This window comes from Pseudomonas sp. LM13 (assembly GCF_041381355.1).
Classification (GTDB): domain Bacteria; phylum Pseudomonadota; class Gammaproteobacteria; order Pseudomonadales; family Pseudomonadaceae; genus Stutzerimonas; species Stutzerimonas frequens.
This window is the reverse complement of sequence record NZ_JACBXH010000011.1, coordinates 1-57,010: the sequence shown is the minus strand read 5'-3', so window position 1 is coordinate 57,010 and position 57,010 is coordinate 1. Positions and strand designations below refer to the sequence as shown.

At 60.9% G+C, this 57,010-nt stretch carries 52 protein-coding genes and 3 tRNA genes (1 of these 55 cut by a window edge); 15 read left to right on the top strand and 40 right to left on the bottom strand.

Annotated elements, in window-relative coordinates; translation table 11 throughout:
- From HZR81_RS09895 to exaC, 8 genes are all read right to left on the bottom strand, one after another.
- A protein-coding gene (locus tag HZR81_RS09895; RefSeq protein ID WP_500127991.1) for a S9 family peptidase crosses the window boundary here: on the bottom strand, nt 1–1,336 show its 5' portion. Its footprint begins 590 nt before the window's first position; the window shows 1,336 of its 1,926 coding nt (coding positions 1–1,336); the start codon lies at nt 1,334–1,336; its stop codon lies beyond the left edge, outside the window.
- Nucleotides 1,333–2,487 carry a pyrroloquinoline quinone biosynthesis protein PqqE gene (pqqE, locus tag HZR81_RS09890; RefSeq protein WP_500127990.1) on the bottom strand — a complete coding sequence of 385 codons (1,155 nt, stop codon included), beginning with the start codon at nt 2,485–2,487 and terminating at the stop codon, nt 1,333–1,335. The genes HZR81_RS09895 and pqqE (HZR81_RS09890) overlap by 4 nt, the downstream gene beginning before the upstream one ends.
- Entirely contained in the window at nt 2,459–2,737 is a 279-nt protein-coding gene (gene pqqD, locus HZR81_RS09885) for a pyrroloquinoline quinone biosynthesis peptide chaperone PqqD (protein WP_031298274.1), read from the bottom strand. Before pqqD (HZR81_RS09885) ends, pqqE (HZR81_RS09890) begins: the two co-directional genes overlap by 29 nt.
- Nucleotides 2,738–2,858: 121 nt before the next feature.
- Nucleotides 2,859–3,611 carry a pyrroloquinoline-quinone synthase PqqC gene (gene pqqC, locus HZR81_RS09880; RefSeq protein ID WP_045666518.1) on the bottom strand — a complete coding sequence of 251 codons (753 nt, stop codon included), beginning with the start codon at nt 3,609–3,611 and terminating at the stop codon, nt 2,859–2,861.
- 76 nt (nt 3,612–3,687) lie between these two features.
- Nucleotides 3,688–4,599, bottom strand: a complete 912-nt coding sequence (pqqB, locus tag HZR81_RS09875; protein WP_500127989.1) for a pyrroloquinoline quinone biosynthesis protein PqqB — start codon at nt 4,597–4,599, stop codon at nt 3,688–3,690.
- Nucleotides 4,600–4,648: 49 nt separating this feature from the next.
- On the bottom strand, nt 4,649–4,720 hold the full coding sequence (gene pqqA / locus HZR81_RS09870) for a pyrroloquinoline quinone precursor peptide PqqA (RefSeq protein ID WP_003253598.1): 72 nt from the start codon (nt 4,718–4,720) through the stop codon (nt 4,649–4,651).
- 153 nt (nt 4,721–4,873) lie between these two features.
- A complete protein-coding gene (locus HZR81_RS09865) occupies nt 4,874–5,992 on the bottom strand; it encodes an oxidoreductase (protein ID WP_500127988.1) in 1,119 nt (372 codons plus the stop codon).
- A 213-nt stretch (nt 5,993–6,205) separates the two neighbouring features.
- A complete protein-coding gene (gene exaC / locus HZR81_RS09860; protein ID WP_500127987.1) occupies nt 6,206–7,726 on the bottom strand; it encodes an acetaldehyde dehydrogenase ExaC in 1,521 nt (506 codons plus the stop codon).
- Between the two features lie 409 nt (nt 7,727–8,135).
- Here exaC and pqqA (HZR81_RS09855) point away from each other — a divergent pair, with 409 nt between their 5' ends.
- The 6 genes from pqqA (HZR81_RS09855) to HZR81_RS09830 all read left to right on the top strand — a co-directional run bounded on the left by pqqA (HZR81_RS09855) (nt 8,136) and on the right by HZR81_RS09830 (nt 12,183).
- Nucleotides 8,136–8,210, top strand: a complete 75-nt coding sequence (gene pqqA, locus HZR81_RS09855) for a pyrroloquinoline quinone precursor peptide PqqA (RefSeq protein WP_003296405.1) — start codon at nt 8,136–8,138, stop codon at nt 8,208–8,210.
- A 57-nt stretch (nt 8,211–8,267) separates the two neighbouring features.
- Complete coding sequence (gene pqqD, locus HZR81_RS09850) at nt 8,268–8,561, top strand: pyrroloquinoline quinone biosynthesis peptide chaperone PqqD (protein WP_031298283.1); 294 nt, start codon at nt 8,268–8,270, stop codon at nt 8,559–8,561.
- Nucleotides 8,530–9,675, top strand: a complete 1,146-nt coding sequence (pqqE, locus tag HZR81_RS09845) for a pyrroloquinoline quinone biosynthesis protein PqqE (protein WP_500127986.1) — start codon at nt 8,530–8,532, stop codon at nt 9,673–9,675. Before pqqD (HZR81_RS09850) ends, pqqE (HZR81_RS09845) begins: the two co-directional genes overlap by 32 nt.
- Nucleotides 9,676–9,760: 85 nt before the next feature.
- Entirely contained in the window at nt 9,761–10,264 is a 504-nt protein-coding gene (locus tag HZR81_RS09840; RefSeq protein ID WP_063543006.1) for a urate hydroxylase PuuD, read from the top strand.
- Nucleotides 10,245–11,345: a 3-phosphoserine/phosphohydroxythreonine transaminase gene (gene serC, locus HZR81_RS09835; RefSeq protein ID WP_500127985.1), complete on the top strand. Its 1,101-nt coding sequence runs from the start codon at nt 10,245–10,247 to the stop codon at nt 11,343–11,345. Before HZR81_RS09840 ends, serC begins: the two co-directional genes overlap by 20 nt.
- 112 nt (nt 11,346–11,457) lie before the next feature.
- On the top strand, nt 11,458–12,183 hold the full coding sequence (locus HZR81_RS09830; protein WP_500127984.1) for a beta/alpha barrel domain-containing protein: 726 nt from the start codon (nt 11,458–11,460) through the stop codon (nt 12,181–12,183).
- Nucleotides 12,184–12,249: 66 nt separating this feature from the next.
- Here the strand turns inward: HZR81_RS09830 and HZR81_RS09825 are convergent, their stop codons facing one another.
- From HZR81_RS09825 to HZR81_RS09775, 11 genes are all read right to left on the bottom strand, one after another.
- Complete coding sequence (locus tag HZR81_RS09825; RefSeq protein ID WP_156245871.1) at nt 12,250–14,106, bottom strand: SurA N-terminal domain-containing protein; 1,857 nt, start codon at nt 14,104–14,106, stop codon at nt 12,250–12,252.
- Between the two features lie 202 nt (nt 14,107–14,308).
- On the bottom strand, nt 14,309–14,581 hold the full coding sequence (gene hupB, locus HZR81_RS09820; protein ID WP_003282502.1) for a nucleoid-associated protein HU-beta: 273 nt from the start codon (nt 14,579–14,581) through the stop codon (nt 14,309–14,311).
- A gap of 130 nt (nt 14,582–14,711) precedes the next feature.
- Nucleotides 14,712–17,108: an endopeptidase La gene (lon, locus tag HZR81_RS09815; RefSeq protein ID WP_500127983.1), complete on the bottom strand. Its 2,397-nt coding sequence runs from the start codon at nt 17,106–17,108 to the stop codon at nt 14,712–14,714.
- Between the two features lie 131 nt (nt 17,109–17,239).
- Entirely contained in the window at nt 17,240–18,520 is a 1,281-nt protein-coding gene (gene clpX, locus HZR81_RS09810) for an ATP-dependent Clp protease ATP-binding subunit ClpX (protein WP_063543014.1), read from the bottom strand.
- Nucleotides 18,521–18,618: 98 nt separating this feature from the next.
- A complete protein-coding gene (clpP, locus tag HZR81_RS09805; protein WP_102841136.1) occupies nt 18,619–19,257 on the bottom strand; it encodes an ATP-dependent Clp endopeptidase proteolytic subunit ClpP in 639 nt (212 codons plus the stop codon).
- A gap of 89 nt (nt 19,258–19,346) precedes the next feature.
- Complete coding sequence (gene tig, locus HZR81_RS09800) at nt 19,347–20,657, bottom strand: trigger factor (protein WP_253750280.1); 1,311 nt, start codon at nt 20,655–20,657, stop codon at nt 19,347–19,349.
- Nucleotides 20,658–20,836: 179 nt separating this feature from the next.
- Nucleotides 20,837–22,855: a nitric oxide reductase activation protein NorD gene (locus HZR81_RS09795; RefSeq protein ID WP_500127982.1), complete on the bottom strand. Its 2,019-nt coding sequence runs from the start codon at nt 22,853–22,855 to the stop codon at nt 20,837–20,839.
- A gap of 3 nt (nt 22,856–22,858) precedes the next feature.
- Nucleotides 22,859–23,674, bottom strand: a complete 816-nt coding sequence (locus tag HZR81_RS09790) for a CbbQ/NirQ/NorQ/GpvN family protein (RefSeq protein WP_500127981.1) — start codon at nt 23,672–23,674, stop codon at nt 22,859–22,861.
- Nucleotides 23,671–25,032: a cbb3-type cytochrome c oxidase subunit I gene (locus HZR81_RS09785; RefSeq protein ID WP_500127980.1), complete on the bottom strand. Its 1,362-nt coding sequence runs from the start codon at nt 25,030–25,032 to the stop codon at nt 23,671–23,673. Before HZR81_RS09785 ends, HZR81_RS09790 begins: the two co-directional genes overlap by 4 nt.
- Nucleotides 25,033–25,087: 55 nt before the next feature.
- Entirely contained in the window at nt 25,088–25,939 is an 852-nt protein-coding gene (locus tag HZR81_RS09780; protein WP_152481269.1) for a cytochrome c, read from the bottom strand.
- Between the two features lie 9 nt (nt 25,940–25,948).
- Nucleotides 25,949–26,074: a hypothetical protein gene (locus tag HZR81_RS09775; RefSeq protein ID WP_256070092.1), complete on the bottom strand. Its 126-nt coding sequence runs from the start codon at nt 26,072–26,074 to the stop codon at nt 25,949–25,951.
- 758 nt (nt 26,075–26,832) lie between these two features.
- Between HZR81_RS09775 and HZR81_RS09770 the strand changes: the two genes are divergently transcribed.
- Nucleotides 26,833–27,282: a MarR family winged helix-turn-helix transcriptional regulator gene (locus HZR81_RS09770; RefSeq protein ID WP_208218431.1), complete on the top strand. Its 450-nt coding sequence runs from the start codon at nt 26,833–26,835 to the stop codon at nt 27,280–27,282.
- A 134-nt stretch (nt 27,283–27,416) separates the two neighbouring features.
- Nucleotides 27,417–27,842: an organic hydroperoxide resistance protein gene (locus HZR81_RS09765; protein ID WP_500127979.1), complete on the top strand. Its 426-nt coding sequence runs from the start codon at nt 27,417–27,419 to the stop codon at nt 27,840–27,842.
- A 56-nt stretch (nt 27,843–27,898) separates the two neighbouring features.
- Here HZR81_RS09765 and HZR81_RS09760 read toward each other — a convergent pair whose 3' ends face one another.
- From HZR81_RS09760 to HZR81_RS09735, 6 genes are all read right to left on the bottom strand, one after another.
- A complete protein-coding gene (locus tag HZR81_RS09760) occupies nt 27,899–29,065 on the bottom strand; it encodes a TonB-dependent receptor (RefSeq protein ID WP_500128007.1) in 1,167 nt (388 codons plus the stop codon).
- Between the two features lie 63 nt (nt 29,066–29,128).
- Nucleotides 29,129–29,854 (bottom strand): TonB-dependent receptor plug domain-containing protein, encoded by a 726-nt coding sequence (locus tag HZR81_RS09755; protein WP_500127978.1) that lies wholly within the window; start codon nt 29,852–29,854, stop codon nt 29,129–29,131.
- An 85-nt stretch (nt 29,855–29,939) separates the two neighbouring features.
- Nucleotides 29,940–31,280: a HAMP domain-containing sensor histidine kinase gene (locus tag HZR81_RS09750; protein ID WP_500127977.1), complete on the bottom strand. Its 1,341-nt coding sequence runs from the start codon at nt 31,278–31,280 to the stop codon at nt 29,940–29,942.
- Entirely contained in the window at nt 31,277–31,972 is a 696-nt protein-coding gene (locus HZR81_RS09745) for a response regulator transcription factor (protein WP_500127976.1), read from the bottom strand. The genes HZR81_RS09750 and HZR81_RS09745 overlap by 4 nt, the downstream gene beginning before the upstream one ends.
- Nucleotides 31,973–32,143: 171 nt before the next feature.
- Nucleotides 32,144–32,905, bottom strand: coding sequence for a sulfite exporter TauE/SafE family protein (locus tag HZR81_RS09740; RefSeq protein WP_500127975.1), 762 nt, complete (start codon nt 32,903–32,905; stop codon nt 32,144–32,146).
- Between the two features lie 7 nt (nt 32,906–32,912).
- Nucleotides 32,913–33,629, bottom strand: a complete 717-nt coding sequence (locus tag HZR81_RS09735; protein WP_270053773.1) for a FadR/GntR family transcriptional regulator — start codon at nt 33,627–33,629, stop codon at nt 32,913–32,915.
- Nucleotides 33,630–33,818: 189 nt separating this feature from the next.
- On the opposite strand from HZR81_RS09735, the gene HZR81_RS09730 reads away from it, so the two are divergent.
- Nucleotides 33,819–36,107: an MHYT domain-containing protein gene (locus tag HZR81_RS09730; protein WP_500127974.1), complete on the top strand. Its 2,289-nt coding sequence runs from the start codon at nt 33,819–33,821 to the stop codon at nt 36,105–36,107.
- 77 nt (nt 36,108–36,184) lie between these two features.
- On the opposite strand, the gene HZR81_RS09725 is transcribed toward HZR81_RS09730, so the two are convergent.
- Nucleotides 36,185–37,144, bottom strand: a complete 960-nt coding sequence (locus HZR81_RS09725; RefSeq protein WP_500127973.1) for an aminotransferase class IV family protein — start codon at nt 37,142–37,144, stop codon at nt 36,185–36,187.
- Here HZR81_RS09725 and HZR81_RS09720 point away from each other — a divergent pair.
- The gene (locus HZR81_RS09720) at nt 37,143–37,445 is read left to right on the top strand and encodes a MerR family transcriptional regulator (RefSeq protein WP_500127972.1); all 303 of its coding nucleotides are present in this window, start codon (nt 37,143–37,145) and stop codon (nt 37,443–37,445) included. The two genes, HZR81_RS09725 and HZR81_RS09720, sit on opposite strands and share 2 nt — an antisense overlap.
- Nucleotides 37,446–38,012: 567 nt before the next feature.
- Here the strand turns inward: HZR81_RS09720 and HZR81_RS09715 are convergent.
- From HZR81_RS09715 to HZR81_RS09705, 3 genes are all read right to left on the bottom strand, one after another.
- A tRNA-Leu gene (locus tag HZR81_RS09715) sits at nt 38,013–38,097 on the bottom strand.
- A gap of 50 nt (nt 38,098–38,147) precedes the next feature.
- Nucleotides 38,148–38,223 (bottom strand) — tRNA-His (locus HZR81_RS09710).
- Between the two features lie 32 nt (nt 38,224–38,255).
- Nucleotides 38,256–38,332 (bottom strand) — tRNA-Arg (locus HZR81_RS09705).
- Between the two features lie 275 nt (nt 38,333–38,607).
- Here HZR81_RS09705 and folD point away from each other — a divergent pair.
- Nucleotides 38,608–39,462, top strand: coding sequence for a bifunctional methylenetetrahydrofolate dehydrogenase/methenyltetrahydrofolate cyclohydrolase FolD (gene folD / locus HZR81_RS09700; protein ID WP_063543044.1), 855 nt, complete (start codon nt 38,608–38,610; stop codon nt 39,460–39,462).
- 57 nt (nt 39,463–39,519) lie between these two features.
- Here the strand turns inward: folD and cysS are convergent, their stop codons facing one another.
- The 3 genes from cysS to ltrA form a co-directional block, all read right to left on the bottom strand.
- The gene (gene cysS, locus HZR81_RS09695) at nt 39,520–40,905 is read right to left on the bottom strand and encodes a cysteine--tRNA ligase (protein WP_500127971.1); all 1,386 of its coding nucleotides are present in this window, start codon (nt 40,903–40,905) and stop codon (nt 39,520–39,522) included.
- Entirely contained in the window at nt 40,905–42,572 is a 1,668-nt protein-coding gene (locus tag HZR81_RS09690) for a glutamine--tRNA ligase/YqeY domain fusion protein (protein WP_500127970.1), read from the bottom strand. Before HZR81_RS09690 ends, cysS begins: the two co-directional genes overlap by 1 nt.
- Nucleotides 42,573–42,888: 316 nt before the next feature.
- On the bottom strand, nt 42,889–44,628 hold the full coding sequence (gene ltrA, locus HZR81_RS09685; RefSeq protein ID WP_500127969.1) for a group II intron reverse transcriptase/maturase: 1,740 nt from the start codon (nt 44,626–44,628) through the stop codon (nt 42,889–42,891).
- A 1,197-nt stretch (nt 44,629–45,825) separates the two neighbouring features.
- Between ltrA and HZR81_RS09680 the strand changes: the two genes are divergently transcribed.
- Both HZR81_RS09680 and lpxH read left to right on the top strand, forming a co-directional pair.
- Nucleotides 45,826–46,320: a peptidylprolyl isomerase gene (locus tag HZR81_RS09680; RefSeq protein WP_063543050.1), complete on the top strand. Its 495-nt coding sequence runs from the start codon at nt 45,826–45,828 to the stop codon at nt 46,318–46,320.
- A 6-nt stretch (nt 46,321–46,326) separates the two neighbouring features.
- Nucleotides 46,327–47,049, top strand: a complete 723-nt coding sequence (lpxH, locus tag HZR81_RS09675) for a UDP-2,3-diacylglucosamine diphosphatase (protein WP_063543052.1) — start codon at nt 46,327–46,329, stop codon at nt 47,047–47,049.
- Here the strand turns inward: lpxH and HZR81_RS09670 are convergent.
- The gene (locus HZR81_RS09670; RefSeq protein WP_063543054.1) at nt 47,046–47,651 is read right to left on the bottom strand and encodes a MiaE family protein; all 606 of its coding nucleotides are present in this window, start codon (nt 47,649–47,651) and stop codon (nt 47,046–47,048) included. The two genes, lpxH and HZR81_RS09670, sit on opposite strands and share 4 nt — an antisense overlap.
- Before the next feature lie 176 nt (nt 47,652–47,827).
- On the opposite strand from HZR81_RS09670, the gene HZR81_RS09665 reads away from it, so the two are divergent.
- Nucleotides 47,828–48,688, top strand: coding sequence for a universal stress protein (locus HZR81_RS09665; protein ID WP_500127968.1), 861 nt, complete (start codon nt 47,828–47,830; stop codon nt 48,686–48,688).
- A gap of 36 nt (nt 48,689–48,724) precedes the next feature.
- On the opposite strand, the gene HZR81_RS09660 is transcribed toward HZR81_RS09665, so the two are convergent.
- Nucleotides 48,725–49,201 (bottom strand): DUF1289 domain-containing protein, encoded by a 477-nt coding sequence (locus HZR81_RS09660; RefSeq protein ID WP_500127967.1) that lies wholly within the window; start codon nt 49,199–49,201, stop codon nt 48,725–48,727.
- A gap of 410 nt (nt 49,202–49,611) precedes the next feature.
- Between HZR81_RS09660 and acnB the strand changes: the two genes are divergently transcribed.
- On the top strand, nt 49,612–52,221 hold the full coding sequence (acnB, locus tag HZR81_RS09655; RefSeq protein ID WP_500128006.1) for a bifunctional aconitate hydratase 2/2-methylisocitrate dehydratase: 2,610 nt from the start codon (nt 49,612–49,614) through the stop codon (nt 52,219–52,221).
- A gap of 214 nt (nt 52,222–52,435) precedes the next feature.
- Here acnB and HZR81_RS09650 read toward each other — a convergent pair whose 3' ends face one another.
- The 6 genes from HZR81_RS09650 to rraA form a co-directional block, all read right to left on the bottom strand.
- Nucleotides 52,436–53,425 (bottom strand): OmpA family protein, encoded by a 990-nt coding sequence (locus tag HZR81_RS09650; RefSeq protein WP_500127966.1) that lies wholly within the window; start codon nt 53,423–53,425, stop codon nt 52,436–52,438.
- Between the two features lie 99 nt (nt 53,426–53,524).
- Nucleotides 53,525–54,115, bottom strand: a complete 591-nt coding sequence (gene sigX, locus HZR81_RS09645) for an RNA polymerase sigma factor SigX (protein ID WP_063543062.1) — start codon at nt 54,113–54,115, stop codon at nt 53,525–53,527.
- A gap of 84 nt (nt 54,116–54,199) precedes the next feature.
- The gene (locus HZR81_RS09640) at nt 54,200–55,024 is read right to left on the bottom strand and encodes a mechanosensitive ion channel family protein (protein WP_500127965.1); all 825 of its coding nucleotides are present in this window, start codon (nt 55,022–55,024) and stop codon (nt 54,200–54,202) included.
- Between the two features lie 2 nt (nt 55,025–55,026).
- Nucleotides 55,027–55,269, bottom strand: coding sequence for a CrfX protein (locus HZR81_RS09635; RefSeq protein WP_110777102.1), 243 nt, complete (start codon nt 55,267–55,269; stop codon nt 55,027–55,029).
- 56 nt (nt 55,270–55,325) lie between these two features.
- Entirely contained in the window at nt 55,326–56,321 is a 996-nt protein-coding gene (cmaX, locus tag HZR81_RS09630) for a divalent cation transporter CmaX (protein WP_162621608.1), read from the bottom strand.
- Nucleotides 56,322–56,403: 82 nt separating this feature from the next.
- A complete protein-coding gene (gene rraA / locus HZR81_RS09625) occupies nt 56,404–56,892 on the bottom strand; it encodes a ribonuclease E activity regulator RraA (RefSeq protein WP_110777103.1) in 489 nt (162 codons plus the stop codon).
- Nucleotides 56,893–57,010 lie beyond the last annotated feature (118 nt).

The following is a 57,010-nucleotide window of genomic DNA, read 5'->3' as shown; positions in this document are numbered from 1 at the left end:
GCTGCGTCCAGAACTGGATGCGCGGATCGAAGACGGGGTAGCACGCCGACGTCGGACCGCCGTGGATGAACACCACCAGAGGTGGCGACGTTCCGGCTTCGCCCCGGCAGTTCACATTGCGCGGCGCGTAGAAAAACGCATGGGCGGTTTCGCCGGTGCCGGTTGGAAAGCGCATGGGCTGCGGATAGGAGACCTGCGCCCCGGCCAACGGCATCCCACCGCCGGCGAGGATCTGCGCCATGCCGCTGGCCCGCTCGATGGCCAGCACCGCAGGCGTGCGCTGCGCTGCGCCAGCGATACAGAACACATGGGTGGCGTCGGCGGCCAACTGGCGGCAGCGGCTGTACGCACCGGCTAGCTGTCGCTGGCGGCCTTCGGCGACGTGTTCGAACAGCAACCCGTAGCCATCGACCATATGGGTCAACAGCAGGCCGCCATCGGCCAGCGGCAGATAGCTGCTGGTACCCAGCTGCCAGGGCGCAGGTGCGCAGTCGAAAACCCGTGCGGACTCCGGTTTCGTCGCGATCAGCGGATGCAAGGCCCAACCATCCTCGCTCTCGGCCCAGGGTTGCCAGTAGCCCAGCCGATCACTGAGGCACATCAGCCGGCCATCTTCGGCGAAGCGCGGTTGCTGCAGTGATTCGCCACCCGCCTCACCGGCCAGGCATCGCACCGCCCCCCAGACCCCGTCCGGCTGGCGCTCGGCGATGCACAGGCGCGTTGAGGTCCAGGGTTGCTCAGGGCGATCCCACTCGATCCAGGCGAGGCGGCGCCCATCAGGATCAAGCGTGGGTGACGCGTAGAAGCCAGCCCCTTCGACGAGGAGTCGACGTGTGCCATCGGCGATGGCAATGCTCACCAGCCGATGCACCACGCCATCGCCTTCGCGCGACTCTTCCAAGGCGACGATGGCGTTCCCATGGCGGTCGTACTGCAGGTCGCCATAGCGGCAGTCGGGACGCGCAGTCAGCGCCGACGGCAGAGGCTGACCTTCGCTCAGCGTTTGCAGGTAGATCTGCTGGTCCGCTTCGTTGACGAAAGCAAGGCCCTGCCCGGTCAGGCAGAACGCGCCACCGCCGTATTCATAGACGCGGCTGCGGACCGAATACCCTGCCGGCGTCAGGCAGCGCGCATGGCCGGCCCGCCAGACCCACAGGCTGCAGCGCCCTTCGGCGGGGTCGTACTCGATCCAGAACAACCCACCCTGCCCGGCCCGCAGCTCGGCGAAATCCCGGCTGGCGGCCGCGGCGGCCTCGGCGCTCCAGTCGCTGGGCCAGAAACCATACGGCAGGTGCGCGAGTTCCGTACCTTGCGGGGTAGCTCCGGGTGCCGTCATGCCTTGAGGATCAAGCGGGAGGCCTTTTCGTTGCGATGCTGCAGCTGGTCGAGGCCGAGGGCGCCATGCTCGGCCTGCTCCCGAGCAGCGAGAATGGTGCCGTGATGCGCCGACTTGCTACACACCGGGTCGGCGTTCGCGGCATCGCCCGTGAGCATGAAGGCCTGGCAGCGGCAGCCACCGAAGTCGCGCTCCTTCTCGTCGCAGCTGCGGCAGGGTTCGGGCATCCAATCGTAACCGCGAAACTTGTTGAAGCCGAACGAGTGTCGCCAGATGTGCTCGATGCTGTGCTCGCGCACATTGGGAAATTCCACCGGCAATTGCCGTGCACTGTGACAGGGCAGCGCCGTACCGTCCGGGGTGATGTCGAGGAACAGGTTGCCCCAGCCGTTCATGCAGGCCTTCGGCCGTTCTTCGTAGTAATCGGGCGTCACGAAGATCAGCTTGCACGGATGGTTTTCCGCGGCGAGCTTGTCGCGCCACTCGTTGGTGATGCGCTCGGCACGTACCAGCTGTTCCTTGCTCGGCAGCAGCCCGGCACGGTTCAGCTCGGCCCAGCCATAGAACTGGCAGGTGGCAAGCTCAACGAAATCCGCTTCGAGTTCGATGCACAGACGGATGATCTGGTCGATGTTGTCGATGTTGTGCCGATGGGTGACGAAGTTGAGCACCATCGGATAGCCATGCTTCTTCACCGCACGGGCCATTTCCAGCTTGTGAGCGAAAGCCTTCTGCGAACCGGCGAGCAGGTTGTTCACTTCCTCGTCGGCAGCCTGGAAACTGATCTGGATATGGTCCAGGCCGGCCTCGGCGAAGCTGGCGATCTTCTCTTCGGTGAGGCCGATGCCGGAGGTGATCAGGTTCGTGTAATAGCCGAGTCCCCGTGCCGCCTCGATCAGCTCGGCCAGGTCCTGGCGCACCAATGGTTCGCCGCCGGAAAAACCCAGCTGGGCCGCGCCCATCTCGCGTGCCTGGCGGAACACCTCGATCCACTCGGCGGTGCTCAGTTCTTCATGACTACGGGCGAAGTCCAGCGGATTGGAGCAGTACGGACACTGCAACGGGCAACGATAGGTCAGCTCCGCCAGCAGCCAGAGCGGCGGGCCGGGCTCGTAGCCGGGTTTAGCGAAGCTCGATCCAGAACCGTTCAACGGCAACCTCCAGGAACGCAACGATATCTTCTTGAATCCCTTCGGCCTCGGGATAGCGAGCCTGCAGATCGGCAACGATCGCACCGACGCTACGCGTCCCGTCCACTTCGGTCAGCACCGCCGCAGCGCTCTCGTTGAGCTTGATCATGCCTTCCGGGTAGAGCAGCACATGGCAGTTCTGCGCGGGCTCCCACTGGAAGCGGAAACCACGACGCAACGCTGGAATCTGGGTCAGTTGAATATCGCTCATCATCATTGTCTCGCCAGTGGGCAGGTTGCTGCCTGGCCACGTGGTCATGGTCGTCAGGCGGTCCACTCTACAGGGGCCGGATGCCTCATGGGTGGGCAGGATCTGCCCACGGAACGCGTGCCTACAGGCTGACGCCCTTGTGCCAGATACGCTCGCGGGTCACGGTGTGGTACGGCGGGCGATCCAGTTCGTAGGCCATGCTCATGGCGTCGAGCATGCTCCAGAGCACGTCGAGTTTGAACTGCAGGATCTCCAGCATACGCTCCTGCGCCTCGCGGGTGCGGTAGTGCTCCAGGGTGATCCGCAGACCGTGCTCGACATCGCGGCGGGCTTCCTTCAGGCGCTTGCGGAAGTAGTCGTAGCCGGAGGCATCGATCCAAGGATAGTGCTGCGGCCAGCTATCGAGGCGCGACTGGTGGATCGTCGGGGCGAAGAGCTCGGTCAGCGAGCTGCTGGCGGCCTCCTGCCAGCTGGCGCGACGGGCGAAGTTGACGTAGGCATCCACGGCGAACCTCACACCTGGCAGCACCAGTTCCTGCGACAGGACCTGCTCGCGATCCAGGCCGACGGATTCGGCGAGTCGCAACCAGGCTTCGATACCTCCCTCTTCCCCCGGCGCGCCGTCGTGATCGATGATGCGCTGGATCCACTCCCGACGGGTGTCGCGATCCGGGCAGTTGGCCATGATCGCCGCATCCTTCACCGGAATGCAGACCTGATAGTAGAAACGGTTGGCGACCCAGCCCTGAATCTGCTCGCGTGTCGCCTGCCCGGCGTACATGGCCCGGTGGAACGGGTGATGGATATGGTAGTACTCGCCCTTGGCGCGCAGCGCCTGTTCGAATTCCGCGGGGCTCATGGCTGGCAGGATCATGGCAGTGTCTTTCCTTTTCTTATCGTTCCGATGTTCGTATCGCAGCACCAGGCGGCTGAAGGCCGCGATTCGGGTGCTATAGCTCGATGTTCATGCCATCGAAGGACACTTCGATTCCATGCTCGCCGAGGATTTCGCGTTCGACGGAATCTTCATCGAGGATCGGATTGGTGTTGTTGATGTGGATGAGGATCTTGCGAACCGCGGGCATGCCGTCGAGCACCTCGATCATGCCCCCTGGGCCGCTCTGCTGCAGGTGTCCCATCTCGCTGCCGAGCTTGGTGCCGACCTCGCGCACGAGCATTTCGTCATCACGCCACAGAGTGCCGTCGACCAGCAGGCAATCCGCCTGGCGCATGGTTTCCAGCAGTTCGTCGCTGACCTTGCCCAGCCCCGGCGCATAGAACAACGTGCCACCGGTTTTGCGGTCCTCGATCAGCAGGCCGATGTTGTCACCGGGATGCGGGTCATTGCGGTGGGGCGAATATGGCGGCGCGGAGCTGCGCAACGGAATCGGCGTGATGTGCAGGTTCGGGCAACAGGGAATGGTGAAGCTGCCGGTCAGGGCGATGGGGTTCCATTTCAAGCCGCCGTTCCAGTGTTCGAGCATGTTGAACAGCGGGAACCCGGTGGTCAGATCCTGATGGACCATCTCGGTACACCAGACCTCATGCGGGCAGCCCTCACGCAGGGTCAGCAGGCCGGTGGTGTGATCGATCTGGCTGTCCAGCAGAACGATGGCACCGATGGCGGTATCGCGTGGCGCACGGGCCGGCTGCAGCGTCGGGAACGACTCCAGCTGAGCGCGGATGTCCGGCGAGGCATTACACAGAATCCAGTCGACACCGTTATCACTGATGGCGATCGACGACTGGGTACGCGCCTTCGCATTGAGCGTGCCGGCGCGCAGGCCGGCGCAGTTGGCGCAATTGCAGTTCCACTGAGGGAAGCCGCCGCCCGCGGCGGAACCCAGGATCCTTACGAGCATAGGGCAGCTCCAGAAAGACGAAGCCCCGGCATGGCCGGGGCATGACCAATCAACGATTGGCGAAATACATGGTTACTTCGAAGCCAATGCGCAGGTCGGTGAAGGCGGGTTTGGTCCACATGGGGTCGATCCTCTTCTTGTATGCCGGACGATTCCGGCAACCTCATTAAGCACCCGGTTCGGCATGAGCAGAATGGTACTTTGGAAGGAGACCGCAGCCTGCCTTGGTAGGGCCGGCTGCATGCCTCCGGTGCATTGCACAGTCAAGCACATGCTATTGGCGCACGCTGGCCGGGCGATCATTGGCATTGCGCCAGGCCAGCTCGTTGGTCAGCGTGGCCATGGGCTGGAACATCGCCTGATCGAACTCGGCCAGCCCGGCGCCGGCCTGGATGCGCCGCGGCCAGTCGTGGTTGGCCAGCGCCGCCTTGCCGATCGCCACCAGGTCCATGGCACCCTGCTCGAGCAGCGTCCCGGCCTGCTCACCGGTACGGATGCCGCCGTTGCCGATCAGCGGGATCGGCACGCTAGCGCGGGCGATCGCCGCCAGGCTCGGCCCTTCGCCGAAGGCCGGCTGGGTGATGTCGAACTCGGTGACGTGCAGGTAGTCCAGCCCGGCGTTGGCCAACGTGGCGAAGCGGATCCTGGCCTCCTCCACGCCGCCGTCCCACTTCAGCCGGCCGTTGGTCACCATGCCCTGGGACAGCCGCATGCCGACGATGAAATCCTCGCCCAGCGCCTGGCGCACCGCGCGCAGCACCGCCAGCGGCAGCGCCAGGCGGGCCTTGAAGTCGCCGCCCCAGCGGTCGCTGCGCTGGTTGAACTCGGCACTGAGGAACTCGTGCAGCAGGTAGCCATTGGCCGCGTGCAGCTCGACCCCATCGAACCCCGCCTCGCGGGCATGCAGGGCCGAACGGACGAAGCCGTCGACAGCCTGGCCGATCTCCTCCTCGTTCATTTCCGCCGGCGTGGCATAGGGCCCCTCGCCACCATAGAAGGCCAGTTGCTGGCCGCCGGGCTGCACGGCCGAGGGCGCGACGTGCCGGGCATGGTGGGCGTTGCCCTGGGTCTGCGCACCGCCGTGCATGAGCTGGGCGATAAATGCCGCGCCAGCGGCATGCACGGCCTCGACCACCGGCTTCCAGCTGTCGCGCTGCCGCTCGGTGGCCAGGCCGGGCTGGTTGAAGTAGCCCTGGCTGTACTCGGTGTCGGTGTAGGTGCCTTCGCTGATCAGCAGGGCGAAGCCGCCCTCGGCGAAGGACTGGTAATAGTCGCGCATCAGCTCGTTGGCCAGGCCGTCCGGCTCGGCGCTGACGCGGGTCATGGGTGCGACCACGGCGCGGTTGCGCAGGGTCAGGTGCTTGAGTTGGAAGGTGTCGAATAGGCGGGGCATGCGCCGCTCTCCTGCAGTTGCACATGCAGCTTCAGAGGCGCGAGGGGGACTGCGAGTTCGCCGCGGACGATGACCGGGCAAAAAAGAACGCGGCCGAAGCCGCGTCGCAATAAGGCTGCCGGGTGCACGGGAGGGAGGCCTGCGGCAGCCTTGCACCTGTTGGTGCCTTGCAAAGACCGGCGCGCTGGAGCGGACGCGCCGGGGCCGTTCAGATCAGAAGAAGCCCAGCGGGTTGATGTCGTAGCTGACCAGCAGGTTCTTGGTCTGCTGATAGTGGTCGAGCATCATCTTGTGGGTTTCACGGCCGACCCCGGACTTCTTGTAGCCACCGAAGGCGGCGTGAGCCGGGTACAGGTGGTAGCAGTTGGTCCAGACGCGACCGGCCTTGATGCCGCGACCCATGCGGTAGGCACAGTTGATGTCGCGGGTCCAGACGCCGGCACCCAGGCCGAACTCGGTGTCGTTGGCGATGGCCAGCGCTTCGGCCTCGTCCTTGAAGGTGGTCACGCCTACCACCGGCCCGAAGATCTCTTCCTGGAACACGCGCATGTCGTTGGTGCCCTTGATCAGGGTCGGCTGCACGTAGTAACCGGTGGACAGGCTGCCTTCGAGCTTCTCGGCGGCGCCGCCGGTGAGGATCTGCGCACCTTCCTGCTTGGCCACGTCCATGTAGGAGAGGATCTTGTCGAACTGCTGCTCGGACGCCTGGGCGCCGACCATGGTGTCGGTATCCAGCGGGTTGCCGCGCTTGATGGCCTTGATCTTCTTCATCACCACTTCCATGAAGGGCTCGTAGATCGATTCCTGGATCAGTGCGCGCGACGGGCAGGTGCAGACTTCGCCCTGGTTGAGAAAGGCCAGCACCAGGCCTTCGGCGGCCTTCTCGATGAAGGCAGGCTCGGCGTTCATGATGTCTTCGAAGAAGATGTTCGGCGACTTGCCGCCCAGCTCCACGGTGCTCGGAATGATGTTCTCGGCAGCGCAACGCATGATGTGCGAGCCAACCGGAGTCGAGCCAGTGAAAGCGATCTTGGCGATACGGGTGCTGGTGGCCAGCGCCTGACCCGCTTCACGACCGAAGCCCTGGACGATGTTCAGTACGCCGGCAGGCAGCAGATCCTGGATGGCTTCGGCGAAGACCATGATCGACAGCGGGGTCTGCTCGGCCGGCTTGAGCACGATGCAGTTACCGGCAGCCAGAGCAGGCGCCAGTTTCCAGGCCGCCATCATCAGCGGGTAGTTCCACGGAATGATCTGGCCGACCACGCCCAGCGGCTCGTGGAAGTGGTAAGCAGCGGTGTGCTCGTTGATTTCGGCGGCGCTGCCTTCCTGTGCGCGGATGCAGCCGGCGAAGTAGCGGAAGTGATCGGCGGCCAGCGGTACGTCGGCGTTCAGGGTCTCGCGCACGGCCTTGCCATTGTCCCAGGTCTCGGCGATGGCCAGCTGCTCGAGGTTGGCTTCGATGCGATCGGCGATCTTGAGCAGGATGAGGGCGCGGTCCTGAACCGAGGTCTTGCCCCAGGCATCGGCGGCGGCGTGGGCGGCGTCTAGCGCCTTCTCGATGTCCTCGGCACCCGAGCGCGGGAATTCGGCGATGACTTCACCGTTGACCGGCGAGGTGTTGACGAAATACTCGCCCTTGACCGGCGGGACGAACTCACCGCCGATGTAGTTGCCGTAACGCGGCTTGAAGGAAATGACGGCGCCTGGAGTACCGGGTTGGGCGTAGATCATGTTGGGCCTCTCTCTTCTGCTTGTGGAGCCTGCGCCAGACACGGCTCAGGACATGGACCGATCTTAGGCAGTGGGGTCTTCGCTCCGGTATGCACCCATGGTAGCGGAGGGCTCCTCATTTGGTAGTAGATGGCAAGGCGCAGAGGCAGCGTTGATGGCGGTTTGCGATTGGTTCGGGCAGGCCGAAGCGGGAGAAAAAAGCCGAGCAGAATAGGCCTTGAATAGCACCTTAAAAATGACGCCGAACAAGGACACCGACCCACAGCGCAAATTCTCCCGCAACGCAAGAAAAGCGCGACCAAAAGCCGGCAAAACCAACCCCAAAGTCTTATTAGTCGCCGTGGCAAAGCGCCTTAGCTTCGGGGTGCGACATTGCTTTTCCTGACACCAACCAATGAGGAGATACGCCATGCAGTGGATCAATCCGGACTTCTGCGACCTGCGTCTGGGCTTCGAAGTCACTGCGTACGTCTACGTACGCTGAGCCCCTGACCGGCGTGATCGCACATGGCTTCACGCCGGTCGAGCGAGGATGGACATGATTACAACGACAAAAATTTTGCCCGCCAGCTGTTACGAGATCCGCCCGCCTTTCCTCTTTCGCTGGGAAGACTCACAGCATGCCCACGTGCTGCTGTACCCCGAAGGCATCGTCAAGCTGAACGCCACCGGCGGCGAGATTCTGCAGCGCTGCGATGGCAAGACCAGCGTCGCCGAGCTGATCGACCAGCTGGCCCTCAGCTACAACGCATCCGACGCCGACACGATTCGCAACGGCGTCCTGAACTTCCTGGAGGTGTCCCATGGCAAGGGCTGGATCCGAGTTAAGGCTTGACGGCAGCGGCAACCCGGTCTGGCTGCTACTGGAGCTGACCTACCAATGCCCGTTGCAGTGCGTGTTCTGCAGTAATCCACGCAACTTTGCCGATTACCGTCAGGATGAGTTGAGCACCGCCGAGTGGATCGACGTGATGGCCCAGGCCCGCGCCATGGGTGCGATGCAGATCGGCTTCTCTGGCGGCGAGCCCACGCTGCGCAAGGACCTCGAAACGTTGGTCGCCGAGGCTGACCGCATGGGCTACTACACCAACCTGATCACTTCCGGCATTGGACTGACCGAGGCGCGCCTACGCGCCCTGAAGGATGCCGGACTACGCCACATCCAGCTCGGTTTCCAGTCCACCGACCGTGACGTGGCACGTCAGCTGGCCGGCGTCGATGTCTTGGAGCGCAAGCTCGGCATGGCACGCCTGATCAAGTCAATGGACTTTCCCATGGTGCTCAACGTACCGATCACCCGGCAGAACATCGCTCAGGTGCCGGACATCATCGAGTTCGCCGTCGAACTGGGAGTCGAGTACCTCGAGCTGGCGAACGTGCAGTACTACAACTGGGCGCTGCTCAACCGCGACGCGCTGATGCCGACCCATGCCGAACTGCAGAAAGCCGAAGATGAGGTGCGCAAGGCACGCAAGCGGTTCGGTGATCGCCTGACCATCTTCTTCGTCATCCCTGACTATTACGAAGGTCGTCCCAAGGCCTGCATGAACGGCTGGGGCGCCATTCACGTCACCATCGCGCCAAACGGCAACGTGCTGCCCTGCTCCCAGGCCAGCAACTTCAAAGACCTCACCTTCCCCAACGTGCGGCAGCAACGGCTGGAGCAGATCTGGCACGACTCGCCGGTATTCAACCTCTACCGTGGCGACACCTGGATGCCCGAACCCTGCCGCAGCTGTGATGACAAGGAGAAGGATTTCGGCGGCTGCCGTTGTCAGGCGCTGCTGTTGACCGGCAACGGCGCCAACACCGATCCGGCCTGCAATAAATCCCCGCATCATCATCTGATTCGCCAGGCCGTAGACCTCGCGCAAGACGCCGCGCGCCCGCAAGGCACGCTGATCGCCCGACAGGCCAGCCAGGGAGTCGATTATGAAGCTGCCTCATGATTCCTTTGCCGGGACCATAAGCGCCGGGCTTTCACTGACCCTCGGTTGCTATTTGCTGCTGCGTTACTGGCTGGTGGGCTGAGCCATGCAACTGCCTGTTATCGACGTGCTGGCACGCTATGCCCACCTGCTGTTCGCCCTGGTCTGGATTGGTCATAACTACGCCAACTTCATCCAGAACCCCCGCTTCGTACCGCTGCAGAACGGCATCGACACCGCCACGCTGAATCGCGATCTGGAAGTGCGAATGAAGCGAGAGCACGGCATTTTCCGCTATGCGTCTGTGGTGGTGTGGCTGTCCGGGATGGCCATGCTCTGGCAACGCGGCTGGCTTGCCGATGCATTGCTACTGCAAGGGCCGCTTGCTGTGATCGGTCTTGGCGCCTGGATCGGCACGTTGATGCTGCTCAACCTCTGGCTGGTGCTGTGGCCGCATCAGAAGAAGCTGCTGGGCTTCGTTCCGGCGACGCTCGAGGAGCGCGTGCGCTGCTCACGCATCACCTTTCTCTCGTCACGCAGCAATACCATCCTGTCTTTCCCGTTGTTGTTCCTGATGGCGGCTGGTGGCCATGGCCTGCATCTCTTCTGAGCGGCCCGAGCGCTACAACTTCGCCGCAGGGCCGGCGATGCTTCCGGCCGAGGTGTTGGCGCAGATCCGCGAGGAGCTGCCGAGCTGGGGCGACACCGGCTTTTCGATACTCGAGCAGCCCTTTACCGGGCCGCTCTTCAAGCGACTCATGGCAGAAGTGGAAGATGATCTGCGCGGGCTGCTGCGGATTCCCAACGGTTATCACGTACTGTTTCTGCAGGGCGGAGCCAGTGCGCAGTTCGGCCTGCTGCCGCTCAACCTGTTGCAACCTGGGCAGCACGCCGCCTACGTGGAGAGCGGGTACTGGGCCGGCAAGGCAATTCGTGAAGCCCGTCGCAACGCCGAGGTGAGCGTCATTGCCAGCGGTGCGGATCAGGCTTTTACCGCCATCCCGGCGTTTGATCACTGGCGGCTCGCCCCTGGAGCCGGGTACTGCCACATCACCAGCAACGAGACCGGCAACGGACTGCAGATGCAGGAGTTCCCTCGCCTAGCCGTGCCACTGGTGGCCGATATGACCTCCGATTTCCTGACCCGTCCGATTCCAGTCGAACGCTTCGGGCTGATCTATGCCAGCGCACAGAAGAATCTGGGCGTGTCCGGCTTATGCGTCGTCATCGTGCGCGACGATCTGCTGCATGTGCCGTCCAAGGGGCTCCCCAACGTTTTCAGCTACGCCATGCAGGCAGAGCATCGGAGTCGTCTGAACACACCTCCGACGTTCGCCCTTTATGTGACCGGCTTGATGCTGCGCTGGATCAGGCGTAACGGCGGGCTTGAGGCGATGGCGGCAGCGGCACGAAGCCGAAGCCGGTTGCTATATGAATACATAGACGGCAGCCGCCTCTTCAAATGCTTGCAGCGTCGCCAGGATCGCTCGGCGATCAACGTCTGTTTCCAGCTTGCTGATACGGCGCTTGTCGAAACCTTCCTACAGGACGCAGCGCAGAACGGTCTCGCCAATCTGGCTGGACATTCCGCCGTCGGCGGTGTGCGGGCCAGCCTTTATAACGCCATGCCAGTGGCAGGGGTCCGGCGGCTGGTTTCGTTCATGACAGCATTCGAGCGGCAGCATGGATAGCGACATACGCTGGGGAATGCTCGGCCGCAGGGCACTGCAGCGTCTTGCGCTAGGTATCACCAGCGCTGCCTGCAGCGTTACCCGGGGCGACCTCACACAGCCGGTCGCGGCAATGGGACTGAGCTTCCGCTCTCCTCTTGGAATCGCTGCCGGTTTTGATCGAAACGGACGTCTGGCACGGCGCGTCGCCACCCTGGGTTTCGGCTTCACCGAGATCGGCAGCCTGACGGCAGCGCAAACCAATGACCTCGGCGACATTCCGCAAGGCCCTGCGCTACTAGGGATCAACCTGACACTGGATGCGAGAAACTCATCGGCCGAATGCCGTGGCCAGCTGCGGAATGCGTGGCGGCAGGCCGACTACCTGATGCTCAATCTGATTGGCCCAGCAAGCGCACCGCTGCTGCATCAACCCGCACGGCTGCGGGGGCTGCTCGTTGCGCTGCGCGAGGAACAGCAAGTGCTGAATCATTCAGCCGGCCGCCACGTACCACTGGCGGTGAAACTGCGTTGTCTGCCCGGACAGATTCCCTTCTCTTTGACGGGCTTGCTGTTGGAGCTGAGCTATGACGGCGTACTGGCGGCTCATGATCCGGGGCCGCCAGCCACACGACAGCGCTACGACGCCTGGCGCAACGAGCATCAACAGGCGCTTGCCTGCGAACAGATCGAACAGTTGCATCGATTCTGCGGCAACGACATAGCGCTGATGTCGGTTGGTGGAATCCAGACCGCGGAGCACCTGGCGGCGCGCCTGCAGGCGGGTGCCCGTCTTGTTCAGATTCACGCTGCGCTTTTGCGTCAGGGCCCCTGGGTAGCGCGGCGCCTTCTGCGTTGAGGTCAGAAAAGAAAACGCCCCGAATGGTTCGGGGCGTTGTCGCATCGGCTCAGGCTGTCATGGCTGTCAGAAGCGTTCGATTTCCGCTTGGGCCTGTAGCTTCTGGCGGAACGCAGCGAAATCCTGCTGTCCCATCCGGGAGGCGAGGAAACGCCGGAAATTCAGCTTCTCCTCGTCGGACAACGAGGCTTCAGGCTCGTTGACGCCATTGAGCCGCACCACGGCATAGTCGCCATTGCTCAAGGCGACACCTGCGTAACTCGGTTTGCCCTGCTCTGCCGGGCGAGGCATGCGGAACACCTGCTGCAGCAGTGCCGGTGCAACGCCCTCCTGGTTCCGGCCAGCCGCCTCGATCGTCTGCCATTGGCCATCAGTCTGCTTGCCATCGCGCAGATCGGCCAGCAGCCGCTCGCCCTTCTCGCGGGCGCGCTCGGCAGCCAGACTCTGCTGCAGCTGCTCGACGATATCGTCACGTACATCGGCAAGCGGAATGGCTGCCGGCTGCAGATGCTTTTTCACACGCAGAGCGATGGATGTGTCAGGGTCAAGTTCGATGACGCTACTGTTGGCCCCATCGACCAGCACTTCGTCGCTGAATGCAGCCTGGACAACCTGGCGATTGGCAGCGATGCCTTGTCCACCGTCACGCCCGAACGGCTCGGTGGTCTGCACCATCAAACCGAGTTCCTGCGCAGGCTGAGCAAGATCGGATGCTTCGAACGCAGAGTCTTCCAGTTGCTTGCTGACTTCGACGAAACGTTGTTCGACCTGCTGCGCCTTGAGCTCGCGAACCAGCTCGGGCCGCATGCTCTCGAGGGAAGGCACTTCCGGCGACTGAACACCGAGCAGCTTGATAATATGCCAGCCGAATTCGGACCGGACCGGCGCCGATACTTCCCCTTCCTTCAGCGCGTAAAGCGCTTCTTCGAACGCTGGGTCGTATACGCCAGGTCCTGCGAAGCCCAAATCGCCACCTTCTTTGGCAGAACCTGGGTCCTGCGAAACCTCCTTGGCGACGGCGGCGAAATCTTCCCCACCCTTCACACGCGCAGCAATCTCGTCGATCTTGGCCTTGGCCTCGTCATCGCCCGACTCTGCACCGGTTTCGATGAGGATATGCGCGGCGCGGCGCTGCTCCGCCAGGTTGGCGATCTGCTTCTGGTAGAGCGCCTGCAGCTCCTCATCAGACACCTCGACCTGGTCGAAGAATGACTCCTTCTTCAACTCGACGTATTCGACGATGACCTGCTCGGGGGTACGGAACCGATCGGCGTTGGCCTCGTAGTACTCGCTGATCTGCTCGTCGCTGACCTCTATCGTGTCACTGCGAGCCGGGACGGTGAGCGTGTCGAAATCCCGCGTCTGCATCTCCAACCGCGCGAAGTTCTCGACCTGTTGATCGGTTACAAAACCGGTGCCGGAGATGCCGGCACGCAGCTGACCGATGAGCATTTCCTGCTCGAGAAGCTGACGGAACTGAACACGGGAATAACCCATTTGCTGCAGGACCTGGTCGAAACGCGCAGCGTTGAAGACCCCGTCCACCTGAAACTCGGGTGTCTGCAGGATCAATTGGTCGAGCGCCTCACGGGAAAAAGCGAAGTCGGCGCTCTTGGCGCTCTGCAAGAGCAGCATCCGGTCAATCAACGAGCCGAGCGCTGCGTTGCGCAGCAGGCGCTCGTCGAGCATGGAGGGGTCGAAGTCGCTACCCAGCTGCTGAGCCAGCTGCCGCCGCTGCATATTCATCGCCTGATCGAGGTCGTAGCGGGAGATTTCTTCGCCATTGACTTCGGCTGCAGTCTGGCTGTTGCTCGCGGCATTGAAGATGGCGTCGAAACCAGTGAGCGCCAGCAGCACCACGATGATGCCGATGATGGTCTTGGCTATCCAGCCTTGAGAATTGTCCCTGATGTTCTGAAGCATGCGACCCCCAGGAGTCTGCGGCGCGATGGGTGCGCAACGCGGGTGGAAACCGGATAAAAGAAAGGCGCATCCAGGGATGCGCCTTCTCGGAGCTTATGGAGCGGTTGGGCTTATTCCCCCAAGCCGGATCGGGCAGCCCCTGCCCGCCCTGCAACCGCCCCAAGCCAGAGCAGCGCATGCTGACTGGCTGGGTGAAAAACGCTTAGTTGACGGCGTCTTTCAGAGCTTTGCCAGCCTTAAAGCCAGGGATCTTGGCAGCGGCGATGTTGATCGGCTTGCCGGTCTGCGGATTGCGACCAGTGCGAGCAGCGCGCTCCTTGACAGCGAAAGTACCGAAACCAACCAGTACCACGGAGTCACCTGCCTTCAGGGCGCCGGTGACGGATTCGATCACTGCATCCAGCGCGCGGCCAGCAACAGCTTTTGGGATATCAGCAGATGCAGCGATGGCATCGATCAGTTCCGACTTGTTCACTCTAAGTCCCCTTATTTCTGTTGAGTCGTATCTTTAATTTTCGGGTGTAAGCAAAGCGGTGCTAGATGGCAATGACACAAGAGGCCGATTAAACAAGGGCACCTGAAATGTGTCAACGTGGCCATCCAGACTAATGCGTGCTGATTCGCTCCTTGGAATCAGGCTCGCGCTTGTCATCCTTTGCAACAATCTCGGGAGCCGCATCGGACAAGGGCTCCGGCGCGTATTGCAGCGCAATTTGCAGGACCTCGTCAATCCACTTAACCGGTTTAATCTGCAGGTCCTGCTTAATATTTTCAGGAATCTCTTTCAGATCACGCTGATTCTCTTCCGGAATGATGACTGTCTTGATCCCGCCGCGATGCGCCGCGAGAAGTTTCTCCTTGAGCCCACCAATGGCGAGTACCTGTCCACGCAATGTAATCTCACCGGTCATTGCGACATCTGCGCGCACCGGGATTTGCGTAAGAGCCGATACGAGCGCTGTGCACATACCAATACCGGCACTGGGGCCATCCTTGGGAGTTGCACCTTCCGGGACGTGAATGTGGATATCCTGCTTCTCGTGGAAATCTGCTGCTATACCCAGACTGGTCGAGCGACTGCGAACGACCGTCAACGCAGCTGTGATCGACTCGCCCATCACTTCGCCGAGCGAGCCTGTCTTGGTCAACCGCCCCTTGCCCGGAACCACGGCGGCCTCGATCGTCAGGAGCTCACCGCCAACTTGCGTCCAGGCCAGGCCTGTCACCTGGCCGATCTGATCCTGCTGCTCAGCCAGACCGTAGCGGAACTTGCGCACACCCAGGAAATGCTCGAGAGAATCGGCGTCCACAACCACCTGGAAGCGTTTCTCGGCCGCATGCTCCTTAACCACCTTGCGGCACACCTTGGCCAGCTGGCGCTCAAGACTGCGGACACCGGCCTCGCGGGTGTAGTAGCGGATGATGTCCCTGATAGCGCCTTCCTGGAACTCCAGCTCACCCTTCTTCAGACCATTGGCCTCGATCTGTTTGGGTGCCAGATAACGTGTGGCGATGTTGACCTTCTCGTCCTCGGTATAGCCCGGCAGGCGGATGACTTCCATGCGATCGAGCAACGGTGCCGGTATGTTCATCGAGTTAGCGGTGCAGAGGAACATAACGTCCGAGAGGTCATAGTCGACCTCCAGATAATGATCGTTGAAGTTATGGTTCTGCTCCGGATCCAGCACCTCGAGCAGCGCCGAAGCCGGATCACCGCGCATGTCGCTGCCCATCTTGTCGATTTCGTCGAGCAGGAACAGCGGGTTACGTACGCCAACCTTGGTCATCTTCTGGATCAGGCGCCCAGGCATGGAACCGATGTAAGTACGACGGTGACCACGGATTTCCGCTTCGTCCCGCACGCCGCCCAATGCCATGCGCACGAACTTGCGATTGGTCGAACGCGCGATCGACTCAGCCAGGGAGGTCTTACCGACCCCGGGAGGGCCAACCAGGCAGAGCACAGGCCCCTTCAATTTCTTGACGCGCTTCTGCACGGCGAGATATTCGAGGATGCGGTCCTTGACCTCTTCCAAGCCATAATGATCGGCGTCGAGCACTTCCTCAGCCTTGGCAAGATCCAGCCGCACCTTGCTGGCGGCCTTCCATGGCACATTCACCAGCCAGTCGATATAGGTGCGAACCACCGTCGCCTCTGCAGACATAGGCGACATCTGCTTGAGCTTGTTGAGTTCGGCCAGGGCCTTGGTATAGGCGTCCTTGCTAAGGCCAGCGTTCTCGATGCGCTTCTTCAGATCATCGACTTCGTTATGGCCTTCATCGATGTCGCCGAGTTCTTTCTGAATGGCCTTCATCTGCTCGTTCAGGTAGTACTCGCGCTGACTGCGCTCCATCTGCTTCTTGACGCGACCACGAATGCGCTTTTCCACCTGCAGCAGATCAATTTCCGCATCCAGCAGCGCCAGCACATGCTCGACCCGCGCCGGCAGGTCGGTAATCTCGAGAATTTGCTGCTTCTGTTCGATCTTCAGCGCCATGTGCGCCGCCATGGTATCCACCAGGCGGGCAGGCTCGTCGATGCTGCTTAGTGAGGACAGAACCTCTGCCGGAACCTTCTTGCCAAGCTGGACGTATTGCTCGAACTGGCTGAACAGGCTACGGGTGAAGACCTCGGATTCGCGGGCCTCGACTTCGGCCTCTTCGATCAGCAAGACCTCTGCGCGGCAATGGTTGTCCACGTCGGCGAAGCGCTCGATGGCGCCGCGCTGCTCCCCCTCGACCAGTACCTTGACGGTCCCGTCCGGCAGCTTCAGCAGTTGCAATACGGTGGCGACCGTACCAACGCGATACAACGCGTCCTCGGCCGGATCGTCGTCCGCCGGATTCTTCTGCGCAACCAGCAGGATCTGCTTGTCGCCGGACATGGCGGACTCGAGGGCTTCGATGGATTTCTCACGGCCAACGAATAGCGGGATCACCATGTGCGGATAGACCACCACGTCTCGCAGCGGCAAAAGGGGCAATTCGATGGTTGTCTTCATAAATTCAGCTCTACGACGGCCATACGGCGGTAAACGGACGGGCGGTTCCCTTCAACCAAAGATGAGGGCGCGCCCCGCAAAAAACAAGGCAGCGAGCAAACACAAAGGGGCCCGCAGGCCCCTTTGTTCGATCACGCCTCAGGCGCAGCCTTGGCTGGTGGCTCCGTATTCTCGTAAATCAACAGCGGCTGAGAGGTACCTTCGATCACGCTTTCGTCGATCACTACCTTGCTGACATCCTTCTGCGAAGGGATCTCGTACATGGTATCCAGCAACACGCCTTCCAGAATCGAACGCAAACCGCGAGCGCCGGTCTTGCGCTCCAGCGCGCGATGGGCCACGGCCTTCAGTGCGTCGGCACGAAACTCCAGATCAACGCCTTCAAGCTCGAACAGTTTGGCGTACTGCTTGGTCAGCGCATTCTTGGGCTCGGTAAGAATCTGGATCAGCGCCGCCTCGTCGAGCTCGTCGAGTGTAGCGATTACCGGCAGACGACCCACGAATTCGGGGATCAGGCCGAACTTGACCAGATCATCCGGCTCTACCGCCCGCAGCGATTCACCAATCTTCTTACCCGGATCCTTGCTGCGCACCTCGGCATTGAAGCCAATACCGCCCTGAGTCGAGCGCCCTTGAATCACCTTTTCCAGGCCGGCGAAAGCCCCGCCACAAATGAACAGGATGTTGCGGGTGTCGACCTGCAGAAACTCCTGCTGCGGGTGCTTGCGACCACCCTGCGGCGGCACGGACGCAACCGTACCCTCGATCAGTTTCAGCAGCGCTTGCTGGACACCTTCACCGGAAACGTCGCGGGTGATCGAAGGGTTGTCGGACTTGCGCGAGATCTTGTCGATCTCGTCAATGTAGACGATACCCATCTGGGCCTTTTCTACGTCGTAGTCGCATTTTTGCAGCAGCTTCTGAATGATGTTCTCGACATCCTCGCCCACGTAACCGGCTTCGGTAAGGGTCGTCGCATCAGCGATAGTGAACGGAACATTCAGCAGGCGCGCCAATGTCTCAGCAAGCAGTGTCTTGCCCGAACCGGTCGGACCGATCAACAGGATGTTGCTCTTGCCCAGCTCGACTTCTTCTTTCTTGTCGCGCTGGTTCAGCCGCTTGTAATGGTTGTAAACGGCCACCGCCAGGATCTTCTTCGCACGCTCCTGACCAATGACGTACTGGTCGAGAATGGCGCTGATCTCCTTGGGCGCGGGCAGTTTATGCGCGTTGCTCTCAGCCTGCGCTTCCTGCACCTCCTCACGGATGATGTCATTGCACAGGTCGACGCACTCGTCGCAGATGAAAACGGAGGGCCCGGCGATCAACTTGCGTACTTCATGCTGGCTTTTGCCGCAGAAAGAGCAATAGAGCAGTTTGCCGGAGTCCTCGCCGTTGCGGGTGTCAGTCATTCGGTCGATCCAATCGGGAAGGCTTGAAACACAAGATGAAGGCAATCGTGGGCTTTTTCAAGCCCACGGGGTGGCCGCATATCGCAGGCTGCGAGCGATCAAAGTGCCAACTGGCGCTGAGTCAGTACCTGATCGATCAAGCCGTACTTGACGGCTTCTTCGCCGCTCATGAAGTTGTCGCGGTCGGTATCTCGGGCAATCACATCCATCGGCTGACCGGTGTGGTGTGCCAGGACCTTGTTCAGGCGCTCGCGGATCGTGAGGATCTCACGGGCATGAATCTCGATGTCCGACGCCTGCCCCTGAAAACCGCCCAGCGGCTGGTGAATCATCATGCGCGAGTGCGGCAGGCAGTAACGCTTGCCAGCCGTACCGCCGGTCAGCAGCAAGGCTCCCATGGAACAGGCCTGGCCGATGCAGATCGTCGACACGTTCGGCTTGATGAACTGCATGGTGTCGTAGATCGACATACCGGCAGTGACCGAACCGCCCGGGGAGTTGATGTAAAGATGGATATCCTTCTCAGGGTTTTCCGCCTCGAGAAAGAGCATTTGCGCAACGATCAGATTGGCCATGTAGTCTTCGACCTGGCCGACCATGAAGATCACCCGCTCCTTCAGGAGGCGGGAATAGATGTCGTAAGCGCGCTCACCGCGTGCGGACTGCTCGATCACCATCGGGACCAGGCCACCGGCGGCCTGAATGTCCGGAGCTTGCATAAAAGGATTGCGGGACATGTTCCAACGATACTCCCTATGTCATGCCTCAAAAGACATAAGCCAGCACGAGGCTGGCTTATGTTGGTGCACTCGGAAAGATGAAGAAATCAGGCGGCTTGCGGAGCTTCCGCAGGCTTGACAGCTTCTTCGTAGGAGACCGATTTGTCGGTCACCTTGGCTTGCTGCAGAACAGTATCTACAACTTGCTCTTCGAGCACAACCGAGCGAACTTCGTTCAACTGATCGGCATTCTTGTAGTACCAGGCCACCACCTGCTCCGGCTCCTGGTAAGCAGACGCCATCTCCTCGATCAGCTCGCGAACGCGTGCTTCGTCGGGCTTGAGCTCTTTCTGCTTGACCACCTCAGCGACGATCAGACCCAGCACGACGCGGCGCTTGGCCTGCTCCTGGAACAGCTCGGCCGGCAGCTGGTCAGGCTTGATGTTGCCGCCGAACTGCTGAACAGCCTGGGTACGCAGACGGTTCACCTCGTTGTCGATCAGCGCCTTCGGCACCTCGATCGGGTTGCCAGCGACCAGACCTTCCATGACCTGATTCTTCACCTTGGTCTTGATGGCCTGACGCAGTTCGCGCTCCATGTTCTTCTTCACCTCGGCGCGGAAACCTTCCACACCGCCTTCCTGAACGCCGAACTGGGCGAAGAACTCATCATTGAGTTCCGGCAGCTGCGGAGCGGCGACGTTGTTCACCGTGACGGTGAACTCAGCAGTCTTGCCGGCCAGTTCGAGGTTCTGATAATCCTCAGGGAAGGTCGGGTTGATCACGCGCTCTTCACCGGCCTTGGCACCCACCAGGGCGTCTTCGAAGCCCGGGATCATGCGACCTGAGCCCAGCACCAGCTGAGTGCCCTTGGCCGAGCCGCCGGCGAAGGCTTCGCCGTCGATCTTGCCGACGAAGTCGATGGTCAGCTGGTCACCGTTCTCGGCGGCACGCTCGACATTCTCGAAGCGAGTGTTCTGCTTGCGCAGGATTTCCAGCATGTTATCGACGTCGGCGTCGGTCACTTCAGCCTGCAGACGCTCGATCTCGATGGCCTCGAAACCAGCCACCTCGAATTCGGGGAATACTTCGAAGGTGGCGACGTACTCGAGGTCCTTGCCCTTCTCGAACACTTTCGGTTCGACGGACGGAGCGCCGGCCGGATTCAGTTTCTCGGCAACGATGGCTTCGTAGAAAGTCGACTGGATCAGGTCGCCCAGTGCTTCCTGACGAGCGGCCTCTTCATAGCGCTGGCGAATCACGCTCATCGGCACCTTGCCGGGACGGAAACCAGGAATCTTGGCACGGCTGGCGGTCTGTTGCAGACGCTTGTTGACTTCGGTCTCGATGCGCTCGACCGGCACGCCGATGGTCATGCGGCGCTCAAGAGCGGAGGTGCTTTCAACAGAAACTTGCATGGATTTTCCTCGTTGCACAGACATAAGCCGGGCGTTCCGGCCCCAGAATGGGCAAGCATTCTAGTGGCTCGGTTGGCATAAGTCACCCTGCCCTTCATGGCCGCCGAATGACCGGTACGGTTGCCAGGTCGCCGCCGTTCGCTTCGCCATATGGCTGAACCTTGCGACTGCCGCAGCGGCTAGCTCTGCACCAGGCGTCTCATCCAGTCGAGCAGCACCGTTGGCAAGAGGCCAGGCCGAGGAAGCAGCGCATAGCGGCTCGTGCCGAACATCCGCGGCAAGTAGGCTCCAGCCTGCCGATCGACAGTGAGACAGAACGGCGATATCCCCTGCAGCACCGCCTCAAGCACGGCCTGGCGGGAATCCTCGACACCGTGACGACCTTCGTAGTCGTCGCTGTCGCTTGGCTTGCCGTCGGACAGCACCAGCAACAATCGACGTGTAGCGGGCTGACGCATAAGTGAGGCACTGGCATGACGTATGGCCGCACCACAACGCGTGTAGTGTTCCGGCTCCAGGGCAGCGATGCGTAATGCGATGTCCTGCCCGAAAGCCTCGTCGAACGATTTGATGTCGCGTACTACGACCGCAGTCCGCCCCTGCCCGGAAAATGCCTGTATCGCATACGGCGCCCCCAGGCTTTGCAACGCGATGCTTACCAGCAACAGTGCCTCCCGCTCGACATCGATAACGCGCCGCCCCTGTGATATCCAGCTATCGGTCGAGCCACTCACATCGATCAGCAACATGATCGCCAGATCACGTTGTATCGACCGCTGACTTCGGTACAGGCGGTCGTCCAGACCCGCTCCGGCTCGCAGGTTCGCCACGGCAGCGACATAGGCGTCCAGATCCAGCTCTTCACCGTCGACGCGCCCGCGCACCCAGGCGCGATGCGGGCGCAGCATCTCGAAACGGCGACGAATCCCGTCGAGCATGCCGCGATGGGATTCGAGCGTGTCTCGTACCCAGGCAGAACTGCCTGGCAGCGCGGCATGCACCTGCACGAACGCGCCCTGGTCCCGATAACGACCTATCCGGTAATCCCACTCCGGATAAAGGATGCCAGCCTGCGAAGCGTTACCGGCAATTGCGGACGCTGGCGAGCCGTCCGGTGGCTCGTCACTGAGCAGTACCTCCTTCGGCTGTCCGGAAGAGGCGACCAGGCGCGCCTGGGGCAAGTCGCCGACCATTTCGCCGAACAATTCGGTATCGCCTGCGTCGTCCCGATCAATCGGGCGCTGCAAGCCCAGCGGATCTTCCGCATGGGGATGCGGCTCATCGAGCTGGATCATCAGTGGTCCGCTCTGCGGCGACTCGTCCTCGTCCGGCTGCGCCTGACGGACATCAGGTCGCCGCCACATCCGTACGCTGCGCGGCGGAGACTGCGCTGGGTCCCGGTCGGCCTCCGCACAACCAGCGGCGCGATGATCCGTCGTTGGCGCAAGCAAGGCGCCCGACCAGTAGTCGGCGAACAGCGGGTCGAGGCCGATCCGGCCGCCTGCGGCTGGCTGTAGTTGCCAGCGATCCAGCAGGCGTGAGGCCCAGCCGCAAGAATCTTCGGCTGATGAAGGAAGCGGCAACTCGTCGAGCTCGCCGCCGAGCCATGCTCGCACGCGAATCTCCAGTGGCCGACGCGCCGCCCCAAATGCACTCAACGGCGGGCGGAATGCCAACGCGTGGGCTCGCAGCGTTCGCACCGCCTCCGCCAGCCCCGGCATTTCCCGCAACAGTTCCTGCTCAGCCGCGTGAGCTTCGAGCAATCGATAAAGCGCACCGGTCATGGGTGTGAGGCTGCGCCAGTCGATCAGGGCGCTACCCCGGCGGATCCGCATCGCTTGCTGCAGGGCCATGACCTTGTATAGCGACGTTGCCAGCGTACGGTCTGGAATATGCACCGCCCGTGGCAACCAGATGCTCGCACCGTCGGTCGCCGGCACCGCCGCCAGGCGGTGCGGTCGAGGGCTGCGGCCGAACATCTCCGCCAGCAACGTGGGGCGTGGCGGCGGCTGCGCGATGCGTAGTCGATAGCTATGACTAGTTACCGCCGCCAGCAGCAGTTCCAACCGCTCGGCCACCTCGCTGAGCGGAACACTTTTCGGCTCCGGCGAGTCTGGACCGAAGCGCCGCCACAAACGCTGGGCGAACACGGTGGCGTGTCGTGCCGCATCGGTCAGGACTTCCTCTGCTTCGGCCATGTCCTAGACGAACATTCCAGAGACCAGGTCCTGCATCGCCTCGGCCAGCGCTTCGTCGTCCGACAGAGGCGCCACGATCGCCGCCAGACAGGCCTCACGTATCGGTATGCCATCGGCACACAGCGCACCCGCGGCGATCAGCAGACGAGTGCTGGGCACCTCGGTAAGGCCTCGGTCGCGCAAGGCTCGCAGCCGATGCGCCAGCGCGACCAGCGCCCTTGAGGTGGGCGCGTCCGCCCCGCTCTCCCGCTGCACGATCCTCGCTTCCTGTTCTTCGCCCGGAAAATCGAGATTCATCGCCACGAAGCGCTGACGCGTGCTGGGCTTAAGGTCCTTGAGCATTCGCTGATAGCCAGGGTTGTAGGAAATCACCAGCTGAAAACCCGGTGAGGCGACCAGTAACTCACCGGTCTTGTCGATGGGCAGCAGTCGCCGGTGATCGGTCAGCGCGTGCAGAACCACTACGGTGTCCTGCCGCGCCTCGACGACCTCGTCCAGATAGCAAATGGCTCCCTCGCGTACCGCTCGGGTGAGCGGGCCGTCCTGCCACACGGTGCCGTCATGGCGGATCAGGAAGCGGCCGATCAGGTCGCTGGCGGACAAGTCATCGTGGCACGCTACGGTGATCAATGGCCGCTCCAACTTCCAGGCCATGTGTTCGACAAAACGCGTTTTGCCGCAACCGGTCGGACCTTTGAGCATGACGGCCAGACCACGCGCGTGGCAGCGCTCGAACACCGCGACTTCGTTGCCACCGGGTAAATAGAACGGTTCGCCCGCACAGGCCTGGGACAGTGGAGCGCGCTCTGGCAACGTCATGTCGCGCGCGCCTCTGCCAAGGCCGAATCGGCCCCGTCCGTGCTGAAGCGCGGCGCATGGCGGAAAAAGTCATAGATGAACAAGGCAACGCCCACGGTAAACAGCGAGGCGGTAGCGATCAGCATGACGAAGTGAATCTGGATCTTCAGCTGCGCATCCAGGTAGCCCATGCCCATGATCCGTTCGAGGTAGACCTGAGCGATACCTGCCGTGGCAAATGACAACGTCATGCCGAACATGCCGGTGATCTGCAGCCAGAACGCCCAGTAGCCCAGCGTGCTGCCCTGCTCCCTTCGCCCGGCGGTCATCGATGGCAAAGCGTAAGTGATCATCGCCAGCACGATCATGGCATAGGCCCCATAGAAGGCAGCGTGACCATGCATCGCGGTGATCAGCGTGCCGTGGGTCCATTTGTTCACGCTGGGCCAGGTATGAGCCAAGCCGAGCAGCCCGGCGCCGAACAGGGCAAACACCGCGCTGCCGATCGTCCAGTGCAGCGCCAGCGTATTCGGATGCGCCATACCTGAGCGGCGCATCGCACCATAGGCGTAGGCGGCCATGCCGACCAGCGCGAGCGGCTCGAGCGCGCTGAAGAATCCGCCAATGGGCAGCCAGTAAGTGGGCACACCGACCCAATAGTAGTGATGCGCCGTACCGAGGATGCCGGCAAGAAACACCAGGCCGACGATCACGTACAGCCATTTCTCCATGACCTCTCGGTCCGCGCCGGACAAGCGGATAAGCAGGTACGCCAGAAAGCCACCCATGATCATCATCCAGACACCCTCGACCCATAGGTGGATGGTCCACCAGCGATAGAAGATCGAAACGGTGTAGTTCTCGTAGTGCAGCAATGCAGGCAGATACAACAGCGCGGCACTGACGAAGCCGATGATCAGCACCGCTTCGGTGGTCGTGAAGCGCCCGGATTTACGGATCGTCATGCCGACGTTGTAGAGAAAGATCAGCATGCAGATGACGATCACGATCTTGTGCGGCAGCGGTTGCTCCAGCAGCTTGTTGCCCGTCCCGTAGCGGAACAGGTAACCGATGATTGCGGTGACACCCATCAGCGTCCAGAGCACTAGCTGCACATAGGCCAGCCTGGTGCTATGCAACTCGGTACGCGACTCCTCAGGAATCATCCAATAGGTCGCGCCCATGAATCCTGTCAGCACCCAGACGATCAGCAGGTTGGTATGGATAACCTTGGTCACGTCGAATGGCAGGATGTACAGCAATGGGTCCGGTCCGATGTACTTGGTCGCAGACAACAGGCCGAAAACCAGTTGAAGGCCGAACAGGACCATCGCCACGGCGAAATACCAGTAAGCGACCGATTGGGACTGATAGCGCATCTTAGTTTCCCCTTGCAGCGAGCATGGAACAGGCCGGGCCTGTGCCGTGCGCGTGTCACTTGAGCGTTTCGAGATAGGCTGTCAGCTGATCGATCTGTTCGTCCGTCAGGCTCTCGCCGTAGCCGGTCGGCATGAACGAGGTGCCGTCAGCCGAGTACATCGCGCCTGCAACGATGTGCGCGCTGGGGGCGACGATCGATTCGCGGATGTAGCCGCGTGCGTCCTGGGCCTGCCCCTGGTAGTCGGGCGAAGCGATCACTTGCGCGGCGCGAGTCGCGATGCCGGATAAAGTCGGCCCTGCCATGTCGGCGCCCGGCGCGGTGGAGTGGCAGGCGTTGCAAGCCGGTACCGCTGCGCGGAACACCTGCTCTCCCAGTGCGCGGTCGTCGTCCTCTGCGTCCACTGGCCGCGCCCCAGGAGGCAAGTCGCTACGTTGCGTGCCACCAGTCTTCAGCGTATCGGCGCCCGGAACGAAACTGCCGGTGACCAGGATCGGTCGCGGCGGCCAACCTTGGTTGTCGACCTTGCTGACCCAATCGAGGAATGCGATCAGGTCATCGATTTCGCTCTCCGCCAGGTCCTGCTTGGGCATCAGACGGCGGTGGACCTGCTCGTCGTAGAACTTGGACGGATCGCGCATGTACGCTTTCAGATATGGCTCGCCACGATGCTGGGTGATCTTGGTCAGGTCCGGTGCGTAGTACGCTCCTTCGCCGAACAAGGTGTGGCAGTTGATGCAGTTGTACTTGTGCCATACATCCATGCCGTGCCTGACCTGCGGCGTTATGTTCTCAGCGTTGGTCAGCGCGGGAAACTGCCGATGACTGTCGACGGTCAGCCCGATGAACACGAGCGCGGCCACTCCGGTTGCGGCAATCGCGAAAAGCCTGGCTTGGCGGTTGTTCATTTCACCCCCTCAGACATTGATGCCGGTCCAGTGAATGAGGGTCATCGAGAACGCGTAAAGCATTGCGCCGAGCATCAGAAGCAGCACGACGAAGCTCAACAATTTCACCGGACCGTAGAGCTTTTTGGCTTGCATGCGGTTCTCCTTTGACGGCAATCGCTACCCACCGTCGGGCTGTCAGAGTTCGGTACAACAGCGCTCAAGCCTCTCCGGAACGATGAGTTCAGCACTGCGTTGCGCCGTGCCTCTGCGCCGCTCCGAGAAGCGGCTGAGCTTTTATCGCTCCGCCACCCTCGATTGCCCGGTTAAAGACTGATTTGACGAAGCACTGCTGCCCGATGATTAACTTCATCGTTATTGCAGGCCGCTTGCCGGCGAAATTCGAAGTTACTTCTATTCGGCCGTTGCACATGAGTCACTGGCTTAATAAGCCATATTCCTAGAGTCTCTCCCTTCATTCGACGCTTGCTCGAATACCGAACAGCTACAGGGGCCATTCTAGACGGCCAAGACCTGTCCGCCAGCAGTCACATCCACGCCCAGGCTGCACATATCAGATTTAATGATCCGAATATCGAAAATCATTGATGCGGTATTAATCCGCTCTGCTTGATTAAATTGACGCTGATCAAATCGAGCAACTCCGGCGCGAACTGCAGGATTAATTACGTCCTTCGAAAATATATATTCAACTGGCCGACAGATGGTTATGGCGGTGCGCAAAACGGGGCCCGGTGAGTCGCATGTAACGGCCGGCGAGGAATATCCGGCGCAAGAAAGAATGAACAGTGCACACTCAGGATCGTTGCAAGGCGCCCAGCCAGCGGCGGATGCGTTGCTCGACGCGCTCAGGAACGCTAACGTAGCGGCCACCGCATCCGATCACGCTTCCCATGACCAAGCCCCCTTCATGCCCGGCCTTGCAACTGGACAACCAGCTCTGCTTCGCCCTGCATTCGACCTCGTTGCTGATGACCAAGGTCTACAAGCCGATGCTTCAGCGCATCGGCCTGACCTACCCGCAATACCTGGCGATGCTCGTGCTGTGGGAAACCGATGGCATCACCGTCGGCGATATCAGCTCCCGCCTGATGACGGACCCGGGATCACTGACACCCTTGCTCAAGCGGCTGGAAACGGAAGGATTGATCACCCGCACTCGCCGTAGCGACGACGAGCGTGTTGTCGAGCTGCGTCTCACCGATAAAGGACGCGCGCTGCAGGAACAAGCCGAGTGCATTCCCGCGAGCATCCTCGGTGCCAGCGGTCAGTCTACCGAAGCCGTTGCAACGCTGAAGGACCAGGTAGTAGCCCTGCGTAGCGCTCTGCTGAAGCTGCTCTGAACCATTGCGGCTCGTCTCGCAACGATAGCTCGGGCTTGAAACGGAATATTATCTTGCGCACAAAGGAATTGCCGGCTAGCTTTCGCTGACATTATTTAGCGCTCAATTATTTTGTGTACAAAGAGGAGAGCCCCATGCAGACCATCCAAGCTCTGTATACCGCCACCGTTACCGCCACCGGCGGACGCGACGGTCGCGCCGTATCGACGGACGGCAACCTTGACGTCAGGCTGGCCACACCAAGGGAGCTTGGCGGTCAGGGCGGTAACGCGACCAACCCGGAGCAGCTCTTTGCGGCAGGCTACTCGGCCTGCTTCATCGGTGCCTTGAAATTCGTCGCTGGCCAACAGCAGCAGGCGCTTCCGGCAGAAACGTCCATCACCGCCAACGTCGGGATCGGCCAGATTCCGGGTGGTTTCGGCCTGGAAGTCGCGCTGCAGGTCAGCCTGCCGGGACTGGACCGAGAACTGGCCCAGCGGCTGGTCGAAGCCGCCCATCAGGTATGCCCCTACTCCAACGCAACCCGCGGAAATATCCAGGTTAGCTTGTTGCTGGTCTGACGCCACGGTCCCAGGCAGCCCGGAGGCATGGTACCTCCGGGCTCAGCAGGCGGACTTCAGATCCGCAGTGCTACACCGAGGCGCAGCTCGCGGCCCGGCTCGTAGCTACCACGCACGCCTTCGTACCCGGGGATGTGTTCGAAATCCTCGTTACTAGCGTGATCCAGGTACTGCTTGTCGAAGATATTCTTCAGCGTCAGGTTCACCACCAGCCGATCATTACTCAGCGCTGACCATTGGGCGTAGAGGTCGTGCACACCATAGCCAGGCTTGTCCAGCGTGCCCACACCGGTACGCAGCGAATCGACGCCGCTGACGAAGCGCCCCTGCCAACCGAAGGACAAAGCATCACTGACGCGATAGTCGGCAAAACCGGTCCAGGTATCGCCGACCGTCGTGCCGAGACCGTTGTGCTCATAGACATTCAGATCGTTGCCGTCGAGCTCGACGTCGTTGTGGTGATAGCTCAGGCCGATGCTCAGCTGCTGCCAGTGATAGGCGCCTTGCAATAGCACGCCCTGGCTTTCCAACGTTCCGCCGTTCACGTAGAAATTGGGCCTTCCGCTTGGATCGTAGATCGCATTGCGAATGCGCGTATCGTAGATTTTGCCCGATAGCTCCGCCCCGCCGCGGCGGAACTCGAAACCCAGTTCGTTGGTACGGGCCTTTTCTGCGTCGAGGCTGGGATCGTTTCCGGCGGCATCCAGCTTGAAGGCATCGCGCACCTGCGCACCTCGCAGGGCCTGGGCGTGGCCCGCAGTGAGCGCCAGCAAAGGGGTCAGCTGATAGCGCAGGCTGACGTTCGGGCTGAAGCCGGCATCGGCGAAGTCTTGTCCGTCACGGTCATCGAGACGATAGCGATCGTAACGAACCCCCATACCCAACAGCAGCTTGCTGGTGAGCTGATAACTGTCCTGCAGATACAGGCCCAGCACGCTGCCCTCTTCCTGATCCAGGCTTCGATCACCGTCCGGCCCCAGGCGGGTGCGGTCGTCACGGTAGTCAACCCCATAAGTCAGGCGGTGGGCACCCAGCTCGCTGGTATTGCGCACGTCCAGCCCCGCGCTGGTGGTATCGCCGAAGTAGAGCCCCCAGCGCCCGTCCTGCTGCAACTCGGTGGTGGTGTGGTACGTCGTCACTGCAAGGTCGAGGAGTTCGCCATCGAGGGACTTCCAAGCGTAGTTCAGCGTCCAGGTTTCCCGCTCGGTCTCGAGGGGATACAGCGGATTGAAACCGCTCGGAATCCACTGCGGGCGCTGGCTGCGCTCGCCCTCATCGGTCCGCTTCTAGTAGGACAGACGTAGCGTCTGCTCGTCGCTCAGCCGGCCGACCAGCTTGGCGAACCCCAGCTGTTGGCGCGCTCCGGTGCCGAGCACATCGCGCCCGTTGCCGTCTTCGTAGTCGTTCTGGTCCTGGTAACTGGCGACCGCCAGTGCGGACCAGTCGTCTGTAAGCCTTCCGAACAGGCTGGTGCTGGTCTTGTAACCCTCAGCGCTGCTGAAATATCCCCCCTTCAACAAGGCACCTGCACGCTCGCCCGGGCGCAGCAGATCATCCGGATCCTTGGTCACGAAGCGAATCGAGCCGCCGAGGGCCCCTGGTCCGGACGTCGCGTCACCTGTTCCGGCCTGTACTTCGGCTCGTTTGAGCAGTTCAGGCTCGATCCCGATGCGACCGGTATGGTGAAAGGTCTGTCCGGGCTGGCTGGCACCATCAATCGAGATATTCAACAAGGTGTCCTCGAAGCCTCGGAGGTAGAGCTTCTGCGCGACGCCGGGCCCGCCGCCTACGGACACCTCCGGGCTGGACTCGAACACATCCTGCAGGTCAGCCGCCTGATAGTGCTGCAGCTGTTCGGCCTCGACACTGTCTCCCTGGACATGGCTCGCGGTGACCTCGGTGCCGCCCAGCTCCAGAGGCTGGTCAGGTTGTGCCTGGCAGGGCGAGGCACTCAGCAGTGCCGCAAACGATAGCGAGCCGAGCAGGGACAATGGTATGGGGCAGTGTTGCATGCTGAACCTCGAATCATGAATGCGAACGTTTCGTATTCATGATTGTCGCCGAGCATGGCCCTCGGCTGAATCACTTTTACAACTGTTACGCCGGGGCCTCATTGCGCGGCAACCAGATGGACATGCACAAGCCGCCTTGCTCATGGTTTCGCGCCGCCAGTCGCCCGCCGATTGCGCAGACCTGACGCTGCGCCAGGGCCAGCCCCAGACCGAACCCCGAACGGGCAGCGCTTAATCGCTCGAATGGCTGGAAGATCCGCTCGAGCCACTGCGACGGTACGCCGGGTCCTTCATCGATGATGTCAAGGCGGTAGGCTTGCGGTTCGCTAAACAGCTGCACCCGCACCCGTCCGCCCGCTGGAGTATGGTCAAGGGCATTGCGCACGATGTTCTCGATCGCCTGACCGAGTGCGCGATGACAGCTACCTACCAGCTCCGCCTCTGCAGGAAGCTGCGTTTCGATGCCGCGGTCCGGATACTCGAAGCTAGCATCGTCGAGGATGCTGTCGAGCAGGTCGGTGAGGTCCAGGGTTTCGTCTCGCAACCGCGGCTGCTCGGTCTCGAGCCAGCTCAAGGTCAGCGCATCCTCGACCAGGCGCCGCATGGCCGCGCACTCCTGGCGCATGCGTGGCATCAGCACTGCCGGGTCTGCACCCTGCTCTGCCAGGCTGACCGCCATCTCGATGCGCGCCAGCGGCGTGCGCAGCTCGTGCGACATTTCGGCCAGACGCCGGCGCTGATCGATGATCAGCCCGCCGATGCGCTCGGCCATTGCGTCGAAGGTTTCCGCCAACCCCGCCAGTTCATCGCGACGCGAGCCGAGCAAGGCGCCAGCCCGCGCGCTGTAGTCACCTTCGCTGAACTGACGGGTCGCCTGCTCCAGACGATTCAACGGCTGCATCAGGTGCCGATACAACAGCAGGCAACCGATCACCAGCAGGACCAGCGGCAGCACCAGCTCGAGCAACAGTCGCGCTGGGTACCAGTAATGTCCGGGACGCATACGCTGTGGCAGCTGGATCAGAAAATGGCGTTGCCCATCGGCGAACGGCACGTCCATGATCGGGTTGTCCTGAAAGTAGAGATGAATCTTCCAAGATGGATCACGACCCAGACTGAACTCGCGCAGGAACCGTTCGGACAGTTCGCTACCGGCCAGTGCCTGCAATCGCGGTTCGACGATCGCTGCCCAGGTCTGCTCGCGTTGCTGCAGGCCCTGGAGCCACTGCTGCAGGGCCTGCGCGTCACCCGCGCGATGGAGTGCCTCGGCCTGTTCGGCGTACTGACGCAAGGTCTGCTGATGCTCGGCGTCGATAAAGCTCATCTGCTCCTCCGCCTGGCCGCTCAGCCGGGCAATGACCCAGAACAGCGCAACGCTGCCCAATGCCACGCCCAGGCAAAGTTTCCAGAACAATCGCCTGTTCATTGAAAGCTGTATCCGCGGCCATGCAGCGTCTGCAGACGGTCCGCCGCCAGCCCGGCCTCGGTCAGCCGCCGCCGAATCCGGCTGATGTGCATGTCCAGGCTGCGGTCGTAACCGCTGTAGTCGCGCTCGAGCACCACGCGATAGAGATAGGGTTTGGTCAGCACCTCACCGCGTTGCAGGAGCAGCTGCCAGAGCAGGCGGAACTGCAGCGGCGTGAGAGCCAGGTCTTTCTCGGCGACCCGTGCGCGTAGCCCCTGCCGCTCCAGCATCAAGGCGTCGATCTGCAATGATGACGGCTGTGCTGGCCGGCTGTCGGTACTGCGCGTACGGCGCAGGATCGCGTCGATGCGCAGTTGCAATTCGGTCAGGTTGAAGGGTTTGGACAGGTAGTCATCCGCGCCGTGGCGCAGGCCTCGAATGCGCTCTTCTTCCGCACCACAAGCGGTCAGCATGATTACCGGCGTCTGCTGCTGTTCGCGCAGCCGGCGCAACACGGCAAGCCCATTGATGTCCGGCAGCATGACGTCCAGCAGCACCAGATCCGGTGCATCAGCCAGGGCCATTGCCAGGCCGCTCTCCCCCGTCCCACTCAAACGTACTGCATAGCCCTGCAGGCGCAACAATTCACCAAGCTGAATGCTCAGCAGTTCGTCATCCTCGATGACCAGGACATCAGCCAGATAGCGGCCCATCGCCCCTCCCTGTCGATGGGAAATCCCATCAGATGAAGATAATTATTCTCATCTAGTTTACTCAGGAGGAGCGATCGCTTGCTACAAGCCAACGGCCGCATCGCAAACGCTCTGGCTCGCTCGTGACACATCACCTAGCGACGAAAGCGAAACGCCGTCGTCTCGAGTTGCTCAATTGCGGAAGAACAGCACCGTCATGGCCGAACCCGTGACGATCACGACAGCCCGCACGAATGCCGGCGGCAACTTTCGGCCGACGCGCGCCATGAAGTAACCCCCGACACTGGCAGCCAGCATCATGACCAGCGCCTCTTTCCACAGGATGGCCCCGCCAAACGCGTAGACCGACACCGCGATGGCCGTCAGCACCGACGAAACCAGATTCTTTAGCCCTTGCATGGAGTTGATGCTGCTATGGCCGAGCAGGCTGAACGCGGCCAGCAGGACGATACCCAATCCGCCGTTGAAGTAGCCTCCGTAGATACTCACTACTGCCAGTGTGCAACCTTGCAGCCAGGCGCCGGCTTCGCCTTCACGGGCATTGCCGCTGAACATGCGTAACAGCCATGGGCCGAATGCGAACAGCAACGTAGCGAACAGCAGGAGCCAGGGCACGATGGCGCGGAACATTTCGTCAGGAGTCGTCAACAGCAAAGCCGCGCCAATGGCGCCGCCGCCCAGGCTGATGGCAATGACTGCGCCCATCGTCAGCGTGGCCGGCGGTTTGAGGTCCTCGCGATATCCCCAGGTGCTGGCGAAGTAGCCGGGCAAGAGCGCAAGCGTTCCGGATGCATTGGCCGCGACGGCGGGCACCCCCGCATAAACCAGAGCCGGGAAGGTGAAAAAGCTCCCGCCACCGGCGATAGCGTTCAAGCCGCCGCCGAGAAATGCCGCCACAAGCAGAATTAGCCAGGTGGTGAGTGAATGGTCCATGCGCTACTTACTCCTGTTCCTTCAATGGGTGGGTGGCGTGATCGAGCGATCTGGCGAGGGCTTCCAGCGCGGGGGTCAGGAGCTCGCTGGCCGCTATGGCGGCTCGCTCAGGACAGCCGCTGCGGATGGCCTCGTAGAGTGCGGCATGGGCCTGATAGGTCGGCTCGGGGAGTTGATGCTCCGCTTCCGTTCTGACGATGGTGTTCTGCAGGCCAGCCCAGAAAAACTGGTACATCTCCAGCAACGTAGCGTTATGGCTGGCCCGGACAATATTCAGATGAAACTGCGCGTCTCGCTGAGCGAAGTCCGCCAACGAGGCGTCATCGCTCCAGCTTCCTCTCGCCCCAAGCGCGTCGTGGATGGCCTGCAGATCCTCTTCGCTGCGGCGAGACGCAGCGAGGCGCGCCGCCTCCACCTCCAGAGCACGACGAACCTCCAACTGGTCGTGCAGGGCCGCGCGCTCCAAGTGCTGGAGCAGGCCAGCAGGGTCGCGGACAGAGCGCACGAATGTTCCGGCGCCCTGGCGAACCTCCAGGACACCGGTATGCACCAGCGCCCTTACCGCTTCGCGAACCGTGTTGCGTCCTACGCCCAACGACTCGCTGAGCTGACTTTCCGTGGGGATCCGCGCACCGCATGGCCACTGCCCCGCTGTGATCTGCGAACGCAGTTGTCCAATCACCTGTTCAACCAATGACGAACGCGCCGTTTGCTGCAGAGCCATATCGACCACTCCCTACAAATTGAGCCGATCATAGGATGAATTATCAGCAGCGACAACGAGCGAACCGATTTCGACGCCTAGACCTCTGTAGAACGTGGCTCAAGAAGACTAACCTCCGCTGGTCGGCAACCGACAAAGGCACGGCCAGGTCTGCAAAACTGAAGAGGCATCGATAGCCTTGCCAGCGAGATGCCTATGCACACCACCTACAACATTGCTCTGGTCAGCCTGTCCATCCTGATCGCCATCGCCGGCTCGTTCACGGCTCTGGACCTTGCCAGTCGAAGCAAGGTCGCCACAGGCTGGGCGCGCCACGCCTGGCTGGCCGCCGCAGCCGCCTGCATGGGCGGCAGCATCTGGTCGATGCATTTCATCGGCATGCTAGCGTTCGGCATGCCGGGCATGGAGATCCGCTACGACCTGCCCCTGACGCTCTGGTCCTTCATCGTGCCGATGGTGGTGACGGCCATCAGTTTCTTTGCGGTAGGCATCCGGGGCTCGAAGCGCTCCACGCTTGGCATCGGCGGGCTGTTCATGGGGCTCGGCATAGGTGCAATGCACTATATGGGTATGGCAGCCATGACCATGAACGCCGAGCTCAGCTACGACGGCTTGTGGGTGGCAATTTCCTTCGCCATCGCCATTGGCGCCTCGACCGTGGCCCTGTGGCTGGCGGCCAAGGGGACCCGGCCCCTTCTACAGGCTGTGTCAGCGATAGCGATGGGTTTCGCAATCGCCGGCATGCACTACTCCGCCATGGTCGGCGCGCACTTCAGCCCCCTGAACGCCACCCAACCTGCCCTGCCGGGTGAAGGCCTGGATCTCGTGTCCCTCGCATCGGCCGTCTCGGGCTCGACGTTCGTGGTTCTGTTCTTCGGCCTTGCCGCCTCCCTGCATGATCGGCGCCGCGCGATGGTGAGCGAGCAGAAAGCGGCCGCGCTGCGGCGTAGCGAGGAACGCTTCAAGGAGCTCTACAGCAAGACGCCGCTGCCGCTGCACTCGTTGGATACGGACGGACACCTGCGGTCGGTGAGTGACGCCTGGCTCGCGCTGGTCGGTTACCGTCGTCAGGACGTCATCGGGCGCAAGCTGATCAGTTTCATGACCCCAGAATCGGCTCGCCAGCTGATCGAGCACGACTGGCCCCGGCTAGTCGCCACGGGTGAATGCCTGAACGCCGAATATCGCCTCGTTGCCCGGGCCGGCCTGTTCGTCGACGTGCTGGCGTCCACCCGGATCGAAGCCGCCGCCGAGGGCGCGTTGATCCTTGGTGGCCTGGTGGACGTCACCGAGCGCAGGCAGGCCGAAGCGGCATTGCGCCAGGCTCAGAAAATGGAGGCCATCGGCAAGCTGACCGGCGGAATCGCCCACGATTTCAATAACCTGCTGGCGGTGGTCGGCGGTAACCTCGAACTGCTACGCAAGCGCCTTCCGGATGGCGAGTCGCGCATCGACAGCCTAATCGAGAACGCCTTGCAAGCCGCCCAGCGCGGAGCGGGTCTGGTGCAACGCTTGCTCACGTTTGCCCGCAAGCAGGAGCTACGCCCAAGCTCGGTGCTGCTTCCCGATCTGGTGATGGGCATGCGGGAGCTGCTACAGCGGTCTGTCGAGGCCAACATCACCGTCGACATGCGCTTTCCGTTGAATCTGCCGCCGGCCTTCGTGGACGCCAACCAGCTGGAGATGGTGCTGATTAATTTGGTCGTCAACGCACGCGACGCGATGCCAGGCGGCGGCACGATCTGCATCGAGGGCCAATACCACCCCGCCGCCAACGACAACGCAACGCCTGGAAACGAGCACGTCGTGCTACTGGTACGGGACGATGGCTGCGGTATGCCCCAGGAGATTCTGTCCCGCGCCACAGAACCCTTCTTCACCACGAAGGGCCCCGGCAAGGGCACCGGTCTCGGGCTGTCGATGGCTCACGGTCTGGCTGAGCAATCGGGCGGGCGTCTTGAGATCCGCAGCACACCGGGCGAAGGCACGGCGATCGAGCTTTGGCTTCCAGCGGCCAAGCCGCAAGAACGCGCCGAAGACAAGAGCACCTCGGCGGCTGCAAGCCCTTGGACCCGCACGGCAGCCAAGGCTTCTCTTACCGTGCTCGTCGTTGACGACGATCCACTGGTTCTGGAAAACACGTCGGCGCTGCTCGAGGATCTCGGCTATAGAGTGACCGCCGTTGACAACTGTGAGGCCGCCCTCTGCCTGCTCCGACGGCAGGACGACTTCGACATCCTGGTCACCGATCACATGATGCCCGGCATGACCGGCGCTCAGTTGGCCGAGACCATACGCACCGAGCGACCGGGCCTTCCCGTTCTGCTGGTCAGTGGCTACGCCGATCTGGCCGAAGGCAACCGCCGCCTGCATACACTGGCCAAGCCCTTCAATCAGGAATCCTTGGTGCATGCGATGAATCAGGCGATGGATCGGCCGGAATCTGGCGTAGTCGTGGAGCTTTACCCATCACACTGAAAGCTCACCTCGATGCGCTCAAGATGAATCCATCCCGAGCTCGTTGCCGAGGCGTTCGTGACAGGGCAACAGAAACATCAGCGCACGCCGCGGTCTTCGGCTGCGTCCAGCCATACGGGCTCCGCCTCGAAAGCGGCTCGCAGCACCTCCATGAAGGCCGGCGCTTCCGGAACGGTGATAGGACCGAAGGCCGTGACCGCTATCCCCAGCGACCAGGAATTCATCACGGCCGCGCCCGCAAATCTCTTCACGCCATCGAGGAAGACATCCTCATGCCGCTGCGCGATAGCAAGGCCGCCCAGCTGGCGCTGGATCATGCCCATCATCGTTCCGGCCAGAACCTGCGCACGCGGCCAGACAACCGAACGGCCGTCCCAGAAAGCAAGATTCCAGATGGTCGCCTCGCCAAGGCGCCCATGCCGGTCGACGAAGGCCGCATCGTCGAAACCCTGCGCCACGGCCTTGCGCAGGTAATGGGTTTTCGCGCCCTCACCGACATGCTTTATGCCAGGGTGGTATCGCTGATGCTCGACGACGCTCAGCCGAAGCGGCCCCCGAGGACCATCCGACGGAGGTCCGGTACGGACCAGCAGACTCGGCTCGGTACTGCCGCTTGCGGCGGTGAATTCGCCCTCAGGTGAGAACGCCGTTACGGTGAGCGACTGATCCTGGGGACCGATTTCGATCGCACGACGGACACTGCGCATCACGGTATCGTCGGATGGCGCCCGACCGAACAGTTCGATCGAGGCGCTCTTCAGGCGCGCCAGGTGCAGGTCGAGACCCTTGACCCCGCGGCCCCTCACCTGCAAAGCGGTGAAGTGCGCGAATCCGGCGAATGCTAAAGGCGCCAGATCACACGCAGTTGCCGGCACTTCGTTGAGCAGTATCGGGTAAGTTTCGCGATGTGATGCCATGGGAATGCTCCTCACCTTTCGATTGGGAGCATCGAGTGTAAAATCTGACAGCACTGTTAGAGTCAAGCCCAATATCAAGATCGGCGAACTGTCCAGACGATGCGAAGTGAGCGTCCGCATGCTGCGCTACTACGAGGAGCAAGGGCTCCTCAAGCCGCAACGCAGCCAAAGCGGCTTCAGGGAATATGGGCCTCGGGAACAGCAAACAGTCGAGCGAATCAAGCTGCTGGGCTCCGCAGGCATGACGCTCACCACGATCAAGCAGTTTCTGCCGTGCATTCGGGGCGAAGGTCATCTCTTGGAACCGTGCGAAGAACTCCGCTCCACGCTGATCGGGCAGATCGCCCTGATCGACCAGAAAACCGAAAAGCTCATGCACAGCCGCAAGGTGCTCGAGAGGTTTTTGCTGGAAGTCCAGTGAAGCCCCCTCAACGGTTGCAGTGGCACAGCAAGGAGCTTCCCCCTACGATCAGCTGGTCCGCATCCTTTAGCGAGACGGACCCTGCGCGGCCGTTCCCTTAGAAGAACTCATCGAGCAGTCGGTAAACGCGCACGCAACAGATCGGACGCTTCGATCCCATAGCATTCCAGGACCACCTGAACCCATTCCTCTCACGGTTCTTCGGCGATATTGCGACAGGCCGCTCAGCCCCGGAAACAGGACGTTGGGCAAACATGCATCGAGCATCCCAGGCTGGGCGCTGAAGAGACACGTACGGCACCCGGCACCAGCGATTACGTACGCGAAAGGCCATTTCCTGAAGTATATCTGCGGCTATGCGCGCCCATCTTCTATAGATGTCGAATTCGATGGCAAAGGCTATTTCGAAAGGCTCCACATGCTGGGCTGGCTACTTAACTTTGAAGGCTAAGTACCGCTCTCGTTGCGCACCCTTTTTTCCGTGGGAGCACACTGGGAACGCTAACCCAGACTCGCGCTACCCAGAAACGCGAAAGCCCCGGAATCCGGGGCTTTCAGCTTTTCACATGGTGCGGACGGAGAGACTCGAACTCTCACACCTTGCGGCGCCAGAACCTAAATCTGGTGTGTCTACCAATTTCACCACGTCCGCCAAGCGGGCTAAACGAAAACGCCAGGCAGTGCCTGGCGTTCTCGAGAATATGGGGTGGACGAAGGGGATCGAACCCTCGACACCAGGAGCCACAATCCTGTGCTCTACCAACTGAGCTACGCCCACCATATTGCATTTGCTTGTGCCAGAGCCCGAAATGGCGCACCCGGCAGGATTCGAACCTGCGACCATCCGCTTAGAAGGCGGATGCTCTATCCAGCTGAGCTACGGGCGCTTTTATCTGCATTCTGTTCGGAGCGCAGACTTGAAGCTCCGGCTATTGAAAGAAGTCGCCTTCTCCGTAAGCCATCTTACCCAGCAGCAGGCTGTGCTCGACAAGCGGGGCGAATGTTATAGAGGCTCCAAACAGTCGTCAACAGCAAATTGAAAAAAATTTCAGTTAGATAAAGGGGTTACAGATGACGAACGCTGCTTCGCCTTTGCCGTATCGCTACGACATGCGAGAATACGCGCCCTTTCCAAGTCCTCTCCAATGGTTAACCAAGCGTCATGACCGCAAAACTGATCGACGGTAAAACGATTGCTGCCAACATTCGCCAACAGATCTCCGGTCGTGTTGCCGAACGTCGCGCCCAAGGGCTCCGCGCACCCGGCCTCGCCGTGATTCTGGTCGGCAGCGATCCAGCCTCCCAGGTGTACGTGGCGCACAAGCGCAAAGATTGCGAGGAGGTGGGCTTCAACTCTGTCGCCCATGATCTGCCAAGCGATACCCGCCAGGAAGACCTGTTGGCCCTGATCGATCAGCTCAATGACGACTCTTCGATCGACGGCATTCTCGTCCAGCTGCCTCTGCCCAAGCATCTCGATGCATCCCAGCTGCTGGAGCGCATCCGCCCGGACAAGGACGTAGACGGTTTCCACCCCTATAACGTCGGCCGCCTCGCGCAGCGTATGCCATTGCTGCGCCCATGCACGCCGAAAGGCATCATGACGCTGCTTGAGAGCACCGGAGTCGACCTGCATGGGCTGGATGCGGTCGTGGTCGGCGCCTCGAACATCGTCGGGCGGCCTATGGCGCTGGAGCTGCTGTTGGCCGGCTGCACCACTACCGTAACCCACCGCTTTACCCGCAATCTCGAAGAGCACGTAAGGCGAGCCGACCTGGTCGTGGTCGCAACCGGCATCACTGGCCTGGTCAAGGGTGAATGGATCAAGCCCGGCGCAATCGTCATCGACGTCGGCATCAACCGCCAGGCTGATGGCCGTCTGCTCGGCGACGTGGAATTCGAACCAGCCAGCGAGCGCGCCGCATGGATCACCCCGGTGCCGGGCGGCGTCGGCCCGATGACCCGCGCCTGCCTGCTGGAAAATACCCTGCACGCCGCAGAACATCTGCACGACTGATCGTGAACGACGCAAACAAGAACGGCGCCCTTCGGCGCCGTTTTTGTTTGCATTGGACTATTCAGCCAGACGCCAGGTCGTCCCGCCCTTGCCGTCCTCCAGCACCACCCCCATGGCGCTGAGCTGATCGCGGATACGGTCGGACTCGGCCCAGTTCTTTTCCGCTCTCGCCGCCAAACGCGCGGCGATCAGCGCCTCGACCTCGGCAGCGTCAACCTTGCCAGCAGCTCCCGCCTGCAGGAAGGCATCGGGCTCCAACTGCAGTACGCCGAGCACACCGGCAAGCGCCTTGAGCTGAGCAGCCAGTGCGCCGGCAGCAGCAAGATCGGTCTCGCGCAGGCGATTGACCTCACGCACCATATCGAACAGCACCGCGCACGCTTCTGGCGAGTTGAAATCGTCGTCCATCGCTGCGCCGAAGCGCGCCACGAACGCTTCCCCACCAGCAGGCGCCGCGTCAGGCATGCCTTTCAAGCCGTTGTAGAAGCGCTCCAGCGCACCTTTGGCTTCGCGCAGGCTGTCCTCGGAGTAGTTGATTGGACTGCGGTAGTGGCTGGACACCAGCAGGTAGCGCACCACCTCCGGGTGGTACTTCTCCAGCACCTCGCGGATGGTGAAGAAATTGCCCAGACTTTTGGACATCTTCTCGCCGTCGACCCGCACCGCGCCAGCGTGCATCCAGACATTGGCGTACTGCTTGCCGGTCGCGGCCTCGCTCTGCGCGATCTCGTTCTCATGGTGCGGAAACACCAAATCCGGGCCGCCACCATGGATGTCGAACGTCTCGCCCAGGCAGCAGGTGGACATTACCGAACACTCGATATGCCAACCGGGACGCCCAGGGCCCCACGGCGAATCCCAACTCGGCTCGCCAGGCTTGGCGCCCTTCCACAGTACGAAGTCCAGCGGATCTTCCTTGGCTTCGTCCACCTCGATGCGCGCGCCGATCTTCAGATCCTCGATCTTGCGCCGCGAGAGTTTGCCGTAACCGACGAATTTGCCGACCCGGTAGTAGACGTCACCGTTGCCCGGCGCATAAGCGAAGCCCTTGTCGATCAGGGTCTGGATCATCGTATGCATGCCGGCGATATGGTCGGTGGCGCGAGGTTCGAGATCCGGACGCAACACGTTGAGGCGCGTCTCGTCTTCATGCATTGCCGCAATCATGCGCTCGACCAGCGCCTGGAACGGCTCGCCGTTATCAGTGGCACGGCGGATGATCTTGTCATCGATGTCGGTGATGTTGCGCACGTAGGTCACGTCGTAGCCGCGCTGGCGCAGCCAGCGGGTAACCACGTCGAACGCCACCATCACCCGTGCATGACCGATGTGGCAGAAGTCGTAGACCGTCATCCCGCAGACGTACATGCGCACCTTGTTGCCTTCCAGCGGGCGGAACGCTTCCTTGGTCTTGCTCAGCGTGTTGTAGATCGCCAGCGCCATCATTGACCCCAGGAGTCACGCAGCGTGACGGTGCGATTGAACACAGGAGCGCCGGGCTTGCTGTCCTTCATGTCGGCGCAGAAATAGCCTTCACGCTCGAACTGAAAGCGCTCTTCAGGAGCCACATCCGCCAGCGAAGGCTCGGCGCGACACCCCTTGAGCACGACGAGCGAATCGGGGTTGATATTGTCCAGGAAGCTGCCGCCCTCCTCGTCCTTCTCAGGATTGGCGGAACGGAACAGACGATCGTACAGACGCACCTCGCACTCGACGCTTTCGGCAGCCGGCACCCAGTGGATCACACCCTTGACCTTGCGGCCTTCGGGGTTCTTGCCCAAGGTATTTTCGTCGTAGCTGCAGCGCAGCTCGACGACATTTCCAGCCTCATCCTTGATCGCCTCATCGGCACGGATCACGTAGCTGCCGCGCAGTCGCACTTCGCCGCCAGGAACCAGTCGTTTGAAGCCCGCCGGCGGGACTTCTTCGAAGTCGCCCGCATCGATGTAGATCTCGCGGCTGAACGGCAGCACCCGCACCCCCATGTCCTGCTTCGGATGACGCGGCAGCTCGAGGTTTTCGCTCTTCCCTTCCGGATAGTTGGTAATCACCACCTTGAGTGGCTTGAGCACGCACATGGCACGCGCGGCGTTGGCGTCCAGGTCTTCGCGAATCGCAAATTCCAGCATGCCGATGTCAACAACGCCGCCTGCGCGATTCACACCGATCATGTCGCAAAAGTTGCGGATCGAGGCCGGGGTGTAGCCGCGGCGCCGGAAGCCGGAGAGCGTCGACATGCGCGGGTCGTCCCAACCGCTCACGTGGTTCTCATCCACCAGCTGCTTGAGCTTGCGCTTGCTGGTGATGGTGTAGTTCAGGTTGAGACGGGCGAACTCGTACTGGCGCGGCTGGGCCGGTACCGGCAGGTTGGCCAGGAACCACTCGTACAACGGGCGATGATCCTCGAATTCGAGGGTGCAGATTGAATGCGTGATGCCCTCGATGGCGTCCGACTGCCCGTGAGTGAAGTCGTAGCTCGGATAGATGCACCACTTGTCACCGGTCTGGTGATGGTGCGCATGGCGAATGCGATAGAGGATCGGGTCGCGCAGATTCATGTTCGGCGAGGCCATATCGATCTTCGCCCGCAACGCACGGGCGCCATCCGGGAACTCGCCTGCCTTCATGCGGGCGAAGAGGTCGAGGTTCTCCTCCACCGAACGCTCGCGGAACGGGCTGTTCTTGCCAGGCTCGGTCAGGCTGCCACGGTATTCACGGGCCTGCTCGGGTGTCAGGTCGCAGACATAGGCCTTGCCCGCCTTGATCAGCTCTATCGCCCAGTCATGCAGCTGATCGAAATAGTTGGAGGCGTAGCGTTCCTCGCCGGCCCACTGGAAGCCCAGCCACTGCACGTCGCTCTTGATCGCGTCGATGTACTCCTGGTCTTCCTTGGCCGGGTTGGTGTCATCGAAGCGCAGGTTGCACTCGCCACCGAACTCCTTTGCCAGGCCGAAGTTCAGGCAAATCGACTTGGCATGCCCGATGTGCAGATAGCCATTGGGCTCCGGCGGGAAGCGGGTGACGATCTTGGCGTGCTTGCCGGAGTCCAGATCAGCCTGGACGATCGGACGGAGAAAATTGCTAGCGGCGGGAGTCTCGGGCTTGCTCATGATGTCCTTAACGTCAGCGAGTGTGCGGCTTAAGAGAGGCTTACAAATATAACGAGCGATGGCCAGGCAGTGAGATCAGCGCAAAAAGCGGAATGTACAAAGTCGTACTTAAGCATTTTGAGACCATTTCAACGTCGCAGGGCCGAGTGCAGTAGCTTGTAAATGCCCTCTCAGGGTAGGCCGACCAAATGTCGGGTAGGGACAGGCCATTACTGGCCCGTCCCCCCCTAAGAACCGTACGTGCGGCTTTCACCGCATACGGCTCAAGTTTACGAAAAGTCAGCTGATGGCTGACCGGCAACAATGTCGCGTGATCTTAACATTCCAGACCACCGTATCGCAGAGTTACCTTTTCACGCCGGCTGTGCACCAGCGCATGACAGTTGGGATGAAGCAGCACGCGATTGCTCAAGGTATCCGGTCCGCCGTCCACACGCCTGATGACGTGATGGTCGTGCCAACCGGTCTCCTTGCTGATCGCATGCCCGCACAGGGCACAAAGCCCCTTCTGTCTGCGGAAGATGCTGAGTATTTGCCCCCGATAACGCAGCTTGTGCTGCATCCGCTGGACCCTCAACGCCTCCCACTTCAGCTCATGCGCCGCGTCGTAGGGCTGATACTCACCCGGTAAACGCTTGTGACGCACGATTGCGGTTTCCGCCAGCTTGTACAGCTGTCGGTAATGCCTTTCTCCCTTGCCATTTTTGTAGGGATACGCAAACACCCAGTTCTGCCCACCTATGGATCGGAAGTATTTATTCCTGATCCAGTCAGCCGACTTCTTCGAGTGCCTACGCTTCGCCCACCTCCAGAGTCGCCAGAAAATCAGGCTATCCAGCTTGCTGAAGGTCTGTTTTGCCACGACCGGGGAGTGGTATTGCGCCCACCCCTTCAGTACCGGGTTCAGCTGGCCGATCAACGCATCCTGCGTCAGTGCCCCGCTGTTTTTGATGATCTCTCGCACTTTCCGATAGAACGCCGAGGCGTTCTTCTTCGAGGGTTTGATCAGCAGCTTGGCCTTCCTATACGGCGATTTCGGCACGTACTTCCTGAAACTCCACCCTAGAAAATCGAAGCCTTGATTGATGTGCGTGATCTGCGTTTTCGCCTGTGACAGCGCAACTCCTCGTACCGACAGAAATTGCTCTACCCATGGCTTGACCTCGTCCTCCAGCAGCTCTTTCGAGGCTGCCGTAACGACAAAGTCATCCGCATAGCGCACACACTGCACTTTGATCTTCTTAGCTTTTTTGGCTCCCAATTTCTGCACCAGATGGCGCTTCAGTTGGGTTTCCAAGCCATTCAAGGTGGCGTTTGCCAGACAGGGCGAGATAATTCCTCCCTGCGGCGTCCCGGCCTCCGTAGCCATGAGTTGTCGCCGGTCGATAACCCCGGCCTTCAACCACTTGCGCAGCACCGTCCTGTCCATCGGAACATTCCGGCACAGCCATTCATGGTTGATGTTGTCGAAGAAACCTTTGATGTCGCCTTCCAGAATCCAGACCGGCGCCGTTTGTGGCGACAGCAGGTGGAAAAGCTCGACCATTGCGTCAGCAGTCGAACGATCTGGGCGAAATCCATAGGATTTCGGATCGCTGGTGCTTTCGATTACAGGTTCCAACGCTTGCAGATACAGCGCCTGCATGGCCCGATCCAACATCGTCGGGATACCCAGTGGGCGTTTCTCTGGCTTGCCGGGCTTCGGTATCCATACCCGCCGTAGCGGCTTGGGCCGATAGCCTCGCTTTTTCGACAGACGTCCCACGGCCTGGAGCTTGGCCTGAGGCGTTCCCCAGGTTTCTCCATCGACACCCGGCGTCTTGCGACCCCGGTTCTCCGTGACTCGCCTTACAGCCAGACAGCGGCCATAGAACGAGTGGGTCAGCAGTCGTTGCAGGCGTTTAACCCTGCGCCAGTCGCCTTCCCCAGTTGCCTGCGCAATCTTTAGCTGCATCTTCCGAACGGATTGTTGAATCCTGGCCCAATCTAGATCGTGCCAGTTCGTCATCCCGTCGAAGGACGCAGACGCGACCGGTGCTGCTGGTTGCGTTTTCATACTGTCCTCCTGGTATGCACGACATTCAGGACGGACTACTCCCCTATGGGCAGTAGTCGCCCATAGGGTCGTTTGTTATCGCTGGAATCAGCGGCTATGTTTTGCGCTCGTAAACCAGATGCACGTCAGCCAGGGTTGCCCCTGCCGGTGATGTTTCAACCGGTATGCCACCCATTACAGGCAGCCCTTCGCTTTTTGCATCCTCCCATTCCCCACACCCATCAGCGCCCCTTGCGGTTTGCCTGCCTGACCGATGTTGCTGACCAGGCGAGTGTTCGGGATTGCCACGTTCCCCGAGTCGCATCTATTCCCCGTTTAGGCTTCGTCTATCCCCCGACAGTTGTGTGGTACCGCACCACAAGCTTTGACTGTGATGCCAACTGCTATGCCGTTTTTGGCTGAGGCCAATAATTGCCGTAGGCCCGTCGATAGTTACGAGGGTTCTGGCGACGATTCACATGCGTTAGCCATGCGGGATAGGTCATTAGCCTCGTCGCGTCCGTGCAATTCGGACGTGAAGCGTTCTCCGTCACCGGATAACACCCTCTTGCGAGCGAGACATTGTTAATCGGGCTTCACACCTCAGGGTTGGCCCCTGACGCATGCCGATCTAATGAACTGGCGGGTACACGCCAGGCTCGGTACTCCCTAAACAAGCAGAGCTGAGCAATGCGATTCGGAGCTTGACGCTCCGCGCTTGGTTTAACGTCCCCCAACGTCTCACGACGGTGATAAAGGCTCGATGCCCAACGTGAGGGACGAAATCTGCCCAGAGGGCGGAATTCACCCTCTGGGTTAGACATTATTTGTAACAATCGAGCTAGGCTAGATTGCAACTTTCTGGTTTCTACACCCCATTGCGGACCCATTTTGGGTGCGAATTGATGCAGATTCATTGCCTAGCCTCGTAAAAACGCAGAGCGTCCGAAGCGTAGGATTACCAGGCTGAGCCGGGTACATTAGCTGCTGTTTTAAGCATTAACCCCTTGAAACAAAGGGTTTGGAGCCATGGTGCAGTTAACCAAACCAAGCGCGACACGTGCACACGTGTCGCACCAAAGCGCCTATCATAGCGGACCCGTCAACCCCCTGACAGAGCAATGCGCTCAGGGGATACCGCCATCAGTGACTGGCGGCACTCGGTAACGACGACCCTTGCAGCGGCGCGCCCGCACCAACGAAACGGAACCCCTCCCGATGATCAAACTGCACACCAACTACGGCGTCATCACCGTCAATCTGTTCGAAGACAAGGCTCCGGAAACCACTGCCAACTTCAAGGAATATGTGAAGAGCGGCCACTACGACGGCACCATCTTCCATCGCGTGATCAGCAATTTCATGATCCAGGGCGGCGGTTTCGAGCCAGGCATGAAGCAGAAGTCCACTCGCGCGCCGATCAAGAACGAGGCCAACAATGGTCTGTCGAACAAAACCGGCACTCTGGCCATGGCGCGCACCATGGAACCGCATTCGGCGTCCGCGCAGTTCTTCATCAACGTGAAGGACAACGACTTCCTCGATCACAGTGCGCCTACCGTACAGGGTTGGGGCTATGCCGTGTTCGGCGAGGTGACCGAGGGCATGGATGTGGTCGAGAAGATCAAGGGTGTGGCAACGACCATGAAGTCCGGCCACCAGGACGTCCCGGTCGAGGACGTGGTGATCGAGAAGGCCGAGATCGTCGAGTAATCGCGAGTGATCCTGCTGATCTCAGATCTGCATCTGGAAGAGGAACGCCCGGACATCACCCGGGCGTTTCTGCATTTTCTCGCGACGCGCGCTACCCAGGCCGAAGCCCTATACATTCTCGGTGACTTCTTCGAGGTCTGGATCGGCGACGACGCCATGACGCCGTTCCAGGAATCGATTGCCCGCGCCCTGCGTGCGTTGAGCGAGCGCGGCGTCAGAATCTATCTGATGCACGGCAACCGCGACTTCATGCTCGGCCAGACCTTCTGCCGCAAGGCCGGCTGCAAGCTGCTGGCTGACCCGAGTGTGGTCCAGCTCTGCGGCGAGCCGGTACTGCTGATGCACGGCGACAGTCTGTGTACCCGCGATGAAGGCTACATGCGGCTACGCCGGCTGCTGCGCAACCCCGTCAGCCTGTTCGTTCTGCGCCATCTTCCGCTCGCGACTCGCCGGAAACTCGCCCGCAAGCTGCGCAACGAAAGCCGCAGCCAGACCCGCATGAAAGCCAGCGACATCATCGACGTCACCCCGGAACTGATACCCGGCGTGCTGGCCGAACATGGCGTTCGCACGCTGATCCACGGTCATACTCATCGACCGGCAACCCACGACTTCGTGGTGAATGGCCAACCCGCCAAACGGATCGTGCTGGGCGACTGGGATCGGCAGGGATGGGCACTGCAGGTGGATGAAAACGGCTACCACCAGGCGCCATTCGCCCTGAGCTAGGCTGCCAGCGGCACGCCGCTGTGAAACCGGAACTCGCTGTCCGGGCTTTCGATCAATTCCCGTTCCCGCTCGCGCACCCGAACGATGGTGGCATCCACATCGGCGGCGTCGCCGTACTGATAGGCCAGCTTCAGGTAATCCTGGAAGTGCCGCGCTTCCGACTTGAGCAGCCCGTGATAGAACTTGCCCAGCTCTTCATCCAGGTGCGGTACCAACATGGCGAAGCGCTCGCAAGAGCGCGCCTCGATAAAGGCACCGATCACCAGCGTGTCGGTCAGTCGATAGGGCTCATGATTGCGTACGAGCTCGCGCAAACCGGCGGCATAACGAGACGAGCCAACATTGCGCAACTCGATCTCGCGGCGACGGATGATCGCCAGCACCTGCTCGAAATGGCGCAACTCCTCCCGCGCCAGACGCGACATCTTGTTCTGCAGATCCGGCTTGTCGACATAGCGGAACATCAACTGGAACGCCGACCCCGCTGCCTTTTTTTCGCAGTTGCCGTGGTCGATCAGCATCACGTCCTGATTCTGCAAGGCAGCGTCTACCCAGGCAGCGGGAGTGACGCAGGCGAGGAACTCATTCAGATCAGGAAGCATGTCGAACCTTGCATATTCAGGAACAAAATACTGGGTCATCGCGTGGTGCCGGCCGACACCGCGCGGGCATTATACGAATGCCGCGCGGAGCAGCCAGTCTTGCTTGATATACATCACAACTGGCGTCGCAGGCTTGTCTATAGTTGACCAACCCGCATCAGGAAATGGAGCCGATCATGCAAGCCATTCGCTGCATCCTCGTGGTAATTGACCCGAACCAGCCACAAGAGCTGGCCTTGAAACGAGCACGCCTGATCTCGTCCGTCAGCCAATCACACCTGCATCTGCTGATCTGCGACACCAGACACGACCACAGCGCACACCTGAACGCATTGCGAGAGCAGCTCGAATCCGAAGGCCATCAGACGACTACGCAACAGGCGTGGCACGAGAGCGTCCACCAGACCATCATCAGCGTGCAACAAGCAAAAGGCTGCGGCCTGGTGGTGAAGCAGCACGTGCCGGACAATCCACTGAAGCGCGCCCTGCTGACTCCGGAGGACTGGAAGCTGCTGCGCTACTGCCCCTGCCCGGTATTGATGGTTAAAACCGACAAGCCATGGACCGGCGGCAACATCCTCGCCGCCGTGGACGTTGGCAACGCCGACCTCGAACACCGCACGCTGCATACGACCATCGTCAATCACGGATTCGAGATCGCCAACCTCGCCGATGGCAATCTCCACGTCATCAGCGCCCATCCATCGGCGATGTTGTCTGCCGCAGATCCAGCCTTTCAGCTGAAAGAGACCATCGAGGCGAGATATCGCGACGCCTGCAAGCAATTTCAGGAAGATTTCGCTATCCCGAACGAACGTCTGCATCTAGTCGAAGGGCCGGCCGATGCATTGATTCCCCGCGTTTGCCATCAGCTCAATGCGGTCGTAACCATCATCGGAACTGTGGCACGAACCGGATTCTCGGGCGCCCTCATGGGCAATACTGCGGAAGTGGTACTCGATACGCTGGAAAGCGACGTCCTGGTACTCAAGCCAGATGACATCATCGATCACCTGGAAGACCTTGTGCGCCATTGACCCCATGCGCGGAAGCCTCGCCAGAGGCTTTCGCCTTCACACCCTCAGATCCATACCCTGGCGTATGAATTGCGGAGCGATATAGCGATCGTAGTGGGCCTCGGAAAGTAGAAAAAACTCTCGGTCAATGGCATCTCGCAGCTCAGGCAGCGCCCAGTCGCGAAACTCGGGCAGCAGACTGATTCCGTACGCGTCCAGCTGTTGGATAAGCCGGGCACCGCGCGCGATCAGCTGATAAGCCCAGCAGTAGGGAGATTGCTCGGCCACGAAGCGAATCTGCCTCGCTTCCAACTGCTGCCGCAGCAGCACGGCATCGAAGATCTCGAGTTTCGCCACCATCACCTGAGCGAGAAGAATCTCGAGGCGCCGCCAGACCGCCAACTTTTCCTGTTCAGCGTATGCGTTCCAGTTGACCACCTCGTGGTGAAAGCGCTTGCAGCCGCGACAGACGACATCGCCGTACACGGTCGAACAGAGGCCTACGCAAGGAGTTTTGATGCGCTGAGTGGACATGAGCAGAAAAGCGGCATGGAGTACGGGCTGAGCATCTTAGACTTTTGTCCTACCAGGGTCACTCGCGCTGACGTCCGGATGGCGGCAAATCACGCTGAAGCCCAGGCCAGACGGTGCTCAGCGCATTCGTGGCGAGCCGACAGGCGCTGGCGCAACACCCACAGCAAGCGGTCCTCGACTTAACTTCACGAGCCATTTCCAGTAGACTCAGCCCGCCGTTTTTGGCGCCACATTCCATACGAAGCTGTTTTCAAAGCGTCACGAGCACAGTTGAACCGGCTGCGTGCCGGATGCGCGGATTTGCCTTTCTCCTGCCCATCCGGCCTCGCCCGCCCGGCGTAAAACTTTGAAAACAGCTTCCGGATGCGCGTCCCGAAACACCCAAGGGACCAATGATGAGGGTAAAAACTGTGCTTGAAGCCTATCGCAAACACGTAGAAGAGCGTGCCGCCCAGGGCGTTGTGCCCCAGCCGCTGAACGCCGAACAGACCGCCGGCCTGATCGAATTGCTGAAGAACCCGCCAGCGGGCGAAGAAGCATTCCTCGTTGACCTGATCACCAACCGCGTCCCCGCGGGCGTCGACGAGGCTGCCTACGTCAAGGCCGGCTTCCTGTCCGCCCTGGCCAAGGGCGAAACCTCTTCTCCGCTGCTGAGCAAGCAGCGTGCCGTCGAACTGCTGGGCACCATGCAGGGCGGCTACAACATCGCCACCCTGGTCGAGCTGCTGGACAGCGCGGAACTGGGCGCAGTCGCCGCCGAGCAACTGAAGCACACCCTGCTGATGTTCGACGCCTTCCATGACGTCGCCGAGAAGGCCAAGGCCGGCAGCCAGCACGCCAAGGCCGTCATGCAGTCCTGGGCCGAAGGCGAGTGGTTCACCAACCGCCCGGCGGTTGCCGAAAAGATCACCCTGTCCGTGTTCAAGGTCACTGGTGAAACCAACACCGACGACCTGTCGCCGGCTCCGGATGCCTGGTCGCGCCCGGACATCCCGCTGCACGCCCGGGCCATGCTGAAAATGGCCCGTGATGGCATCAACCCGGACGTGCCGGGCTCGGTTGGCCCGATCAAGCAGATGGAAGAACTGAAAGCCAAGGGCTTCCCGGTTGCATACGTCGGCGACGTGGTCGGCACCGGTTCTTCGCGCAAGTCGGCCACCAACTCCGTGCTGTGGTTCTTCGGTGATGACATTCCGAACGTACCGAACAAGCGCGCCGGTGGCTTCTGCTTCGGCACCAAGATCGCTCCTATCTTCTACAACACCATGGAAGATGCCGGCGCCCTGCCGATCGAGTTCGATTGCAGCAACCTCGCCATGGGCGACGTGATCGACGTCTATCCGTACGCTGGCAAGGTTTGCAAGCACGGCACCGATGAAGTCATCACCACTTTCGAGCTGAAAACCGACGTGCTGCTGGACGAAGTCCGTGCTGGCGGTCGTATCCCGCTGATCATCGGTCGCGGCCTGACCGAGAAGGCCCGCGCCGAGCTGGGTCTGGCTCCGTCCACCCTGTTCAAGAAGCCGGAAGCGCCGGCTGATAGCGGCAAAGGCTTCACCCTCGCACAGAAGATGGTCGGTCGCGCATGCGGTCTGCCGGAAGGCCAAGGCGTTCGCCCGGGCACCTACTGCGAGCCGAAGATGACCACCGTCGGCTCCCAGGACACCACTGGCCCGATGACCCGCGACGAGCTGAAGGACCTGGCCTGCCTCGGCTTCTCCGCCGACCTGGTGATGCAGTCGTTCTGCCACACCGCGGCCTATCCGAAGCCGATCGACGTCAATACCCATCACACCCTGCCGGACTTCATCATGAACCGCAGCGGCGTGTCGCTGCGTCCGGGCGACGGCATCATTCACAGCTGGCTGAACCGCATGCTGCTGCCGGATACCGTTGGTACCGGTGGTGACTCGCACACCCGCTTCCCGATCGGTATCTCCTTCCCGGCCGGTTCCGGCCTGGTCGCCTTCGCTGCCGCCACTGGCGTCATGCCGCTGGACATGCCGGAATCCGTACTGGTGCGCTTCAAGGGCCAAATGCAGCCGGGCATCACACTGCGCGACCTGGTTCATGCGATTCCCTACTACGCCATTCAGCAAGGCCTGCTGACTGTCGAGAAGAAAGGCAAGAAGAACATCTTCTCCGGCCGCATCCTCGAGATCGAAGGTCTGAACCAGCTGACCGTCGAGCAGGCGTTCGAGCTGTCCGACGCCTCCGCCGAGCGTTCGGCTGCCGGTTGCACCATCAAGCTGCCGGAAGAGTCGATCGCCGAGTACCTGAAGTCGAACATCACCATGCTGCGCTGGATGATCAGCGAGGGCTATGGCGATGCTCGCACCCTCGAGCGTCGTGCCCAGGCGATGGAAGCCTGGCTGGCCGATCCGAAGCTGCTGGAAGCCGACAAGGACGCTGAATACGCCGCTGTGATCGAAATCGACCTGTCCGAAGTGAAAGAGCCCGTGCTCTGCGCACCGAACGACCCGGACGATGCCCGCCTGCTGTCCACCGTTGCTGGCGAGAAGATCGATGAAGTCTTCATCGGTTCCTGCATGACCAACATCGGCCACTTCCGCGCTGCCGGCAAGCTGCTCGACAAGGTCAAGGGTGGTATTCCGACCCGTCTGTGGCTGGCTCCGCCGACCAAGATGGACGCTCACCAGCTGACCGAAGAAGGCTACTACGGCATCTACGGCAAGGCTGGCGCGCGCATGGAAATGCCGGGCTGCTCCCTGTGCATGGGTAACCAGGCTCGTGTTCAGACCGGCTCGACCGTCGTCTCCACTTCGACCCGTAACTTCCCGAACCGCCTCGGCGACGCCACCAATGTATACCTGGCCTCGGCCGAACTGGCAGCGGTAGCCTCCATCATCGGCAAGCTGCCGACTGTTGCGGAGTACATGGAGTACGCGAAGAACATCGACAGCATGGCTGCCGACATCTATCGCTACCTGTCCTTCGACCAGATCGCCGAGTTCCGTGACGCTGCGGAAAAGGCCAAGATCAAGGTCGTCGAAGTCTGATGACGCTGTAATGCAATAAAAAACCCCGCTTCGGCGGGGTTTTTTATGCCCACGGATTTCTTCGCCGGCTGATGTTTATCCGGTCAACCATTTGTATACGGCAGCATCGCAGCCGCCAGCCGCGGCCCGAAGCACAGCGGCGGCACTTTTACTACAGACAAAGAAAAGCCCGGACTATGCCGGGCTTTTCGAGCTTGAAGGCTTCAGCTCAGCATTACTGAACCTGAGCTTCTACCTCGGCCTCAACACGACGGTTGATCTGACGACCTTCCTCGGTGGAGTTATCAGCAACTGGACGAGATTCGCCATAACCGACGGAGTTCACACGACCGCCTTCAACGCCATACTCGTTGACCAGAACGTTGCGTACTGCTTCAGCACGACGCTCGGACAAGCGCTGGTTGTACTGGTCGGTGCCAACGGAGTCGGTGTGACCTTCGACCACGGTGGTGGTTTGCGGGTACTGCTGCATGAAATCAGCGAGGTTCTTGATGTCGCTGTAGCTTTCTTCGCGGACGCGCGACTTGTCGAAGTCGAACTTGACGTCCAGCTCGACGCGTACGACTTCCGGAGCCGGTTCCGGCTCGGTGTCAACGATCGGAGCCGGAGCCGGTTCCGGAGTCGGCTCAACGGCTGCAACCTGACGGGCGCCGCCACCGAAGTTCAGGCCGACACCAACGCCAGCCATCCACTCGGCTTCGTCGGCATCGATGTTGTACATGCCGTCAACGCTCGCCTTGGCGAAGAAGTTCTCGGTGAAGTAGTACTTCACGCCAGTACCCACGTTGGCGAAGGTGCTGCGGTCACGACCACTGCGGGCGGCCTGGCCAATGCTCTGATGCGCAACGCCAGCGGAGACGTACGGACGCAGACCAACACCCGGAGCGCCAAAATGATAGGCAGCATCGAGGGAAGTCAGGCTGCCCTTGATGTTCTTGTGACTACCATCGGCGCCCGGCTCCTTAGAGGTCAGGTCATGGTATTCGCCGTAGGAGAGACCCAACGAAACATCGTCGGTAAGAAAATAGCTGGCGCCAGCGCCATACAATTCGCCATCACGCTGAACGTCGCGCGAGCTGTCAGTGAAATAGAGCTTACCGAACGCCTCCACCTCTACGGCACCCTGTCCTTGAGCCAGCGCGCCGAGAGAAGTCGCGGCGACTATCGAACCGATTACGACGCCTAAGGTGTTTTTAAGTTTCATCCGTAAATCCCCATCTGGTGGTTAGTATCAGAACAATCTAAGGAACCCGGTTGCATGTATGCCCAAGCTGTTCGCTACGGGTAAGACAAGTTTGACGGGCTAAGTTTCACTTTGATCGGAAAATTTTTCCCGCAGCTTGTCCAGTGCGCGCTTGTAACGCATCTTCGTCGCGCTAAGCCCCATGTGCATGATATCGGCGATTTCCTGAAACTCGAGTTCAGCAACAAAACGCAACACCAATATCTCCCGATCGATCGGGTTTACATGCACCAACCAACGATCCAGACCCGCCTTCTCTTCGAGTTTAGGCGCCTTCTCATCGGATGCTTCTTCCAGCGGATCGAGGCTAAGCGCATCGAGCAGGCGCCGTTTGCGGCGCTCTTTACGATATTGCGTAATGCATTCGTTGTAAGTGATGCTATAGAGCCATGTTTTGAACTTCGATTTACCTTCGAAGTTCTTCAACCCATATAACACCTTGAGCATAACTTCCTGGCATACGTCATCGGCATCCCGCTCGTTCCCCAAGTAACGTGCACAAACATTGAACAACGTGCGCTGATAGCGACGCATCAGCTCTTCATACGCTCGGGTTATATGAAACAGTTCGACGTGAGCATGCCGCACCAGCTCTTCATCGCTGAGCTGGCGTGGATCGTAGCGCGAAATGGACGTTGGGGTTTTAGTCAAGACGCTTCGAGCCGGCAGTCAAAATCTCGGCCGCCAATCATGGAAACCGGAAAAAAGGCGACGTACTTTACCAGATACTCAGGGCTAGCGGCTGCCGACTCGCTGTTCGAGTAGCACTTTGTTCGCCACGGACATCAGCTCGCCGTCATCGGTAAGCAATAAGGTTTTCACCGTACCGATTTCCTCGATCTGGCCTTCCATGTCTGGCAGCCGTATCTTCTGACCCACTTCGTAGAGCTCACGCACATAGATTCCAGCCAGTATCTGACTTACCAGCTCACGACTACCGAGACCAAGGGCCAGCGCAACCGCGAGGCCGACCGTGATCAGAACGATGGCAATCACATAATTGAGCAGCTCGGTCTTGACCTCGAGCTGCCCAATCGCCACGGAAATGCTGATGATTATCACCAGGCCCTGCGCCATTCGCGCCAAACCATTCGCGTAATCAAGGCCGACACCCTCGGCGGCGCCTCGAACCAGACCGCTCAACAACTGCGCCAGCAGGACACCAGCGAGCAGAACCAACGCAGCGCCGAAGACCTTCGGCACATAGAGCGCAAGCATGTCGAGGGTTGCCGAAACGCGCTCCAGCCCCAGCGATTCGGCGGCCGAGACCAGGAAGATCAGCAGCACGAACCAATACACCACCTTACCGATCAAGGCTGAGACCGGAATGCGTATGCCCGCTCGGCCCAACAGTTTGGTAAGCCCGGTTCCGGCCATCAGCCGATCCAATCCGACCTTGGCCAGCACTTTGGATAACAAGGTATCGAGTAGCTTGGCTACCACGAACCCGAGCAATACGACGACCACGGCGCCGAACAGACGGGGAATAAAGGCCGCTACAGATGCCCAAAGCGAGCTCATCGCCGACAGCAGACTTTGGGTCCAGGGATCGAATTCCATGATCAATCAGCCTTATCGAAAGAACGGTTGGAAGCAGCCCGGCGGGAAACCGGTGCGAGATGTCGCGAGCCGCTATTGACGCCCATCAGCAATGCTTCGAGCCAGTGCCCTACCAGAGCAAACAGGTCGCCAGCGCCCACCTGCCGGTTGGCCGTCTTCAGCACTCGCCCCAGGCAGGCATCGTCATCGTGCACGGAGGGCTTGTTGAGCAGATCTCGCAGGGATTCTTCAAAGGGATCGCGCATGCAAACCTCGCTAAAGTATGTGGCCTAGACGGTCTATGGCCGGTCGGGAGTCACATTCAGAGCCAGCGGAGGCGCCGTAGCATCCACCATTGCAGCAAGGCGATACTGCCTATCAGCGCGCAGGCTACGGCGAACCCGTACGGGAAGTCGGCACCAGGTATGCCCCCGACGTTGATTCCGAGCAACCCCGTGAGAAAGCTGAGCGGCAGAAAAAAGCCAGTAATGATAGCAAGCAGATACATGGTTCGGTTCATCCGCTCGCTCAGCCTGCGGTGTTCCGACTCCAGCACCAGATTGATCCGCTCCCGGACCATTTCGAGCTCTTCGAGATAACGGATCAAACGGTTGCTGAGCTCGTTCCAATACTCGGTGTCGTCCTCGACGAACCAGCTCAATCTGTTGCGCGTCAGCTGACCGTAGAGCTCCCGCTGGGGCAGCAGGAACCGGCGCAGGCCTGCCGCCTGCCGACGCAAGGAGAGCATCGAATCGTGCTCGGGGGTGTAGCGCTCGTTCGCCTCAAGCGCTTCTTCTTCCTTATCGATCCGCTCGGAGAGCTGCATGACGAGATCATCGACGCGATCGGTCATCGCCTCAGCGAGATAGATCAGCAGTTCAGACGCGGTTTTCGGCCCCCTTCCCTCCGACAGCAGCTGTATGACCACCTCCGTAGAGCGCAATGGTCGCAGTCGAAGAGAAATGACCCGTTGCCGGTCGGCGAACACGCGCACGGACACCATGTCTTCCGGTTCTGCATCGGGGTTCAGATTGACGCCGCGCAGGAAAAGCAGCAGCTCCTCCTGAGGCAAGGCCAGCATGCGAGGCCGCGTGTTCTCTTCCAGCAGCACATCGCAGGCAAAGGCACCGAGTCCGCTCTGCCTGCGCAACCAATGCTGCGCCTGGGGCTGGCTGCGATCCCAGTGCAACCAGAGGCTTTCATGCCCCTTCAGTTGCAGGGTAGGCAGGTCCTGATAGCCGATCTGTCGGGCACCGCCGCTGCCATCCAGAACAAACGCGTGGATCAGGCCGTTTTGCTCGCTGTGAAATTCCCGCATCGATGTATCGTCGTCACTCATGAAAAGCCCGGCGTCGCCGGGCTCGGAACAAATAGCGGGTATGCCCCGCCAGTGCAGCGGATTACTCCGGCATGGACAGCGGCTCCGGCGACACGATGATGCCGTTATTGTCGGCATAAACGTATTCGCCCGGGCGGAATGTCACGCCGCAGAAAGTCACTGGAACGTTGAGATCGCCGATACCACGCTTGTCAGTCTTCATCGGGTGGCTGGCCAGCGCCTGCACGCCCAGCTCAGTCTGCGCGAGAACATCGACGTCGCGCACACAGCCGTAGATGATCAGGCCTTCCCAGCCGTTGCGTGCCGCTTTCTCGGCGAGCATGTCACCCAGCAGGGCGCGACGCAAAGAGCCGCCGCCGTCGACAACCATCACCTTGCCAGTACCATCGACATCAACCTGATCCTTGACCAGTGAGTTGTCCTCGAAGCACTTGATGGTCACGATCTCTCCGCCGAAGGAGTCGCGGCCACCGAAATTGCTGAACAGTGGTTCGACGACCTGCACCAGGTCAGGATAGGCGTCGCACAGATCAGGCGTGACGTATTGCATGGAAAGCTCCTTCTGCTAGGGATAACGACCTTTGAACCATCTGGCGCGACATATTAGCCGCAAGCGGCCAGTGGCGGAACGGACAGGGATTTTCGGTGCAAATGAAAACGGGGCTGAC

Excerpts from the sequence above, each read along its gene's own strand:
- pqqD (WP_031298274.1), bottom strand. The coding sequence starts at position 2,737 with ATGAGCGATATTCAACTGACCCAGATTCCAGCGTTGCGTCGTGGTTTC.
- pqqC (WP_045666518.1), bottom strand. The coding sequence starts at position 3,611 with ATGATCCTGCCAGCCATGAGCCCCGCGGAATTCGAACAGGCGCTGCGC.
- pqqB (WP_500127989.1), bottom strand. The coding sequence starts at position 4,599 with ATGCTCGTAAGGATCCTGGGTTCCGCCGCGGGCGGCGGCTTCCCTCAG.
- HZR81_RS09865 (WP_500127988.1), bottom strand. The coding sequence starts at position 5,992 with ATGCCCCGCCTATTCGACACCTTCCAACTCAAGCACCTGACCCTGCGC.
- exaC (WP_500127987.1), bottom strand. The coding sequence starts at position 7,726 with ATGATCTACGCCCAACCCGGTACTCCAGGCGCCGTCATTTCCTTCAAG.
- pqqE (WP_500127986.1), top strand. The coding sequence starts at position 8,530 with ATGGCAAGGGCTGGATCCGAGTTAAGGCTTGACGGCAGCGGCAACCCG.
- HZR81_RS09840 (WP_063543006.1), top strand. The coding sequence starts at position 9,761 with ATGCAACTGCCTGTTATCGACGTGCTGGCACGCTATGCCCACCTGCTG.
- serC (WP_500127985.1), top strand. The coding sequence starts at position 10,245 with ATGGCCTGCATCTCTTCTGAGCGGCCCGAGCGCTACAACTTCGCCGCA.
- HZR81_RS09830 (WP_500127984.1), top strand. The coding sequence starts at position 11,458 with ATGGGACTGAGCTTCCGCTCTCCTCTTGGAATCGCTGCCGGTTTTGAT.
- HZR81_RS09825 (WP_156245871.1), bottom strand. The coding sequence starts at position 14,106 with ATGCTTCAGAACATCAGGGACAATTCTCAAGGCTGGATAGCCAAGACC.
- lon (WP_500127983.1), bottom strand. The coding sequence starts at position 17,108 with ATGAAGACAACCATCGAATTGCCCCTTTTGCCGCTGCGAGACGTGGTG.
- clpX (WP_063543014.1), bottom strand. The coding sequence starts at position 18,520 with ATGACTGACACCCGCAACGGCGAGGACTCCGGCAAACTGCTCTATTGC.
- clpP (WP_102841136.1), bottom strand. The coding sequence starts at position 19,257 with ATGTCCCGCAATCCTTTTATGCAAGCTCCGGACATTCAGGCCGCCGGT.
- tig (WP_253750280.1), bottom strand. The coding sequence starts at position 20,657 with ATGCAAGTTTCTGTTGAAAGCACCTCCGCTCTTGAGCGCCGCATGACC.
- HZR81_RS09795 (WP_500127982.1), bottom strand. The coding sequence starts at position 22,855 with ATGGCCGAAGCAGAGGAAGTCCTGACCGATGCGGCACGACACGCCACC.
- HZR81_RS09790 (WP_500127981.1), bottom strand. The coding sequence starts at position 23,674 with ATGACGTTGCCAGAGCGCGCTCCACTGTCCCAGGCCTGTGCGGGCGAA.
- HZR81_RS09785 (WP_500127980.1), bottom strand. The coding sequence starts at position 25,032 with ATGCGCTATCAGTCCCAATCGGTCGCTTACTGGTATTTCGCCGTGGCG.
- HZR81_RS09780 (WP_152481269.1), bottom strand. The coding sequence starts at position 25,939 with ATGAACAACCGCCAAGCCAGGCTTTTCGCGATTGCCGCAACCGGAGTG.
- HZR81_RS09775 (WP_256070092.1), bottom strand. The coding sequence starts at position 26,074 with ATGCAAGCCAAAAAGCTCTACGGTCCGGTGAAATTGTTGAGCTTCGTC.
- HZR81_RS09770 (WP_208218431.1), top strand. The coding sequence starts at position 26,833 with ATGACCAAGCCCCCTTCATGCCCGGCCTTGCAACTGGACAACCAGCTC.
- HZR81_RS09765 (WP_500127979.1), top strand. The coding sequence starts at position 27,417 with ATGCAGACCATCCAAGCTCTGTATACCGCCACCGTTACCGCCACCGGC.
- HZR81_RS09755 (WP_500127978.1), bottom strand. The coding sequence starts at position 29,854 with ATGCAACACTGCCCCATACCATTGTCCCTGCTCGGCTCGCTATCGTTT.
- HZR81_RS09750 (WP_500127977.1), bottom strand. The coding sequence starts at position 31,280 with ATGAACAGGCGATTGTTCTGGAAACTTTGCCTGGGCGTGGCATTGGGC.
- HZR81_RS09745 (WP_500127976.1), bottom strand. The coding sequence starts at position 31,972 with ATGGGCCGCTATCTGGCTGATGTCCTGGTCATCGAGGATGACGAACTG.
- HZR81_RS09740 (WP_500127975.1), bottom strand. The coding sequence starts at position 32,905 with ATGGACCATTCACTCACCACCTGGCTAATTCTGCTTGTGGCGGCATTT.
- HZR81_RS09735 (WP_270053773.1), bottom strand. The coding sequence starts at position 33,629 with ATGGCTCTGCAGCAAACGGCGCGTTCGTCATTGGTTGAACAGGTGATT.
- HZR81_RS09730 (WP_500127974.1), top strand. The coding sequence starts at position 33,819 with ATGCCTATGCACACCACCTACAACATTGCTCTGGTCAGCCTGTCCATC.
- HZR81_RS09720 (WP_500127972.1), top strand. The coding sequence starts at position 37,143 with ATGCTGCGCTACTACGAGGAGCAAGGGCTCCTCAAGCCGCAACGCAGC.
- HZR81_RS09725 (WP_500127973.1), bottom strand. The coding sequence starts at position 37,144 with ATGCGGACGCTCACTTCGCATCGTCTGGACAGTTCGCCGATCTTGATA.
- folD (WP_063543044.1), top strand. The coding sequence starts at position 38,608 with ATGACCGCAAAACTGATCGACGGTAAAACGATTGCTGCCAACATTCGC.
- cysS (WP_500127971.1), bottom strand. The coding sequence starts at position 40,905 with ATGGCGCTGGCGATCTACAACACGCTGAGCAAGACCAAGGAAGCGTTC.
- HZR81_RS09690 (WP_500127970.1), bottom strand. The coding sequence starts at position 42,572 with ATGAGCAAGCCCGAGACTCCCGCCGCTAGCAATTTTCTCCGTCCGATC.
- ltrA (WP_500127969.1), bottom strand. The coding sequence starts at position 44,628 with ATGAAAACGCAACCAGCAGCACCGGTCGCGTCTGCGTCCTTCGACGGG.
- HZR81_RS09680 (WP_063543050.1), top strand. The coding sequence starts at position 45,826 with ATGATCAAACTGCACACCAACTACGGCGTCATCACCGTCAATCTGTTC.
- HZR81_RS09670 (WP_063543054.1), bottom strand. The coding sequence starts at position 47,651 with ATGCTTCCTGATCTGAATGAGTTCCTCGCCTGCGTCACTCCCGCTGCC.
- HZR81_RS09665 (WP_500127968.1), top strand. The coding sequence starts at position 47,828 with ATGCAAGCCATTCGCTGCATCCTCGTGGTAATTGACCCGAACCAGCCA.
- HZR81_RS09660 (WP_500127967.1), bottom strand. The coding sequence starts at position 49,201 with ATGTCCACTCAGCGCATCAAAACTCCTTGCGTAGGCCTCTGTTCGACC.
- HZR81_RS09650 (WP_500127966.1), bottom strand. The coding sequence starts at position 53,425 with ATGAAACTTAAAAACACCTTAGGCGTCGTAATCGGTTCGATAGTCGCC.
- HZR81_RS09640 (WP_500127965.1), bottom strand. The coding sequence starts at position 55,024 with ATGGAATTCGATCCCTGGACCCAAAGTCTGCTGTCGGCGATGAGCTCG.
- HZR81_RS09635 (WP_110777102.1), bottom strand. The coding sequence starts at position 55,269 with ATGCGCGATCCCTTTGAAGAATCCCTGCGAGATCTGCTCAACAAGCCC.
- cmaX (WP_162621608.1), bottom strand. The coding sequence starts at position 56,321 with ATGCGGGAATTTCACAGCGAGCAAAACGGCCTGATCCACGCGTTTGTT.
- rraA (WP_110777103.1), bottom strand. The coding sequence starts at position 56,892 with ATGCAATACGTCACGCCTGATCTGTGCGACGCCTATCCTGACCTGGTG.